Here is a 54,267-nt window from a genome sequence, read left to right as displayed (position 1 = left end):
CAGCGACCATTGGGTGCTGCTCGGCATGTTCGGCATCATCATACCGTTTCAATACTGGCTGGTGTGGACCGCCTGGTACGGGCTCTTCGTCATCTTCATTCCGGTCTATTGCTTCCTGCTGATGCCGGCCATCACGGCGCTGCATGGCGACACCGAACGCTTCCTCGAGCGGATCGCCGCGCAGCAATGGGCGGTGATGATCTCGGTCTATTGCGTCAGCCATGTCCCTGCTCTGCTGACACTCGAGGTGCCGGGATTCGAAGGCCGCACCCTGCTGCTGATCGCCTACCTGATCATCGTCGTGCAAGGCAGCGACGTGCTGCAGTACATCTTCGGCAAGCTGTTTGGAAAACACCGTTTTTCGCCCAACGTCTCACCATCGAAAACCTGGGAAGGCCTGATCGGCGGACTGGTGTCGGCGAGCTTGCTCGGCGCATTGTTGTCGTTCGTCACCCCCTTTTCGCCGCTGCAGGCGGCAGGCGTAGCCTTCGTCGCCTGCTCGATGGGATTCCTCGGCGGGCTGGTCGCCTCGGCCATCAAGCGCGACCAGGGCGTCAAGGACTGGGGCCATCTGATCGAAGGCCATGGCGGCATGATGGACCGCACCGACAGCCTGGTCTTCGCCGCCCCTGTGTTCTTCCACATCGTGCGCTATTTCTGGACCGTGTGATCCGGCGATCTGTTGCCGCGCTCAAAGCGGTTGCGGATGAGCATGGTGACGACCAGAAACCCCGCTATTTAGCGCGTTTCCTGACATACAGTTCCAGCTTGTGGCGGACGATCTCGAAGCCAAGCTCCGACGCTATCTCGGCCTGCAGTTTCTCGATTTTGTCGGAACGGAACTCGATCACCTGACCGGTGTCGAGGTCGATGAGATGGTCGTGATGTTCACGGTCCGCGTTTTCGAACCGGGCGCGGCCCTCGTCGAAGGCATGACGCTGGATGGCGCCTTTCTCCTCTAGGAGCCGCAACGTCCGGTAGACGGTCGACAAGGAAATGCTGCCGTCGATCTGGTGGGCACGAGAATACAATTCGTTCGCGTCCGGATGGTCGTGCGCATCCGCCAGCAGCCGCAAGATCACCTTGCGTTGTTCGGTCATCCGGACACCGGCGGCTTTCAAATTGCTCCGGAATCGCTCGAAAAGGTCGTTGTCCGCTTTCATCCGTCATACTTAGCCGCGTTGCCACGCGACTGCAATTAGCTACTTGCAAATCAGTTGCAACTGCAATATTAGATGCAAATCACTTGCATTAGCATGACGTGACTAGCGCATGGGCGACGATCAACTCCAGTCGAAAGGCATCCGATGACTGTTTCTGCTTCCCCAACCCGCAGGACGATGCTGCGGGCGCTTGGCGGCTTTGTGGCCATCGGTTTTGCGACGATGGCGAGCCTTGTTCCGGTCATGGCACAGGAGACCCGGCCTGCGGCAGGGAAGGTTCTGCGCGTCGTGACGACGTTCACGATCATCCAGGATATCGCGCAAAACGTAGCCGGGACCGCGGCAATCGTAGAGTCGGTGACCAAGCCCGGCGCTGAAATCCACGACTATCAGCCGACGCCGCTCGACGTGGTGAAGGCGCAATCGGCCGACCTCGTGCTCTGGAACGGCATGAACCTCGAACGCTGGTTCGAGAAATTCTTCGACAACGTGAAGAACGTGCCGAGTGCCGTCGTCACGGAGGGCATAGAGCCGATGGGGATCAAGGAGGGGCCTTACGAAGGCAAGCCCAACCCGCATGCGTGGATGTCGCCGAAGAACGCCCTCATCTATGTCGAGAACATCCGCAAGGCGCTGTCCAAGGCGGATCCGGCAAACGCCCAGGTCTATGCCGCCAATGCCGCCGCCTATTCGGAAAAGATCAAGGCAATCGACGAGCCCATGCGCAAGCGCCTGTCGGCGATCCCAACGGACCAACGCTGGCTGGTTACAAGCGAAGGCGCTTTCAGCTACCTGGCACGCGACTTCGATCTGCGCGAAGCCTATCTGTGGCCGATCAACGCCGACCAGCAAGGCACCCCGCAACAGGCGCGCAAGCTGATCGACCTGGTGCGCGAGAACAAGATTCCGGTGGTGTTCAGCGAAAGCACCATTTCCGACAAGGCGGCCAAGCAAGTCGCGCGCGAAACCGGAGCCACCTATGGAGGCGTTCTCTACGTCGATTCGCTGAGCGAGGAAGACGGCCTGGTTCCGACCTATCTGAAGCTTCTCGAAACCACCGTCGAGACGATCGTCCAGGGGTTCGGCGGGTGACCGGGGTTCGCACCGCGCTCGCTCCGGACAGCAGCCATGATCGAACATCGACCGGTAGCGGCCGGGTCGTTGCCTCCATCGACGTGGACGACGTCACCGTCAACTATTCAAGCGGGGTCACGGCCGTACACTCCGCCTCTTTCAGGCTCGGCGCCTCCACCATCTGCGCGCTGGTCGGCGTCAACGGCTCCGGCAAATCGACGCTGTTCAAGGCGCTGATGGGCTTCCTGACGCCGTCGACCGGAACAGTGCTTATCGCCGGATTGCCCGTCCACGCAGCGCTGAAGCGCGGCCTAGTCGCGTATGTGCCGCAGAGCGAGGATGTCGACTGGAACTTTCCGGTGCTGGTGGAAGATGTCGTCATGATGGGCCGCTACGGCCACATGAATTTTCTGCGTATCCCAGGCAGAGCCGATCGCATGGCGGTCGACGCGGCACTGGAACGGGTCGGCATGACCGATTTTCGCAAGCGCCAGATCGGCGAACTGAGCGGCGGCCAGAAGAAGCGTGTGTTCCTGGCGCGCGCTCTGGCGCAGGGCGGCGAAATCATCCTGCTCGACGAGCCGTTCACCGGCGTCGACGTGCAGACCGAAGCAGCGATCATCGATCTCCTTCGGTCGATGCGCGACGACGGCAAGCTGATGTTGGTGTCGACGCACAATCTCGGCAGCATCGTCAATTTCTGCGACCATGTCGTCATCTTCAACAAGACGGTGCTGGCCTTCGGACCAACAGAGACAACGTTTACGCAAGCCAATCTTGCGAAAGCTTTTGGCGGCGTGCTGAGGCATCTGCGCCTCGGCGGCGCCGATCTTCATGACGACCCCGACGCTCGCCACCTGACCGTGCTGACCGATGACGAGCGTCCTCTGGTGCTTTACGGCGAGCGGGATCAAGAGAAGATGATGAAGCCCGACAGCGGATCGCCAGCCCCGTGATCGACATCCTGCTGGAACCCTTCACCTACAACTACATGGCCAAGGCCATCTGGGTCAGCGCCCTGGTCGGCATGGTCTGCGCGTTCCTGTCCTGCTATCTCATACTAAAGGGCTGGGCCCTGATGGGCGACGCGCTTGCCCACTCGGTGGTGCCGGGCGTTGCGGCCGCCTACATAGTGGCCCTTCCCTATGCCGCCGGCGCATTCGCCTCCGGCCTCATCGCCGCACTCGGCATCACCTTGGTGCGGCGCGTGACGCAACTTCGCGAGGACGCCGTGATCGGCCTTGTCTTTACAACGCTGTTCGCTGGCGGGCTGCTGATTGCGTCGATCAGTCCGACCTCCGTAAACATCCAGTCCATCGTACTCGGCAACATCCTCGCAATCTCCGACGAGGATGTAACCCAGATCATCCTCATCGCAGCGGTTTCGCTGGCTGTACTGGGGCTTCGATGGAAGGATATGATGCTGGTGTTCTTCGACGAGAACCATGCGCGCGGCGTCGGCCTGAATCCGTGGCGGCTGCGGGTCCTGTTCTTCGTGCTGCTCAGCGCCTGCATCGTCGCCGCGCTCCAGACCGTCGGCGCGATCCTCGTGATCGCGATGGTGGTAACGCCTGGCGCCACCGCCTATCTGCTTACCGATCGGTTCGGCGTCATGATCCTGCTCGCGATGGCGATCGGCGCGGCGACGAGCGCGGTCGGCGCCTATCTCAGCTTCTTTCTCGATGGCGCGACTGGCGGACTGATCGTGGTGCTGCAGACCGTGGTCTTTCTGATTGCCTTCGTCTTCGCACCCAAACATGGGCGGCTCGCCGCACGCCGGGCGGCACGTGCCGCATCGCAGGTCGCGTCATGATGACGATCTGGTCCTGGATCGCCGAACCGCTCAGCCACGAATTCATGCGTCGCGGTCTCGCCGTCGCCGTTCTGGTCGGCGCCATTTGCGCGGTGTTGTCCTGCTATCTCGTCCTGAAGGGCTGGTCGCTGATGGGCGACGCCGTTTCGCATGCCGTGCTTCCGGGTATCGTGCTCGCCTATATCGCCGGGATCCCGCTTGCCTTCGGCGCCTTCGTGGCAGGACTTGGCTGCGCGCTGGCGACGGGCTACCTCAAGCAGCACAGCCGGATCAAGGAGGACGCAGTCATGGGCATCGTCTTCTCAGGCATGTTCGCGTTTGGCCTGGTGCTGTTCGTCAAAGTCGAGACCGACCAGCATCTCAATCATATCCTGTTCGGCAATATGCTCGGCGTCCAGTGGCGCGACGTGATCGAGGCGGCGGTCATCGTCGTGCCGGCGATCCTCATCGTTCTGGCAAAACGCAAGGATCTGTTGCTTTATTGTTTCGATCCGGCCCATGCGCGCGCGATCGGCCTGCCCGTCAACCTGCTGCATTTCGGGCTGCTGACGCTGCTCGCGTTGACCATCGTGGCCTCGCTGAAGGCTGTCGGGATCATCCTTGTCATCGCCATGCTGATCGCGCCGGGAGCGATCGGCTTTCTTTTGACGAAGAGCTTTGAGCGCATGCTCGCCATTGCAGCAGCCGCCGCCATCGGGTCGAGCGTCGTGGGAACGATCCTCAGCTATCACATCGACGCAGCCACGGGCCCGACGATCATCGTCGTTCAGGCCGGCGTTTTTTTGCTTGCCCTGTTCCAGTCGAAGCGCCCAAAGCAACGGGTGCAGCTGGGCATTTCGGGAGAGTAATCGCGGCCCTGACCCAAGCCGCACTCAAAGCCGGTTGCGGATCAGCATGGTGACGACGAAGAACGCGCCGACCGAGCTGGTGATGATGCCGATCGGCAGTTCCTGCGGCGGCAGCAGCGTTCGGGCCAGGAGGTCGCTGGCCAGCAACAGCACCGCGCCGAAGACGGCGCAGCTGGCAACCAGGCGCAGGTGCAAGGGGCCCGCCAGCGGCCGCGACAGATGCGGGATCATCAGCCCGACGAAGCCGATGACGCCGGCGACCGAGACCAGGATCGCCGTCGAGAAGGCGGCGACGAGAAAGGTCATCCTTCGCATCCGCGCCACCGGCACGCCCAGGCTTTCGGCGGCGTTTTCGCCGGCCAGGAAGGCATCGAGCCTGCGATGGTTCCACAGCGCGTAAGCCAGAATGGTGCCTGCTCCCAGCGCGCCCAGCCAGATATTATCCCAGCGCGCCAGGCCAAGGCCGCCCATGGTCCAGAACAGCACGGAGTGGGCGGCGCGCTGATCGCCGGCAAAGACAAGATAGTTGGTCAAGGCGGTGAACATGAAGGACACGGCAAGGCCGGCAAGGATCAGCCGCTCCGGGCCTTGCCCCCTCACCCGCGCAACCAGCAGCAGCACGACGCCGGCAGCCAATATGCCGCCGGTGAAGGCCGCGACCGGCAATGTCCAGATGCCGAAACTGTCGCCGAAGACGGTGATAACGGAAACCGCACCCGCGGCGGCGCCCGACGACAGGCCGAACAGGAACGGATCGGCGAGGTCGTTGCGGGTCACCGTCTGCAGCAGCGCACCGACGACGCCGAGGCCGGCGCCGACGCAGATGGCCAGGATCGTGCGCGGCAGCCGCAGGTCGACGACGATCTTGCCGACCGGTCCTGCCACGTCGTGCCCGCTGAAGCCGATTGCACGGCCAAGCGCGGCAACAACATCGGTCAACGGGATCAGTGTCGAACCATAGGCGATCGACAGCAGAGCGAGAGCGGCGATCGCCGCCGCTCCCACCAGCATGGCCAGTGCAAATGCCGGATGGCGCAAGCCTGGAAATGCGTCGCGTCTGTCAGGACGCGTGCGACGCACTTCCAGGATCTTTTGTTCATGCATGTCGTTGCCCCAAAACCGCTGCGCACTTTTGGGCGACAGGCATCAAAACGCTTCCGGATGCATGGCCTTGGCGATCTTGTCGATGGCTTCGATGTTGGCCGGTCCCGGCGTCAGTTCGGCATAGCGCAGGGCGACGAAGCGCTCGTTCTTGACCGCGTCCGTCTCCTTCATGGCCGGATGCGCCTTCAGGAAATCGAGCAGTTTCCTGTAGCCGCCACCGTCCTGGTAATCGAGCAGGATGAGGAATTGCGGATTGCGCGACGCCACCGTTTCCCAGTCCGTGTTGCCCCAGCTGGTATCCATGTCGGCCATGATGTTGTCGCCGCCGGCGGCTGATATCATGGCGCTGGGGATGGCGAATTTGCCTGCGGTGAACGGCTTGTCCTCGCCGGAATCATAGAGGAAGACCCGCGTTCCCTTGGCGTCGCCGACCTTGGCGGTGATGTCGGCGAGCCGCGTCTTCCAGCCGGAGACAAGCTTCTCAGCTTCGGCCTCCTTGCCGAAGATCTTGCCCAGTTTCTCGACGTCGCCATAGAGCAGGTCCATCGAGGCGGCGGGGCGGCTCTTGTCGAGATGGACGCAGCTTTCCGTCAGCACCAGCGTCTTGATGCCGTGCGGAGCAAGCGTGTCGGGCGTCACTTCACCACCCGGCTTCATGCCATAATACCAGCCGGCGAAGAAAAAATCGGGCTCGACCGCGACGAGGTTTTCGAGCGTCGGATATTTCGGCGCCAGTTCCGGGATCGAACCCTGCTCGGCCTTGAATTCGGGACCGACCTTGTACCATCCGGAGATGCCGGTCAGGCCGACGATCGCCGGCTGCAGTTTCAGCGCGAAGGCCATCTCGGCCATGTTGAGATCCTGAATGACGGCACGCTTCGGCGGCGCGTCGAAGGTCAGCGGCTTGCCGCAGCTGTCGACGGTCACCGGGAAGGCCAGGGCTGTCGAGGCCAGCAGCGAGAAGGCAAGCGAAAAAGCGAGGCGTTTCAAGGGTTTTCTCCTGTGGACGGGATTGATCGATATGTGACGGCTTCAATCAGAATGGCGGCGCGGCACGGTTCGGCATCTCGAACACCGTCAGTTCGCGGTCTTCGGTCGGATGGCGCAGACGCAGCACATCGATGCCGAAAATCTCGCGGATCAGCTTTTGGGTCAGCGCTTCGCGCGGTGCGGCGAGCGCTTGCAGACGGGCATGGTTCATCACCGCCACCCTGGTGGCAAACGGCGCGACCAGCGCCAGATCGTGCAGCACCGCGATCACCGTCATCTCGAAGCCGGCCACGAGTTCAAGCAGTTCGCCGCGGGCGCGCGGGTCGAGATGGTTGGTCGGCTCGTCGAGGAACAGGATCTTTGGCTGCTGGGCGATGGCGCGCGCCAGTTGGGCGCGCTGGCGCTCGCCGCCCGACAGGGAGCCGATGGTGCGGCCAAGCAGCGGCAGCAGGCCGGTCCGGCGCAGCGCATCGACGACAATGTCACGCTCCTCGCTCCTGCGCCGTAGCCGAGCGTGCGGGACCCGGCCCAGCTCGACATAGTCGATCACCGCCAGCCGCGGATCGGGCTGGTCGGTCTGGCCGACAACGGCGATATGCAGCGCCCGCTCGGCGGCGGAAATCCCGTCCAGCCGGCGCCCGCCGAGGTTCACCTCGCCGGAGCTCGGCCGCAGCATGCCCGACAGCATGCGCAGCAGCGTCGTCTTGCCCGCGCCGTTGGGACCGATGATGGCGAGGCGATCGCCAGCGGCCACCGAAAAGCTGACCGCCTGGACCAGATCCCGGCCATTCGCCATGGCGCAGAGGTCATGTGCTTCGAGAAGCGCTACGGTCATCGGCTGCCCGCCAGATTGCCGGGATGGCAAAGCGTGCATGCGATGATGCGATGGATGGAGCCGTCCAACTTTCCGTCACTTTCCAAAACTGGCGACGGAAGGAAGCTGGCGAAGCGGCCGACAAGACCGGGATTCGCGTTTCCTCCCGGCACACCCCGTCCGGTCAACTCTGTGATGGCAGGTCTCCTGGCTCGCGGGTCGTTGCGCCATCCTGCCTTCCCAGCCTTGCCGGCCAGTGGCATTCACGGATTTTGCTCGCCGCTTACAGTTGCGGGGGCAGCCACGGCCTCGACCCCTGGGGATCTCACCGTGTTCCCTTTTCACCCCTCGCCTTTCGACTCGGGGACCATCACCGCTTCAGCGTAGATTTCCCCCAATCGCTTCGCAATGGATTTCTCGGACGGAGTGGTGGGCCGGCTAGGGGAAACATGCATTTCACGCTCTCGATATGTAATAACATTACGCATTTAGAGGATGCCGCCTGGCGCTGTCAAGCGAAGCCTGCCGAATTTGGCTCGTCGGCGGCAAGGGGCGCTCGACCGCTGTGCCATATCGGTGTGCGACTGTGACGGGATCGGTTCGATTGCGCGGGATGCGCAATTTCGATCAAACTGGCCGCGCCAGGAAACGGCAGGATGATCTGGCCAATGCGAGGAGCAAAATGAACCCGACCGAGAAAGCGCTGTGGTTCGTCGAAAGTCATCTGCCGGAGGCGATCTCGCTTGACGATGTCGCGCAAAGCAGCGGCGTGTCGCGTTTTCATGTGACGCGCGGGCTTTCGGCGCTGCCACGGGCCGCTCGGTGATGGGCTACATGCGCTCACGCCGGCTCACCGAGGCGGCGCGCAAGCTGGCCGGCGGGGCGCCCGACATTCTCTCCGTCGCGCTCGACGCCGGCTACAACTCGCATGAGGCGTTCACCCGTGCCTTCCGCGATCAGTTCGGCACCACGCCGGAACTGGTGCGCGCGCAAGGCACACTCGACAAGCTCGACCTCGTGGAGCCGATCCTGATGGACCAGTCCTTCCTCACCAATCTCGAACCACCGCGTTTCGAGACCAGCCGGCCGTTCCTGATCGCCGGCCTCGGCGAACGCTACAGCTGCGAAACCAGCGCCGCCATTCCGATGCAATGGCAGCGCTTCGGCCCCTATATCGGCAACATTCCGGGCGAGACCGGCGATGTCGCCTATGGCGTCTGCGTCAACGGCGACGATGCCGGCAATTTCGACTACATCGCTGGCGTCGAAGTGTCTGATTTTTCCGACCTGCCCAAGGAATTCAGCCGGGCGCGGGTGCCGGCGCAGAAATATGCGGTCTTTGCCCACCGCGAACACATCTCGACCATCCGCCGCACGGTCAATACGATCTGGAACAAATGGCTGCCGGCTTCCGGCCACGAGATATCGGATGCGCCGGAATTCGAACGCTACGGCCCTGAGTTCGACCCACGCAGCGGCAATGGCGGGCTGGAGATCTGGATACCGGTGAAGGCGTAGTCGGTCAGGCCATCGGCAGCGCCGGCCAGCGATCGACTATCCCGCCGCCGGAAAACACCGCGATCGACCCGAACTGCTGCAGCACGGCTTCGCTCTGCGTCGGCCTTAGAAACGCGTAGTCGCCGGGTTTTACGGTCGCGTCGGCGGGCAAGCCCATGAATTGCTGGTTGGAGGACAGGCCGAGCAGCCCATTCGCCTTCATGCCTTCGGGGAAGACGGGCTCGGCCATCCACTTGCCGCCATAGAGATAGCAGCCCTTGCGCGGGAAGCGGCCGAGCGCCTGCAGCAGGCGGGTGACGGCCGGCGGGCCAGGCAGCATCGGCTCGACCATTTTCAGGATCGGCGTGCCGATGAAGGCCGCCGGCTGGAAGCCGTCGAGGCCTGGCGTATCGAAATCACTGGGCAGCACAAAGGCCGAGCCCATCGAAACCTCGTTGGCCATGCCGCCATGATGAAGCAGCGCGGTCTTGCTGCCGCCGATGTTCAGGATACGGCGCTGGTCGGCGCCGAGACAGGCGACGAACGCCGAGGCCTGCGCCGACGCCTTGGCCAATGCCTTTGCCGGTCCGCCGAAAAGGCCGGGAATGAGCGGCGCATGCGCCTCGTAGGCCATGACGCCTTCGCAATGCAGCCGGGCCGGCAACGCGCTCAACGCCTTCGACAAGGCCTCAGGACTGGCGAACCCGCCGCGATGCAGCCCGACATCGATCTCGAAAGCGATGCGCAGGCCGATGCCGAGTTCGCCAGCGAGGGCGCCATATTCCGCCAGTCTCTCCTCGCTGTCGATCAGCCAGCAGACACGCGACCAGTCAACATTACCCTTCACCAGCGCAGCCCTTGCCGCACCGATCGGCATCGGCTTGCCATAGAGCAGATCGGCATCCGGGAACGCCTTCAGCACCGCCTCGCTGATCGGCGGGTGAAAGGTCATGAAGCGCTCACTGCCGAGCGCCTTGCCGATATGCGCAAGCAGCGGCAGGCAGGCGAGCGATTTGTCGACCAACCGCACAGCAAGGCCGGGGTCGAGTCTGCCCTTCACCAGGGCAATATTGCTGTCCAGCCGGTCGCGATCGAGCAGCAGGCAGGGCTGGAAGATGCCGGCTTCCTTCAGCGCATCCGAGAGGGTGGGAAAATAGGTGCTCATCATTCGATGCCGAACAGGCCGGCCATATAGGGCGAGACGAAGCGGTTTTGCGGATCGACGTCGCGGCGCACCGCCATGGCATCGTCCCAGCGCGGGTAGAGCTTTTTCAGATCCGCCGCTTTCAGGCTGTGCATCTTGCCCCAATGCGGCCGGCCGCCATATCTGCGGAAGATCGGCTCTGCCGCCCGCATGAACGGCAGAGGATCGTTCGCTGCATCATGGTGGATGGCGATGGAGCAGGTCAGCCTGTTGTAGAATGGCGAAAGCCAGAACTGGTCCGGCGCGACCGAGCGCACCTCCATCGGGAAATAGACCTCGGGAAAACGCTTCTCGGTCAGCTCGATGATCTCGGCCAGCGCCTTCGGCCCTTCCTCGAACGGCAAATGATATTCCATCTCGTTGAACTTGGTCTGCCGGTCGCTGGCATAGACGTTGAGCCAGTCCTGCACGTAGTCCTCGGCCGGCAATTTGGCGATGGCGCCCAGGATCAGACGGCCACGCAGCGATGGCAGCCAGGCAAGTGAGGTGCGCAGCCTGCGCAGTGTCCTCAAACCCGACTCGTCCTCTTCCGGCGGCCGTGCGGTGGGTGCGGCGCCGCTGAGATCGCTGGCGATGAACTGCGCGTAGCCGGAAAACGGAATGTAGTAGAATTCGGCCGAGCGATGCGCGGCCATCATCGTCTCGAACTCCCGCAGCATCTCAGTGATCGGCAGCACCCATTTGCGGCGCCGCAGCCGGTAGGTCGCGATGTTGTTGAGCGTCACTTCGGTGAGCACGCCGAAAGCGCCGAGTGCGACGCCGATGGCATGGATCATGTCCTGATCCCCTGCCCGCTTGAAGTCGCGAACCTTGCCAAGCCCGTCGATGATCCGCACTGTCTCCAGCTGCGTGTGATAGGCACCGAGTGTCGGTCCCGAGCCGTGCGTGGCCGTGCCCAGCGCGCCGCCGATCGCCTGGCGGTCGATATCGCCCATGTTGGGCAGGCCCTGGCCAATACCTTGCAGGATGCCCATCAGCGCGCCGAGCCGGGTTCCTGCCCGCACCCGCGCCTGATGTTTTTGCGCATCGTGCGAGACCAGCCCTTCCAGTCTCTCCAGGGACAGGATCGTGCCCCGCGATTTCACCAGCGGCGTGAAGGAATGACCGGCGCCGGCGACGCGCACCGGGCCAGGCGCGGTCCGGACGAGATCACCGAGCTCACCGGCATCGCCGGGGCTGGCGATCAGCTTGGGCTCGGCACTTACAAAGCCCGACCAGTTGCTCCAAATGTTTGACATCCCACCTCCCCGCTCAGGCAACCGCACGACGGCGACGCGACACAAGGACGAACAGACCGAGCAGCACCACGCTGGCCACCGCGCTGGCGGCGGCGAATTCCGGCACCGGCCGGAAATCCTTGCCATCGATGAGCAGCGACGCCGCGATCGGTCCGATCGCCAGGCCGAAAAGCTGGGCTGCCGGCACCAAGAGCACAGCGGTGCGGGTCTCGTCGGCGGTGATCGCCAGACGGATCTGGTAGGGCACGATGAACAGCAGGATAAAGCCCATAGCCAAGGCAGCGACCCAGAACGTCGTCAGGCCGGGGCTACTGGCAAGAACCAGGGAACTGACAAGCGCGACGACGCCGATCGCCGCGATGGCAAGGCGATAATCGATGCGCGCCTCGAACGCGGTCGCCGTCATCGCCCCCAGGACCTGCACGGCGAGGCTGGCCGAGACGATCAGGCCGACGGTGCGGCCATCGATGCCGTATTGCGCGCCTAGCGGCTCCAGAAAAGCCCAGACCGCGCCGAAGAACATGAAGTAGCAGAAGACCGACAACAGCGCGGTCATCGAGGGAACAGTCAGCACATTGGCCAAATTCTCTTCCTTGGGCAGGTCGGCATAGTCACCGGGTACGGTGAAGGCGACCGCCAGCGACACGACGCAGACGACGGCAAGAACGATGAAGCCGCCCGCCGACCCGGCGGCCGGAATGACATAAAGCGCCAGCAGCAGGGCAAGCGCGCATTGCGCCAGCGTCTGCATGGTGACGAAATAGCCGCCGATGCGCTCGGCGCGCCGCGAGCGGGCGATCAGTTCGGTGGCGATGGCGACCAGACCGCCCTCGGCGAGCCCGGCCAGGGCGCGGGCCGCAATCAGCGTGCCGGCGCTCGCGGCATAGGCCGTCCACACATTGGCCAGCGCCAGCAGCAGCAGAAGGACGGCACTTTTCCAGCGCATGTGGTGCGCCGAAAGCAGCATCGCCACGACAGCCGAACCGATGGCAATGGCGATCATCTCGGCGGTGGCGACCAGCGCCAGTTCGTCGCCGCTGACATGACCCTCAGTGTAAAGGGCGCCGAGCAACACGGGCTGCAGCCCGAGGATGAGCAGGCCGACCGAACCGATCCACAGGGCAGACGCCAGCTGCCAGCCGGTCGGATTGCCGACCAGCCAGTCGCCGCTGCCTGCATGGCCGGTGTCTGTCGAAGCCAAAGGCGCCTCCCAACGTCCTTGCCGTGCGGCAAAAAAGCTGACAACCTGTCAGTATTTCAGAAACTGATACTTGATCATATTTCTTGTCAATCGGAATTTGAAAACCGTGCGAAAGATCGGTGCATGACGGAATTGAAGAGAATGGCGACCGAGCCGAGGCGCAGGCCCAAGCAGGAACGCAGCCGCGAACGCATCGACGCGATCCTGTCGACGACCATGCGGCTGATCGGGGAAAAGGGTATCGACGCCGTCACCATGAAGGAAGTTGGCATGCTGGCGGGCGGGCCGATCGCCACCGTCTACCACTATTTTCCCAACAAATCGGCGATTCTGGCGATGCTCTATGAGCGGTTTTCAGAGGTCAGCCGGGCACGGCTGACGACGATCATCGCCGAAATCCGCGAGGCGAAAGACGTGATCGTGGCCGCTGACCGGCTGCTCGATGATTATCTCAGCCGTGTCGCCGGCGATCCGGCCATCCAGGATCTGCAGAACGCCATCCAGGCCGACAAGGCACTCAAGAACCTCGACATCGCGGAAACCCGGTACCAAGCCAAAATGTTCTGCGACCACGTCATCGCCTTGCTCAAGCCCGAGAGGCGCGAGCAGTTCGAACGCATGGTTCTGCTGATCTTCCAGCTCGCCGGCGGCGTGGTGCGCCTGGCGCTCGCCGAGGGCGAACCGGAAAGCCGCCAGACCATCGAGGATTACCGGTCTATCATTCACACCCAGCTGCGGCTGTTTTTGTAGCCGTGGCGATCGTCAGCAAGCTGCCGCGAATGAGAGGTGTCGGGCATCGCAAGCATCAGAACGCCCGCTATGCGACCTGGCGGACAAGGGCTTCGAAGCCGTCGGCAAGATTGGCATTGCCGGCAGCGAGAAACGCAGAAAGATTGCGGGCGCCACCGGGCGTCTTGTTGGCATCAAGCAGCACCGCCCTGCCCTCATGCATGACGAAATCGAACTTTCCGTAGTCAAAGCCAAGCCGGCGCCTCAACGTGCGAAGCTCGTCGGGAACCGGAACCGGCTCACGTCGGATCGTGTCGTCGCCCTTGACGAGGCTCTGCGGCGAGACATGGCGGGTGCAGCGCTCGCGCTCGCCGCAGAATATCCAGAAGCGGGCTCCAAAGCCGTCCGCCTCCGGCTCGGGAATGAATTTTTCGACGACGAGATCGCTGCGGTCGAAGACCTCCGGCGCAACATCCGAAAGGGATGCATAGACGCGATAACCCTCGATGAGCTCGACGCCGGGAAACGGCTTCGGCTTCCCGGCTCGCAGCGATCGCCGGTTGAGCGCTTGCTCCCGCATCCCGAGATTGTTGAGATTGCTCTTGACGATGACCGGTCCTTGCCAGTCGTCCTCCTTGCCGATCACCGCGCCACTGACGCGTCGCTTGGAGATGTCGGCGGCTCCGATGTTCAGGCAAAAGGGAAAAGCGCGTGCGTATTCGACATATTCGGGGGGCGTCACAGTCGCATCGACGTGCAGCACCGCGATGTCGGCCTCCGGCTTTGCCGACGTTCCGGGGATTATGCGGACGGAATGACCGCGTCGCTTCAGTTCCTCCAGCAAACCGAAAAGCATATAGGAGCTCCGGCGGCGAAACAGCAGGCCACGCCGGCGTTCGAACCTGTCGAACTCATGCGTAATAACCGCGATGCGTGTCATGCGCCCCCCGAGCTTGGCTTCATCAGCGTCCTCCATTATGCCTGCAAATACAATGCCGGCTTGGGGGTGTGGATGACCGACCATTGGAATGCCATTCGAGGGCACTGGCAGTTGCTCGGGCCACCGTTGCGGCCGCCAGCGGAAGCGGTTGAGGCCTATGAGCGTGAGCTCGACCTTTCGAAGGCGCACGTCATTCTGCTCGGCGTGACGCCGGAACTCGCCGGGCTCGGGACGACGATGATGGCCGTCGACGAATCCTCCGACATGATCGCCGGTATCTGGCCAGGCGACACCGCGTTGCGAAAGGCAATCAACGGCGACTGGCTCGACTTGCCGGTGTCGGACGCAAGCATAGATGCGGTGATCGGCGATGGCTGCCTGTCGGCGCTCGGCCTTTCAACCGCGCGCCGGGCGCTATTTGCGGCGATCGCCGGCGTACTGCGCACCGGCGGCCGAGCGGGACTGCGTCTCTTTGCCGGTCCCGAAACACCGGACGATCCGGCGGCGGTGCGGGCGCTTGCACTGTCGGGCGGTGTCTCGACCTTCCACGAACTCAAATGGCGCGTCGCAATGACCGCGACGGGCGACGCGCCCGACCATGCCATTCCGGTCAGGACGATCGCGGAAAGGTTCGATGCACTGTTTCCTGACCGCAAAGAGCTTTCGGCTCGCACGGGCTGGGACCTGCCCACCATCGGCACCATCGATGTCTATCGGAACTCGCCGGCCATCTACACCTTCGCGCCGGCGACTGCATTGGCGAGCGAGGCGGAAGCGTTCTTTGGTGATGTTCGCATCGCTTTGACCGGGAGCTATGGGCTCGCCGAGCGATGCCCGCTGTTGGTGCTGCGGGCGCCAAGACACTGAAGATAGCAGGACGGCGCTCGAGCCGGGGCAGGCGCAACCCAGGCTTTGTTAAATCGTGCGGCAGCATGAGAAAAATTTCGCTCGCATCGCGGCCTTCGCGCACCTTGACTCTCAAAAGCCGTCAGCCTATTTCAGCGCCACGTTAGCACTCTCCATTGGTGAGTGCTAACTCATATGTCCGGCGCCGCCGGATGGAGGAACTGTTTCTCACCGTTCTCATCGAGGAAGAAAAAATGGCAAAGTCGAAGTTCCGCCCGCTTCATGACCGCGTGGTCGTTCGCCGGGTCGAATCCGAATCCAAGACCGCTGGCGGGATCATCATCCCCGACACGGCAAAGGAAAAGCCGCAGGAAGGCGAGATCATCGCTGTCGGCTCCGGCGCTCGTGACGAAGCTGGCAAGCTGGTCCCGCTGGACGTCAAGGCCGGCGACCGCATCCTGTTCGGCAAGTGGTCGGGCACCGAAGTCAAGCTCAATGGCGAAGACCTTCTGATCATGAAGGAATCCGACATCATGGGCATCATCGGCTGATATCAGGCCTTTCCCCGTCAACTGAATTCCCGGGCTCGATCAAAGCCCCTGCCAGGAGCTAAAAATGGCTGCCAAAGACGTAAAATTCTCCCGTGATGCCCGCGAGCGCATGCTGCGCGGCGTCAACATCCTCGCCGACGCGGTGAAGGTCACGCTCGGCCCCAAGGGCCGCAACGTCGTCATCGACAAGTCGTTCGGCGCCCCGCGCATCACCAAGGACGGCGTCACCGTCGCCAAGGAAATCGAGCTTGAAGACAAGTTCGAGAACATGGGCGCGCAGATGGTCCGCGAAGTTGCTTCGAAGACCAACGACATCGCCGGCGACGGCACCACGACCGCGACCGTTCTGGCACAGTCGATCGTCCAGGAAGGCCACAAGGCCGTTGCCGCCGGCATGAACCCGATGGACCTGAAGCGCGGCATCGATCTGGCCGTGACCGAAGTCGTCGCGGCTCTCGGCAAGGCTGCCAAGAAGATCAAGACCTCCGAGGAAGTCGCCCAGGTCGGCACGATCTCGGCCAATGGCGACGAGTCGGTCGGCAAGATGATCGCGGAAGCGATGCAGAAGGTCGGCAACGAAGGCGTCATCACGGTTGAAGAAGCCAAGACCGCCGAGACCGAACTCGAAGTCGTCGAAGGCATGCAGTTCGACCGCGGCTACCTCTCGCCCTACTTCGTCACCAACGCCGACAAGATGGTTGCCGAGCTCGAGGACGTCTACATCCTCCTGCACGAGAAGAAGCTGTCCAACCTCCAGGCCATGCTGCCGGTTCTCGAAGCCGTCGTGCAGACCTCGAAGCCGCTGCTCATCATCTCGGAAGACGTCGAAGGCGAGGCTTTGGCCACGCTGGTCGTCAACAAGCTGCGTGGCGGCCTGAAGATCGCCGCCGTCAAGGCGCCGGGCTTCGGTGATCGCCGCAAGGCCATGCTGGAAGACATCGCCATCCTCACCGGTGGCCAGGTCATCTCGGAAGACCTCGGCATCAAGCTCGAGAACGTCGGCCTCAACATGCTCGGCCGCGCCAAGAAGGTGTCGATCTCCAAGGAGAACACCACCATCGTCGACGGCGCCGGCAAGAAGGCCGAGATCCAGGGCCGCGTCGCCCAGATCAAGCAGCAGATCGAAGAGACCACTTCGGACTACGACAAGGAGAAGCTGCAGGAACGTCTGGCGAAGCTCGCCGGCGGCGTTGCGGTGATCCGCGTCGGCGGCGCGACGGAAGTCGAGGTCAAGGAAAAGAAGGATCGCGTCGATGACGCCCTCAACGCGACCCGCGCGGCCGTCGAAGAAGGCATCGTTGCTGGTGGTGGCGTAGCCCTGCTGCGCGCTTCGGCCAACATCAAGGCCACCGGCGTCAACGCCGACCAGGCCGCCGGCATCAACATCGTTCGTCGTGCGCTGCAGGCTCCGGCCCGCCAGATCGCGGCCAACGCCGGTGCGGAAGCATCGATCGTTGCCGGCAAGATCCTTGAGAACAAGGGCTTGACCTTCGGCTACAACGCCCAGACCGGCGAATATGGCGACATGATCGCCATGGGTATCGTCGATCCGGTCAAGGTTGTCCGTACGGCTCTCCAGGACGCGGCCTCGGTCGCCGGCCTGCTGGTCACCACCGAAGCCATGATCGCGGAGGCTCCGAAGAAGGAGTCGGCTGGCGGCGGCGGCATGCCTGGCGGCATGGGCGGCGGCATGGGCGGTATGGGCGGTATGGATTTCTAATCCAGCCCTATCAGCCTTCAGATACGGAAAGGGCGGCAGAGATGCCGCCCTTTTTGTTTTGCGCAGCGGTCGTCGTGGCCTCTCAGACGGCGGCATCCGCGCGTTGCTTTACCTCGCCGGCAAGCACCGCGGCTTCGATCAGCGCCGCCACTTCATCGGCCACGGCCTGTATCGGAGCGCGGTCGCGGGTGGCGCGGGCGATCACCATCAGTCCTTCCAGCGACGATTCGACCAGCAGTGCCAATGCATGCGCGCGGCGCTCGGGCACCCCCGCCCTGACGAAGGCGTCCCGCAGCAGGCCTATCCACTGTTCGAAGGCCGAGCGGCACAACTCCGCCAGTTCCGGCACGTCGGTGGGCGAGTCCAGCACGACAGGCGCGACCGGACAGCCGAGCGAAAACTGGTTGTCTTCCAGCATGCGCCCCACCGACTGGTAGATATGATGGACGGCCACCGCCGGATTCTTTTCGGCAGCCAGCGCTTCGCCCAGCCTCTCCGTCACGTCGGCAACGCTAGCGCGCGTCACCTCGATGACCAGTTGGTCCTTGCCGCCGGGAAAATGAAAATAGAGCGAGCCCCGCGGTGCGCCGCTGGCGCTCAATATGTCGTTGAGCGAGGTGCCGTGATAGCCGCGCTGCCTGAGCAGCAGCCCAGTCGTCTCGAGTATGCGGGTGCGGGTGTCGTTGGCCATGTCAACCTCTGTCAGCAGGAATCATTATAGGCCTTGCGCAGAATATGACAATCGGTCTACATAATATGTAGATCAGTCTATATATACCTGAGGAATGCCATGCGAAGGGAGAACGACAATGACAATTCGTGAAGCCTCGGCCAAATGGCAGGGGACGCTGAAGGAAGGTTCGGGACGGTTGCGGCTCGGCAGCGGCGTCTTCGAAGGCGCCTATTCCTTCCCGTCGCGTTTCGAGAACGGTCCGGGCACCAATCCGGAGGAACTGATCGCCGCAGCGCATGCAGGCTGCTTCTCGATGGCGCTGAGCGCCATACTGGGCAACGCCAATCATGTTCCGACAAGCATCAGCACCGTCGCCAAGGTGCATCTTGGCGCAACCGCTGCCGGTCCGACGATCACCCGCATCGAACTCGAAACCGAGGCAGAGGTCGCGGGACTTGCCGAAGATGAATTCGAGCGCCTTGCACAGTCCGCCAAGGCGGGCTGCCTCGTCTCGCGGGCCCTTGCCGGCGTGTCCCAGATCACCCTCAAGGCAACACTCGTCGAAGCCACCAAAGGCCAATGAAGCCAGGAGAAAGAAGATGACACAGGAGCTTGTCATGGACGCAGCCGCGTACGACCTGTCCCAGCAGACGGCCGAGATCATGCGGCGCTACAACGACGTATTCCAACGCCATGATCCTTCGGCACTCGCCGAGCTGGTGGCTGAGGATTGCGTGATCGAGAACACCGTGCCAGCGCCGGACGGCGCCCGTTATGCCGGTCAAGCGGCGTGCGTCGGGCTTTGGGCGGCGATAGCAACCCAGGCCGGCACGCGCTTCGATATCGAGGAAACCTTCGTTGCCGGCGACCGGGCAACGATCCGCTGGCGCTATTTCATGACCGACGGCAATTCGCTGCGCGGCGTCAACCTCATGCGCGTGGCCGGCGGGCGGATCGTCGAAGCGATGGGCTATGTGAAGGGGTAGCGTGCCCGAGCAATTCCCCGAAAGCGCATAACGGCTTTTCGCCCGGAATAGCGCAACAAAGAGGAGCGGATCAGCGAGACTGAACCGCTCCCCGTGGCGCTACCGATCGGCCAGCGCCAGCTTCGCGCCGAGCATGACGAAGGCGCCGGCGAAGGTCCGGCGCATCCAGGTCAACACCATTGGCCGCGAGACGACGTGGCTGCGGATCGAGGCGGCGAAGATGCCGTAGCCGACGAAAACCACGAAGGTCAAAAGCATGAAGACGGAACTCAGTTCCAGCATCTTCGACAGCGCATTGGGCTCGGTGGTGCTGACGAATTGCGGCAGGAAAGCGAAGAAGAAGATCGACAGTTTCGGATTGAGCACGTTGGCGAGGATCCCGGTGGCAATCACCTTGCCGGCCGAGCGCGGCGTCACATCCTGCTCGACGCTGAGGCCGCCATTTTCCTTCAGCGTGTTCCAGGCCATGTAGAGGAGGTAGGCGACGCCGAGATATTTCAGCGTCTCGAAGGCAAGCGCGCTGGTGTGCAGCAGCGCCGCAAGGCCGGTGATGGCGGCGGCCATGTGTGGGATGATGCCGAGCGTGCAGCCGAAGGCGGCGATGACGCTGGCCCGCGCGCCGCGCGAAAGGCCGGCGCTCAGCGTGTAGAGAACGCCGGTGCCGGGCGAAGCCACGACGATCAGCGACGTCAACAGAAATTCGATGCTCACGATGGTTCCTCCGGCACCCGACCCGGCCAGGAACGTATCGGGCTGCGGGTCGGCGCACAAGCGGAGGTGATCGGAGCTTGGCTACACCGGCAATCCGAGCGCTCGGCGTGCCATCAGACACTCCTCGTCGCCGGGCATGCAGGCGCGACAGACGTCTGGCCGGACGTCGTAGATGCCGCAAGCGGTCGACTTGCCGATCTCGCCGGACAGCGCCGAGCAGCGCACGCCCTCGCAGCGCATGCCTGACAGGTCAGATGCGACATATTTTTCCGGGATACGGTCGAGCTGCGCGTCATCCTCGGTGGAAAAGCGCGGCCACTCGGCCGAATAGGAGCAGCAGGCACCGCAGCTTTGGCAATCGAAGGTGCCCTGTTGCGACGACAAAACGCTCGCCACCAGGGCGGACAGCCCTGGCGCGGCGGGGTTGCGATCGGCGTCTTGCGGCAAGGCGCTATTTCTTCTTAGCCGTCTTGCCCTTCGGCGAATCCGCCGGCGACTTGAACAGATCGGTCGCGGCCTCGATGGCGTCGCCGGCCTTCGGCGCGGCAACCGGCTTGGCCGGTTTTGCCGCGGCACCCGAGGCTGCCGGCTGATCCTTGGAGGAGAATTTTATGGCCATGTCAGTCCTCGTCGGCGAAGCGCGATGATGGGGCGCGCGGATTGCGCAGGCGGCCGATCAGCGCCGAAACGGCCGTGATGTTCATTTCCTCGGGCGACCAGTTTTTCACCGCCTCGATGTGATGGGCCGCCAGCTCGCGATGCGTGCTGCCGCTGTAGGCCGCGTCCTGATAAGTCACCCGCTCATGGGTTTTGGCGTCTTCACGGACATATTCGATCAGGTAATTCGGGCATTCGGCGCGGCCGCGCACGCCGACGCGCACCTGGGCATCGCCGTGGGCACGCTTGCAGCGTTCGAGCTTTTCCAGCACACGCCGTACGAATTCGACCGGCTTGTCGAGGCCTTCGACCATATCGGCAATGGTTGCATCGGCGGCGATCGGTGTTGGCGGTACGCGTTTGGTGGCCATCAGCGTCTTCCGGCCCGCTTCGGCAAAGCGGCTAGCGCGGCGGCGGCGGCCATCTCGTCGGCCTCCTTCTCCAGGCGCAATTCGCGCAGCCGCGCGGTCTTGGCTTCGCGTGCCTCGCTGACGGCGTCGCGCTCGGAATTGATGCGGTTGAGCGACATCGACTGGGTTTGCGTCTTGCTGAACAGGGACACGGCCTGATCGACGGTTGTCTTTGAACTGGTGGTCAAATCTTTCTCCTGTCAGGAGCCTGTGCCGATGGAGCGAGACCGGGTCTTCGGTCAGGATCACGCACAAAGCAATACGCGCGGCGAATTCAAATTGCTGGAGCGTCCCTTAGCACGTCCAGGCCGGCGCGCAGCGCACTTTCGGCGGTAAGGCGCGCAAAATGAAAAAGGCCAGGCACCGCCTGACCTTCCATGAGAGCGTCGCGCAACCAGACGACATCCAAAAGGATGCACCGGGGGTGCACGGGAACGCCCTGCTTATGCACATGATATGCCGTGGAAACTCAGGTCTCCGCGGCCATGCGCCCGAATTCGCCACTCACCGGTGCCAGTACATCCGTGGTCACCGGGAGAGCTGAATTCGTTTTTCAGGCCGCCTTCAACTGGTCGGCGGACATCTTGCCCGACTTGTTGTCGCGGACCATCTCGTAGCCGAGCTTCTGGCCCTCGACGATGTCGCGCATGCCGGCGCGCTCTACGGCCGAGATGTGGACAAAAACGTCGGCCGAGCCGTCGTCAGGCTGAATAAAACCAAAACCTTTGGTGGCGTTGAACCATTTAACTGTGCCGGTGCTCATGACGAACCCTTTCCATGGCAAATATTCGTTCGACGCCATGCGGATGCACAACGTCGTTTGTCCCGATTTTTGATGTGGGAAGTTCGTCAAAGGCGCGCTCGAAAGCGCGGATAACAAAAGTCAGTCAAACAAATATCGACGATTTGCTTATAGGCTTCTTTTGGGGCGCTGTCAAATTTGCATAAAGCCACAGCTGCGGAATTCTCCCAAACCACCTGGCCAAAACACCTGACATGACGGCAAATCGGACCCCAAACAGCGCGCTTGCGCCAACTTGAAAAAAGTTTTCCGGCATCCAGGAACCATCTGCGCAGACGCGCATTTATTCGGTGTCATCAGCAGTTCATGAGAGCAATCGAATAACAGTTGATGGCAAAGACGCCCCCCGCACGATAAAAGGTGCGAGGGGCGTTTTCGTTTGGATCCTATTCGTCCGGGCCGGGTTCCGGCCACGTCTCCCTGGCCGCCTCGGCATACCAGTGGCGCATCGCCGGCGTTGCCAGCACGGCATCGACATAGGCGCGCGTATCCTGCGCCAGCGTGCCGCCATAGGTATCGAAACGGGTGACGACAGGCGCATACATGGCATCAGCCACGGTGAAGTGGCCGAACAGGAACGGGCCGCCCTTGCCGTATTTTTCCCGGCACTCGCGCCACAGCGCCTCGATGCGGGCGCGTTGCGCCTCGCCCTCGGCGTCAAGCGGCTTGTGGCCCTTCGGCCGACGCAAATTCATCGGCCAGCCATAGCGAACCTCGCGAAAGCCGGAATGCATCTCGGTCGCGGCCGAACGCGCCAGCGCACGGGCGTCGATATCGGCGGGCCAGAGCTTTTTCTCGGGAAACAGGTCGGCGAGATATTCAAGGATGGCAAGGGTTTCCCAGACGATCTTGCCGTTGTGATTCAGCACCGGCACCTGACCGGTCGGCGACACTTTTGCCAGATTGGCAAAAGTTTCAGGCGTGCGCAGCCGTACGAAACCTTCCTCGAACGGGATCTCCAGATGCCTCATCGCCACCCATGGCCGCAGCGACCATGAGGAGAAACACTTGTTGCCAATATAGAGCGTAAATTCTGCCATTTTTCTCCCCGCACGCACGGCCTCCAAAATCCCATTGCCAACGCGTGTTCACAGCCTAGCCCACCGACCTTGCCCCAGGCGGCGGCCGCGCGACCTGATCTGCCGATCGGGCGACGCCTGGAACCTAACCGACATCGGCTCGTTAGCTACCGCAATGAATTCCTTCGAATTCAAAATCCCGGGAGATGCGCAAAAATGGTGAACAAGGATCAGGTCGCGGGCGTGGCCAAGCAGGTCAAGGGCTCGGTCAAGGAAGCCGCCGGCAAGGCAACCGGCAACCGGCAGACCCAGGCCGAAGGCACGGCCGACAGGATCGCCGGCAAGGTGCAGAAGGCCTATGGCGACGTCAAGGACAAGGTCAGGAAGGCGCTCTGATCCGCATCGAGGAACGCGTTGTTATCGAGGGAAAGGCGGTCGCGAAGGCCGCCTTTTTCAGGTGCTCCAGCCCTTGCTGAAAGCATTGGTGAACACGACCTCGCCATTATCGCCGATCGCCTCGCCCAGCACCACGTCCATGCCGTTGCTGGTCACCCTGGCCAGGGCGAAACCGCCCATATAGGCAGCCTTCGGCTTGAACAGGTCGATCCCGTCCCTGCGATAGATCAGCGGCGTTTCGTGCTGGTGGCCATGGAAAATGCCGACGACATTGTAGCCCTTGAGCGCCGCCAGCAGCGCCTGCCGGTCGGCCTCGCTCCACCAATGCGGCGCACCGGTGCCGTCATCATCAAAGTGGCTCCTGGCGGCATCCCAGCGTTCCACCGAGAAAGTGTCCCAGCCATAATGCTGGAACAGGACGACCGGGCGGCCGTCCGCCGCATAGGTCGCCAGGTCCTGCTTCAGCCATGGCAGGCTGCTCTCGGCACCGTGGCCGGTATCGCCGGCGAAACGATGCGTCTGGATCAGATGCAGGCCGCCCCAGTCCCAGGAGTAGCAGTCGGTGTCGACATCATAGTCGGTGGCCGGCACTGGCGGCTTGAAGAACACGCCGGCGCGATGGTTGACCTCGACATAGTCGCGCAGTTCGCGCCGGTACCAGTCGACATGGTGCGGCGGCCCGTTCTGGTCGAGATCATGGTTGCCGAGCCCGACATAAACCGGCATGTGCACGCGATCCGGACCGACGCCTTGGCTGTAGCGCTGGCTGAACTGGAGCAGTTGGGTGCCCTCGCTCGGCTGGGTGATCTGGCCGCCGCCATCGTCGGTGATGTCGCCGCCGACGACAAGGCCGAGCGGCGCGCCTATCTTGCCGGCCGAACGCAGGCCGGTGGCGACGCCATTGATCTCGGCCGGCCAGTCCTTGTCGCCAAGCGCATTCAGCACCGCCACGTTGCGCAGCAGCGCGGCGTCGGTCTTGCCTTCTTGCAGGCAGTTGGGGCTCAAGCCGCTCGCCATGCGGCAGGCATGGACATCGGCGATGAACAGGAAGGTGGCGTCGATCGACTGGACGCGTTGCCCGGTCTGGCCTAAGGCCGGCCGCGGCAAGGCGCCGGCCGCGGCAAATCCTGCAGCCTGTACCAGGAAGTTGCGTCGGGAAAGCGATCCAGTCGAACGGCGATTCATCATCTGCTGATTCAGCATGGACAGCAGCCGGTCGTCCAGCGCCTCTGCGCCATCATCGACATGACGCCACGGGTCTGGCATGTCTCGCTTGCGCAAGCGCATGCCGCCGGTTGCGTCGATGCCAAGTCCGCCAGGAAGGGTTTCGTTCTGGCGAGACCCGGCATCCAGAGCGAATTTCGGCCCGTGGCCGGCGGGATGATGTCGGTTGCCAACACCTACGAATCGCAATCGCCCCAGACCCAATATCTGTTCGCCGGCCTGATCGAGGTGTTTCGCGACAGCGACACCGGCCGCCAGGCGATGATCCCGTTTTCCGATCTGCGCAAGCTGTTCCCGCTGAAGGCGGGGGCAAAGGCCACGATAGAGTTCGTCGAGCTGTCGCTGAACCAGCCGCCGAAGGGCACCAAGACGCTGAGCCTGATCGTCAAGGGCAAGGAAACATTCCGTCTGGGCGATTGCAAATACAATGTCCTGGCGGTCAAGGAGACCTTCAAGAACGGTGCCGGCGAGACGCTGGATTCATTCACCGCGCTCTATGCTCCCGATCTGCAAGCCGCGCTCGCGCGGCGCTACGATGAAGGCACCAGTTCGGAATCCGTCAACGGCTACGAGACGATCAAGCCGCTGGCCGAGTAGGTAAGAGCCCAGGCTTCTTCGCTTCCCCCTCGTGTCAGCCAGAGCGAAGCCGCAAGGTCGAGAGAAGTGGCTGCGTCGCGATCCTGCACACCCCCCTCTGTCCTCCCGGACATCTCCCCCGCAAGGGGGGAGATTGGCTGTCACACCGGCTTTCGCCAATCTCCACCGGTGAAGGTACGAGCGAGCGCCGATGCTGCAGATCTCCCTCCTTGCGGGGGAGATGGCCGGCAGGCCAGAGGGGGGTGCTGTCCCGCCGACATCAAATAATTCTCGGCCGTGGCAGTATCCTGTTGCGTCGCCTGGCAACCAAGCCGCCCTGCGACGGCGCGCTGCGCTCCAACCCTGCCAGGCAATCCCGCAGCACACCGGCATCCTGCGCCGTCTTGGCCATCGACATCGCCCCGGAATAGGCGGCGACCGTCAGCGCGGCGAAGCGTTCGGGGTCCGTGCCCTCGTCCTTGCCCGCCTGCTGGTCGGCACGCACCTTGTCGGCAATCGCCTGCCGCCACCCGCCAAAGATACCGGCAAGGGCAAGGCGGAAATCGGGATCGGCAAGCGACAGTTCGTGCGCCAGATTGTTGAGCGGGCAGCCGCGCACGAACCCCTGCTGCTCCAGTTCCGCCGCCACGGCCTCGAACACCGAGCGCACGCCCTCGCGCACTGACGCCGCCGCCAGCACCGGCGCGATCCATGTCTCTTCGACCGCTGCCGCCACACGCTCGTCGATCACAGCCAGCGCCAGCGCCTTCTTGGTCGGGAAATGGTGATGCAGCGCTCCGCCGCTGACATCAGCCGCCGCCATCAGATCGCCGATGCTGGAGGCGTGATAGCCGCGCGCCTGGAACGCGTCCTCGGCGACATCGAGCACTTTCTTGCGCATGCCTTCAGGGTCGTTGATGCGTTTTCCCGGGCGCGGTTTTGGCTGGACGGTCATCTCTGCTGACATTGCCGAACTTTAGCATGTTGACAAAACAGGACAACCGGTCTGTTTTACCAAACAGGACGATCACCCTGTTTTGGAGAATGTCGGATGAACCTGCCCCAGAACGTCGCGCCGAAACCCACGGCGCTCGCCTCGCCTGTCGTCGAGTTGCGGCAATACACGCTGAAGCCCGGCCGGCGCGACACGCTCATCGGCATCTTCGACGGCAGGCTGATCGAGGGCCAGGAGGACGCCGGCATGAACGTCATCGGCCAGTTCCGGGACCTCGATCGGCCTGACATGTTCGTCTGGATGCGCGGCTTCGACGGCATGGATGCGCGGAAAAATGCTCTCGCCGCTTTTTATGGCGGGCCGGTCTGGGCGGCGCACAGTGATGCGGCCAATGCGACGATGATCGATTCCGACGATGTGCTGCTGCTCAAGCCGGCGTGGCCGGGCGCAGGCTTCGACCTCGCGGGCGCGCAGCGGCCAAGCCTGGCCGATGACGAAAAACCCATTCAAAACAAACCGCTGACCGGCATCGTTGTCATCGCGATTCATCATTTGCAGCCCGGCACAGAGGCTGATTTCGCCACTCGCTTCGAGACTGAGACGGCGTGCCTGATGACGGCCGACGCACGCCTGCTCGCCGCTTTCGTTACGGAGCATGCCGAAAACAGTTTTCCGCGCCTGCCGGTGCGGGCTGATGAAAACGTCTTCATGTCCGTCACCGGCTTCGACAACGCAGAGGCGCATGCCCGCCACAAAGCCGCTCTCGCCGCCTCGCCGACATGGCAGGCCTTTTGGCAGGCCGCGCAAGCTGGTCTGACCAAACCAACGGAGACATTGCGGCTGTCGCCCACATCGCAATCGTTGGTCGGGCGTTAGACTTCAAATGCCTTGACTATGGCCTTCGCGACCAGGGCCGGATCTTCCCAATGCGGGTTGTGGCCACAGGCCTCGGCGCGGACGAGGAGAGCTTCAGGAAGAGCGGACCGCAACGCCTGCTGGTGCGCCGCGCCGAACAGCGGGTCGCAGGCGCCGGCGATGATCAGCGTCCGGGCCTGCACGGCCCGCGCAGCATCGGTCAGGTCGGCGCGGCGGATTTCCTCGAGAATCGCGCGCCAGCGCGGGATCGGCATCGCCGAGGCCTCTTGCGCCAAGCCGGTGAGAAAGGCTGCGGGCACGTCGGGACGACAGGCATGCCACCAGGCATAGAACGGATCGGTCGGCGATATCGGATCTCGCAGGGCCTCGACGCTCACCACCAGCGGATGACCCGGCGCGAAATCGGGCTTCAACGTGCCGGCCAGGACCACCAGCCCGCCGATCAACTCCTTGTGCCCCGCAGCCAAAGCGACAGCCACCATGGCGCCCAGCGAATGGCCGACGACGACCGGTCGGTCGAGTTGTAAACTCTGGATCAGCCCGGCGATATCCTCGGCAAGATCGGCGATGCCGCAGTTCTTGCCAGCCTGCGAGGCGCCGTGGCCGCGCAGATCCGGCATGATCAGACGGCGGCCGGCCAGATATGGCGCCAGAAGCGAAAAACTGCGGCTGGTGTCGGTGAAGCCGTGCACCAACAGAAGTGCCGGCTCGGCGCCCGATATCTCGACATAGGCGATGTCGAGATCGCCGACAGTGACGAATTGCTTGCGGCTGGCCCAGGCGCCCTGCTCCGCCATCACATCCTGCTTCGGCAAGCCATCGAGCGCGGCCGCTCTCACAGGCCGAGCTTTTCCTTGACCGCGGCGAGGCCCGGCTTGCCGTCAAAAGTGGTGACGCCGGCGAGCCAGGCGTCGAGGCGGCTTTTGTTCGCCATGATTGCCTTCAGCGCACCGTCCTCCGGCTTCATGCCGTCATTGATCAGATAGCCCATGCCGACATTCTCGAAATCGATGTCGAAGACGAGATTCCTGAGGAATTGCGCGACGTTCGGGCACTGCTCAAGATAGCCCTTGCGCACCTGCGTCGTTACCGTCGCGGCACCGAAATTCGGGCCGAAGAACTTGTCGCCGCCGGTCAGATATTTGAAGTCGTACATCGTGTTCATCGGATGCGGCGCCCAGCCCTGAAAGACGATGAACTGCTTTTCCTTGATCTCGTAGCCGACCTCCGACAGCATGCCGGCCTCGCTGGACTCGACCACCTGCCAGCCGTCCAGGCCAAAGGCGGGATCGGCGATGGCGTCCATCATCAACTGGTTGGAGCCGGGCTCGATGCCGTACATTTTCTTGCCGAACTTGTCGGCGAATTTGTGCAGGTCGGAAATGTCCTTGACGCCGGCATCCCAAGCGTAAGTCGGGACGGCGAAGGTGTATTTGGCACCTACGAGATTGACGCGCACATTCTCGACAGAGCCGTCCTTCTTGTAGGGCTCGTAATAGGTGACCATGGCCGGATCCCAGTAGCCCAGGAACAGGTCGAGGTCCCTGTTTTTCATACCCTCGTAGATGACGTTGATGCCGAGCACCTGGCTTTGCGGCTGATAGCCGAGCGCCTCCAACAGGACGTTGGCGACCCCGGTGGTGAAGGCAAGGTCGTTCCAGCCGGGTTCGGCCATGCGGACCGTCTTGCACTGCTCGGCCTCGGCCGCTTGGGCCGCATGAGAGGCCAACATGAGAGCGGCAAGGCAGACGCCATTTGCAAGGATGCGGAACATTTCGGTTCTCCTCATTGTCATCAAATTGACCAATCGGTCTTTTTATTGTCCCATGGGTCAATTGTTGATCTGATCGGACGAAAATGTCAACGTGGATTCGAAATGGACCGATCCCGTGAAACTCAAGCGTCTCAGTGAGATACGCCGCAAGGAGCTGCGGCAGGCGGCCTTCGCGGTTCTGGAGCGCGAAGGCATTGCCGGCGCGACCCTGGAAAAAGTGGCCGCCCAGGCAGGTGCCTCCAAAGGCATCGTGCTGCACTATTTCCGCAACAAGCAGGAACTGTTCGAGCACGCGATGCGCGAAGCCAATGCCGTCCTGTGCCAGGCGGTGATCGCGCGGCTTCGCCGGGCGCGTACGCCGATGGAGCGCATGGATGCGGTGATCGAGGGCAATTTCGAGGAGCATCTATTCCAGCCGCCTCTGTGCCATGCCTGGCTGTCGCTCTGCGCCGAGGTGCCGCGCGACGAGAAGATGGCCCGTATCCAGCGGGTGATCCATGCGCGCATGCGCTCGAACCTGTTGTCGGGCCTGCACGGACTCGCCTCGCCGGCGGATGCCGACGACATCGCGCTTGGTGTCACCGCGCTGATCGACGGGCTTTGGCTGCGGCTCGGCCTGCAGCCAGGCAGCGTCTCGCGGGAACAGGCGGTCCGTCAGGTCAAGAACTATGTCGCGGGCCGGCTGGCCATGCGGGAGCCCGTCACCGAAGTTCATACCGTGGGATAGGCGGTAGTGGGTCAGTTTGAAATTTGATGCCGCGAATGCCGTTGTCGTGACCCGCCGTGAACTCCTATATGCTTACAGAAAAGTATGGGACGGCGTATGACAATCGAGTGCATAGCCCCGCCGAATGCACTGGTGCGCGGAAAGAGTGGATCGAAGGTAATCCAGACATCAAGCACGTCAGCACGTCATTTGCCGAACGCCAAAACCGGACTATGCGGATGCATATGCACCGCTTCACGCGCCTGACCAACGGCAGTGGAAGCTCACGCCAACGCCGTTGCCCTGCACTTCATGTATTACAACTTTGTCCGCATTCATGCTTCATGCGCATGACGCCCGCGATGGCCGCCGGCGTGACTCGCAAGCTTTGGGAGATTAGCGATATCGTTGCGCTGATCGAGGCGAAGGAAGCCGAAAAGCCAGCGGCTCGGGGGCGTACCGAAAGAAAGGTGTCTCAACTGATTGATCCTCAACCCATCACGAATGAAAATATCCTGAGGGTTCTTTGCATCGTCCTCGTCGAAATTCGCGCGACCGATGATCTATCCAGAGCTCGTATGCTCGCGGATTCATTTCACAACGCACCGGCCATGATCGCCTCTGGCGCCGGTCCGCAGGATACCTGGGCAAGTGTACTTGGAACCGCTCGCAGGCTTGATATGGAACGATATGTCGTCTCACTGCTGAGCCACGTTCAGGCGAGACAGATTTCAAACTGACCCACTACCGGATAGGCTGGCCGCTTGACCTCGCCCGCTGATATGCGGTGCTCTCGCGGCGGCCAGAGCAGCCTTGGAGCGTCGAATGAGACTTCACAACAAACGCGCGCTGGTCACCGGTGGGTCGGACGGTATCGGCCTGGCGATCGCCGAAGCCTTTTTGGTGAGGGTGCGGACGTCCTGATCGTCGGCCGCGACACCAAGAAGACGACGCCGCCCGCAAGCAGATCGGCGGCACTATCGAGACGCTGCCGGCCGATCTTGCCACATCGGCCGGCATCGCAGCCGTCGTCGAGCATGTGAAGAAATCCAGTCGGCCTCTCGATGTCCTCGTCAACAATGCCGGGGTGGTTTTCCTGGTGCCGTTCGAGACCGTCAGCGAGGCGCAGTTCCAGCAATCCTTCGCGCTCAATGTGACGGCGGTGTTCTTCCTCACGCAGGGCCTGCTGCCGCATCTGGCGGCCGGCGCATCGGTGATCAACATCTCGTCCTATTTCGCCAACAAGATGATCCCGAAGCGGCCGTCGAGCCTCTATTCCCTGTCGAAGGGCGCGTTGAACTCGCTGACCAAATCGCTGGCCTTTGAACTCGGCCCGCGCGGCATCCGCGTCAACGCCATCGCGCCTGGCACGGTGGACACCGCCATGCGGCGCAAGACCGTCGACAATTTGCCGGCCGAGGCAAAGGCGGAGCTGAAAGCCTATGTCGAGCGCAGCTATCCGCTCGGCAGAATCGGCCGCCCTGACGATCTGGCCGGTATCGCGGTTTATCTGGCCAGCGAAGAGGCCGCCTGGACCAGCGGCGGCATCTTTTCGATCGATGGTGGCTATACCGCGGGCTGATCCGTCCGGCCACCAGACCAGGCGCCGGCATTTTCTGCGGCGCCGCTTTCCACGAATCCGAGTGCGCCTACCGCCTCCAGGATCTGATCGCGAACCCAGCGATGGGGTGGCTCGTCGTCGTGGCGCGCGTGCCAGTACATCCTGATTTCCGGAACAGCAATGGGAAGTGGCGGTTCAAAGATGACGAGCGGCAGGGTCTTCGCTGCCCAAACCGCGAACTGCCTGGGAACTGCCGCGAGGTGGTTTCCGTTTGCCACTGCCAATGCGACAGCCTGAAAGTGCGGCAGGGCCAGGCTTACACGGCGCGTTCGTCCGATCTTGCGGAGCGCCTCGTCGGTGGAGCCCGACATCGAGCCATCGATAGAACGAAGAACATGGGGCAGTTCGCAGAAGAGCTCGATCGGTAGAAGCTCGCCTTCCATGATCCCCGCCTGCCTGATCGCAGCGTTGTCGCTCGCGGCGATGATGGCGAATGGTGAATGGAACAGAGGCGTGCTTGAGACCCAGTCGGAGACCTCCAGCGGACGCTCGAGCGCTACGTCGATTTCATCGTCCTGGAGCAGCCGCGAGACGTCGCCGCGCGCGCTGTCGAGAAACCTTAGCGACGCGCGCGGCGCGGCACCCGCGATGCGCGCCGCTAAAGTTGGCATCAGCATCATGGAAAAGAAATCCGCACCCATGAACGTGAAGGTTCGCTCCAGTTCCACCGGATCGAACGCCTTGGCCGAGTGGAAGACGCGTTCGATTTCACGAAGCGCCACGCGTAACGGCTCGGCCATGCTCTCGGCGCGTGGCGTCGGCATCATGTCATTGCCCCGTCGCACGAACAGCTGGTCGTTGAGGAGATGCCGCAAGCGATTGAGCGCAGCGCTGACGGCAGGCTGGCTGAGGCCGATCTGCTCGCCGGCACGCGTAACGCTTCTCTCCCGCAGAAGGGCGTCGAACACCCTGATGAGATTGAGGTCGAGCGCGTTCAAATTCATCGCATCAATTCGCCCCATACGATCATTCGATTTCCGTTGTCGGCATATCCCTGGCTAGATCGTCATCGGCCCAGCAGGCACAGGCAACAGGAGGATCAGACGGCCATGACAATGACCCCCGGCACGATCACAGGCAAGGAACTCTTCTGGTTCAACAACACGCTTGTCGCGATCCACGTCTCGTCGGCGGCAGGAGAGGACGGCACCTGCGTCGTCGAGCATCGCATGCCCTATGGCGACTCCCCGCCCCTGCATGTGCATCGCAGGGAGGACGAAGTGTTTCACATCCTGGACGGGAGACTGCGCTTTCAGATCGACGGCCACGAACGCATTGCTGAAGCCGGCGAAACCGTCATTGCGCCGAAAGGCCTGCCGCACACCTACCGGGTCGAATCGCGCGAAGGCGCGCGTACGCTCACCATCACGCGCGGTTCGGATTTCGAGACGATGCTGCGTCAGGCGAGCCGTCCCGCCGAACAGCCGGAGATGCCGCCGCAGATGCAACCAACACCGGAAATCATCGCGGCACTGGTGCAGCTCTGCGCAGAAAACGGCATCGACATTGTCGGTCCGCCGCTAGGGTGAGAGGCCGAAACCGCGCATTCTTTCCCTTCTCCCCTTGTGGGAGAAGGTGGCCGCGAAGAGGTCGGATGAGGGGTGTTCCAGCTTGGCGCCAACGGCACTCCGTCACCCACCCCTCAACCGTCTCGGCGCTGCGCGCCGATCCACCTTCTCCCACAAGGGGAGAAGGCGAGAAGCGCCGCACCTTCAACCGATTTGCATCCTCGCCGTCCGCAATCTCCGCTTGAAGCCGTTTGTGCAACGCGATACGCCGTTGCCGACTTCGACAAGGAGAGACCCGTGACCGCTGCAAAGACCAGAACCGAAACCGACACGTTCGGCCCGATCGAAGTCGCCGCCGACCGCTATTGGGGCGCGCAGGCGCAGCGTTCCCTTGGCAATTTCAAGATCGGCTGGGAAAAGCAGCCGGCATCGATCGTGCGCGCGCTGGGCATCGTCAAGCGGGCCGCGGCCGAAGCCAATATGGACCTTCAGCGGCTCGACCCGGCGATCGGCAAGACGATTGTCGAGGCGGCACAAGAGGTCATCGACGGCAAGCTCGACGACCATTTCCCGCTCGTGGTCTGGCAGACCGGCTCGGGCACGCAGTCCAACATGAACGCCAATGAGGTGATCTCCAACCGTGCGATCGAGATGCTGGGCGGCGTCATGGGCTCCAAGAAGCCGGTGCATCCCAACGACCACGTCAATATGAGCCAGTCGTCGAACGACACCTATCCGACGGCCATGCACATCGCCTGCGCCGAACGCATCGTGCACGATCTGTTGCCGGCGCTGAAGCACCTGCACAAGGCGCTCGCCGCCAAGAGCAGAGAGTTCAATCACATCATCAAGATCGGCCGCACGCACACGCAGGATGCCACCCCCCTCACGCTTGGCCAGGAATTTTCGGGCTATGCCGCGCAGGTTGCCTCGTCGATCAAGCGCATCGAGCTGACGCTGCCCGGCCTGCAGGAACTGGCGCAAGGCGGCACCGCCGTCGGCACCGGCCTCAACGCGCCGGTCGGCTTCGCCGAAAGGGTGGCGGATCGCATCGCCTCCATCACCGACATTGCCTTCGTCACCGCGCCGAACAAGTTCGAGGCGCTCGCGGCCCATGATTCCATGGTGTTTTCGCACGGCGCCATCAATGCGGCGGCCGCCGCGCTGTTCAAGATCGCCAACGACATCCGTTTCCTCGGTTCCGGCCCGCGTTCGGGCCTCGGCGAGCTGTCGCTGCCGGAAAACGAGCCGGGCTCGTCGATCATGCCGGGCAAGGTCAACCCGACCCAGTGCGAGGCGCTGACGCAGGTCTGCGTGCAGGTGTTCGGCAACAATGCGGCGCTCACCTTCGCCGGCAGCCAAGGCCATTTCGAGCTCAACGTCTACAACCCGCTGATGGCCTACAACTTCCTGCAGTCGGTGCAGTTGCTCGCCGACGCCTCGGTCTCCTTCACCGACAATTGCGTCGTCGGCATCGAGGCCCGCGAAGACAACATCAAGGCGGCACTCGACCGCTCGCTGATGCTGGTGACGGCGCTGGCGCCGACCATCGGCTACGACAATGCCGCCAAGATCGCCAAGACCGCGCACAAGAAGGGCACCACGCTGCGCGAGGAAGCGCTTGCCACCGGGCTGGTCAGCGAAGCCGATTACGACCGGCTGGTGCGGCCGGAGGACATGACGCATCCGGGGTAAACAATTCCAGGAAAAATGTTTTGCGGTTTTCCGTCCGGAATTGCGTCAACCAAAAGCCCGGTATTTGGCGACGGGAGAATTTACTCCCGTCACGACCTGACCTGAAGCGAATTTTTCGCAGGCCGCCCGATCACGGAAATGTAAGTACTGTGAACAATGTGTCGCCAACCTGGTGGCTTTGGTGAACAGTCGGCTTGCTCTATCTCACCGGTATCAACCCCTTCCGGAGAGCCACCATGTCCATCAACACTTCAGTCGCCGGTTCCGGCGCATCCAATGCCTCGACCACCATTCTCCTCGGCCGCGTCCTGCTTGCCGTCATCTTCCTGCTTTCAGGCTTCGGCAAGCTGACCGCCATCACCGGCACGGCCGGCTATTTCGGCAGCCTCGGCCTGCCCTTGCCGACCGTAACGGCCATTGTCGTCGGCCTGATCGAGCTTCTCGGCGGCCTCGCCATCCTCGTCGGCTTCAAGACCCGGATTGTCGGCTGGGTGCTGGCGGTCTTCACGGTCGCTACCGGACTGGTCGCCCATACCGGTTGGGCTGACCAGATGCAGATGATCCAGTTTCTCAAGAACCTCGCCATCGCTGGCGGCTTCCTCGTGCTGGCTTCCTCGGGCGCCGGTGCCTATTCGATCGACGCCAAGCGCGGCTGAGCCAAAAACTGGCAATAGCCGAACGAAAGAGCGGCGCGGAATTTTCCGCGCCGCTTTTTCGTTGTTGGTACATGCCCGCCGATCTGTCGGCCGGAGTTTTCTGCTAGAGCAGTTCACCGTTTCACGGAAACGGCCAACCGCTCTAACTCTTTGATTTGACGCCATTCCGGACGGAAAACCGTTTCACACTTTTCCTGGAATTGCTCTAGGATCGGGGCATCGGACGAGGCCGGCCGGCGGCCGATAACGGAGGTGAACATGCCCCGCAACGCGCTGCTCCTGCTCTCCCGGCTGCTGCTCGCCGCCCTGTTCGTGCCCTCCGGTTTCCAAGCTTTGAGCGATATTGCCGGCACGACAGGCTATTTCGCCGGCCTCGGCCTGTCGCTGCCGACGCTTGCCGCCTGGGGCACGGGACTGTTCGAACTGATCGCCGGGCTGCTCATCCTGGTCGGTTTCCAGACCCGGATCGCGGCGCTGCTGCTCGCCGCCTTCTGCATTGCCGCCGGTTTCATCGGCCATTACGGCCAGGGCGGCGGCGACGCGATGCTCGCCTTCCTGCACCAGCAGATGCTGATGAAGGACATTGCGATATCAGGCGGGTTCGTTGCGTTGGCGATGGTCGGTGCGGGAGCCTGGTCGGTCGACGGACGTGGTTTGGCCTGACGGACTGGGTTGGAAACGTCGACGGGACAGCACCCCCCTCTGTCCTGCCGGACATCTCCCCCGCAAGGAGGGAGATCGGATGTCATCCAGGCTTTCGCCAATCTTCAATGTTGCAAGAAAAAAGCACCGACGACGAAGCAGCCAATCTCCCCCCTTGCGGGGGAGATGTCCGGCAGGACAGAGAGGGGTGTGAAGAAACTCGACCGAGCAGGTTCTAATCCGCTCTGCTCCGACTCTACTTCACCGACCCACTGGGCCCACCTTCGACGGCCAGCACCAGCCGGCGGTTGGTGATCCTGGCCAGTTGCGCCAGGCGCCCGGCCGGCCGCTCGCCATAGAGATCGGCCAGCGATGCCGGCAAGACCAGCGCCAGCACGCCGTTGGCGCGCTGTTCCCATTTCAGCCTGGGCATGATGCCGGGCATCGACGCCGTCAGCAGGTAGACGACGCGCATCATCGCGGCGAGCACGCGCGCCCGCTCCAGATAACGCGGCGGCGCCAGCGCCTTGATCTCGGGGGCGATGGCTTCGTTGAAGATGCCGTCGTGACGATAGGCGTTGGCCATGGCCAGGAAAGCACGGCCGGGATGGTCGACGCCGAAGAAGGAGGCGTGCGCAATGATGTTGAGCGATTGCTTGCCGCGATATTCGGGGTGCGCGCGCCAGCCGATGTCGGCCAGCAATGCGGCCGCGTGGCGGTAGCGCGCCTCGTCCTCGGTCTCCTCGATGCCGAAAGCGGCAAAGGTTTTGGCGGTCCAGTCGACGAGCTCATGCGCATGGGCGACGGAGCGTGAGCGCAGGCGGGCGAGTTCCTCCGAGGCCGAAATCAGCGGATCGGCCTTCTGCTCCGCCTCGTCGAGCAGCGAATAGAGAAAGCCTTCGCGTACACCCAGAGCCGAAACGATGATCTTCGACGGCTGCATCGCCGCCATGATCTCCTGCAGCACGACGGCGCCATAAGGCAGCAGCGAACGGCGGTTCTTGGAAACGCCTTCGATGCCCTTGACCTTCTCGATCTCGGCCTTGGCCACCTGCTTGAGGAAATTCGCCGTGCTTTCGGCCGAGATCTCGTAATGGTGCATGACACCAAGCGGATAGTTGGTCATTTCCATGTGCAGCCGGGCAAGATTTCGCCAGGTGCCGCCGACGGCGTAGAAGGGCCGGCCCTGCCCGCCTTTCAACAGCTTCGCCTTCGCCAGTTCGTCACGCGCGATCTTCGCCGCCTGAGCCAGCGAGTTCTTCGCCATGTCCTGCAGGCGCAGGCCGCCCAACGGCAGCGTGATGCCGTCACCGATCGCTTCGCCGCTGACGTCGACCAGTTCGAGGCTGCCGCCGCCCAGATCGCCGGCGATGCCATTGGCCGGGTGGAAGCCGGAAATGACGCCGAGCGCGGAATAATAGGCTTCCTGACGGCCGCTGATGACACGAATCTCGGTCTTCAGCACGTCCTCGGCGCGGTGAATGAAATCGGGACCGTTGATAGCCTCACGGGCGGCGGCGGTGGCCAGCACATACATATGCTCGGCGCCGGCCTGGTCGGAGAGCGCGCGAAAGCGGCGGAACTCCTCCATCGAGCGCGTCACCGCCTCGGGGTCGAGCTTGCCGGTCGACACGATGCCGCGGCCGAGACCGGCCAGCATCTTTTCGTTGAACAGCATGGTCGGCGAACGCGCCAGCCCCTCATAGACGACGAGACGGATCGAATTCGATCCGATGTCGATGATGGACAGCGGTCGGCGGTCCTGCAACCGGCCCTGGGAATCAGACAGCATCAGCCGGACGCTGCTGCGTTCTTCTTGCGGCGCTTGAACTGCGCAATGCGCTTGGGCGCATGCGACTTCAGCGCGTCACCCCGTCCCGACAGGCTCGGATTGGTCATGAAATATTCCTGCGCGTTGAACGGTTCCTCGCCCTCCTCCAGCACGACGCGCCGGGAGGTTCCATCAGCCAATACGTCGAAACTTTGCTGATTGTCCATGATGTTGCCCAGCATGATCTGGCCAAGGATCTGTTCGTGCACAGTTGGATTGGTGATCGGCACCATGGTTTCGACGCGGCGGTCGAGATTGCGCGGCATCAGATCGGCCGAGGAGATGTAGACGATCGCCTCGTCCGACGGCAGGCCGTGACCGTTGCCGAAACAATAGATGCGGCTGTGCTCGAGAAAGCGGCCGACGATCGATTTTACGCGGATGTTTTCCGACAGGCCCGGAACCTGCGGCCTTAGGCAGCAGATGCCGCGCACGACCAGGTCGACCTCGACGCCGGCGCGGCTGGCATCGTAGAGCGCGTCGATAATGATCGGATCGACGAGTGCGTTCATCTTCATCCAGATGCGCGCCGGTTTCCCCTGCACCGCGTAGGCAATCTCGTCGGCAATGTGCTTCAGGATGCGACTTCTCAGCGTGAACGGCGAGATCGCCAACCGCATTTCATCCGTCGGCTCGGCATAGCCGGTGATGAAATTGAACAGCTGGGCGACATCGCGGGCGATCGTCGGATCGGTGGTGAAGAAGGACAGGTCGGTGTAGATGCGCGCCGTTACCGGATGGTAGTTGCCGGTGCCGAGGTGCACGTAGTTGCGCAGCTTGCCGTCCTCGCGCCGCACCACCAGCGACATTTTCGAATGGGTCTTCAGTTCGAGAAAGCCGAACACGACCTGCACGCCGGCACGCTCCAGGTCGCGCGCCCAGCGGATGTTGGCTTCTTCGTCGAAGCGCGCCTTGAGCTCGACCAGTGCGGTGACTGATTTGCCGGCCTCGGCCGCGTCGACCAGCGCGCGCACGATCGGGCTGTCGTTGGAGGTGCGGTAAAGCGTCTGCTTGATCGCCACCACTTCCGGGTCGGCCATCGCCTGGCGCAGGAACTGCACCACCACATCGAAGGATTCGTAAGGGTGATGGACGACGATGTCCTTCTCGCGGATGGCGGCAAAACAGTCGCCGCCATGCTCGCGGATACGCTCGGGAAAGCGCGGATTGTAGGGCGTGAATTTCAGATCGTCGCGGGGGACGGCGACGATCTCGGAGATCTGGCTGAGCGCCAGCGGTCCGGTCAAGACGCTGATGCGGCTGGACGACACGCCAAGCTCGCCGGCGACGAAGTCGCGCAATTCGGAAGGCATCAACTTGTCGAATTCGATGCGGATCACCGAACCGCGGCGACGCCGCTTCAGCGCCGTTTCGAACAGGCGCACCAGATCCTCGGACTCCTCCTCGACCTCGATATCGCTGTCACGGATGATGCGGAACGTGCCCGAGCCCTTGACCTCGTAGCCGGGGAAGAGCTTGCCGATGTACAGGCCGACCGCCTCTTCCAGCGGGATGAAGCGGACATGATGCTTGCGGTCCGGCAGGCGGATGAAGCGCTTCAGCGCTACCGGCAGGCGCAGCAGCGCGCTCATCTCTTCGCCGTTCTTGCGATGGCGCAATTGCAGCGCCATCGAGAAGCCGAGATTGGGAATGAACGGAAACGGATGCGCCGGGTCGATCGACAGCGGGGTCAGCACCGGGAACACCTGCCCCTGGAAATGGTCTTCCAGCCAGATTTTCTCGTCCTTGGTCAGCGCATCGCGGGTGATGCTCTCGATGCCTTCCTTGTTGAGCAGCACGGTGAGCGCCGAAAGGCTCTTCTGCTGGTCTTCCTGCAGCCGCTCGACCTCACGCAGCAGCTGTTCGAGCTGCTGTTCGGGGGTGCGGCCGTCAGGGCTCTTCAGCGTGATGCCCTCGCGCACCTGGCCGGCGAGGCCGGCGACGCGCACCATGAAGAACTCGTCGAGATTGGCGGCCGAGATCGACAGGAAGCGGACGCGCTCCAGCAGCGGATGATTGAGGTTCAGCGATTCCTCGAGAACGCGCCGGTTGAACTGCAGCCAGGAAAACTCGCGGTTGACAAACCGGTCCGGATTGCCGCCCTCCGGGCGAGCCACCTCGACATCCACGAATTCGTTCTGCACCGGCTTCAGTTCGTTCATGATTCCCGCTCTTCCACACCGTCAGCCAGCTAAAGCGCCGCGCGTCATTCAGGACGCGCAAAGGACGCTCTACCATTCCAAGGCGACGCATGGTCCTTGCCGAAAACCGGTGTCGGTCTTCGGGGCCATGCGTTAACCGGCTTAACTTATCCTCTGACAGGCTTTTGCGACAGTTTGATTTCATCGAACTTGCAAAGAGGCCTGATATGATCCAGATGCAGACGAGACTGCGTTAAGGAGACGACGATGGCAGGCGGTTCCATTCCCCATTTTCAGAACGATGCGGGCTATCAGGCAATCGACATCGGCGTGAAGGAATTCATGTGCACGGGCGCCAATCCGCCTTTCGACCACCCGCATGTGTTTCTGGACATGGGCGACGACAATGAAAAAGTCTGTCCCTATTGCTCGACGCTCTACCGCTATTCGCCGAAGCTGAAGGCAACCGAAACGCTGCCTGCCGGCTGCATCTACATCGATCAGGCCGCCTGAGTCTTTCGCGACCAGCCCGATGACCGACACGCGCTCCCGGCAAATTGTCATCGCCGGGGCGGGTGTCGCCGGATTGACCGCAGCCCTTGCATTAGCCGAACGCGGCTACCCTGTTCGGGTGTTCGAACAGGCGCAGCGCCTGGAAGCTGCCGGCGCCGGCATTCAGCTTTCTCCCAACGCGACCCGCATCCTTCGCCAGCTTGGCGTACTCGACCGGCTGCTGCCGGCGGCGGTGCGGCCGGAAGCCGTGGTGTTGAAGGAGGCCGCGACCTTGCGCGAACTGGCGCGCGTGCCGCTGGGGCAAGCCGCCGAAAGCCGCTGGGGGGCACCCTATCTCGTCGCTCATCGGGCCGACCTGCAGAGCGCGCTACTGGCGACGGCCAACGAAATCGCCAACATCGAGACCGTCACCGGGGCGCGCATCAGCACCATTGCCGCCGACACCCATGGCATCACGGTGACGGCCGAGATGGCCGGCAAGACTGTCGAGGCCGAGGGCTTCCTGCTGGTCGGCGCCGACGGCGTCTGGTCGTCGGTGCGCGGGCTTGCCCATTCGAGCAAGGGAGCGGCCTTCGCAAGGAGCCATTTCTCCGGCGAACTGGCCTGGCGCGCCACCGTCGCGGTTGACAGCGCCGCCGGGCAAACCTTTGCAGCCATCGGCGCCAAGGACTGCGTCACCACCTTCCTGCATCCCGGCTTCCACATGGTCGCCTATCCCGTCAGCAAGGGTGCGGCCTTCAATCTCGCGGCCTTCACCAAGGGCGAACGCATCGCCGAGGGCTGGTCCGGCAACGCCGACGCCGGTATCCTGGCCCGAGCCCTGCGCGGCACCTCGGCAGAACTTGCCCGTCTGGTCGAGCAGGCCGGCCCGTGGACGGCGTGGCCGATCCACACGGTCGACAGCAAACAACCTTGGACGACCGGCAACATGGCGCTGATCGGCGATGCCGCGCATGCGATGACCCCGTTCGCGGCGCAAGGTGCGGCGATGGCGATCGAGGATGCTGTGACGCTTGCCGATATCATCGCCGACTTCCCCGCCGATCCTCTGGCCGCGCTTGCCGTCTGGGAGCAGTCACGGCGGCCGCGTGTCGCGCAGGTCGCTCGACGCGGCGCTGTCAACCGGCTGGCCTGGCATGCCTCGGGTCCAGTGGCGATTGCGCGCAATGTGTTCCTGAAGATGCGCTCGGAAAAGCTCGCGGCGGATCTGGACTGGCTCTATGGGTGGCAGGCTCAGAAGTTCATTCGACGCTGAGCGTACAAGCACAATCGGTTGGTGGGACAGCACCCCCCTCTGTCCTGCCGGACAGAGGGGGGTGTGAAGGAACGCGACGCCAATTCGCGGAATGCTCACGCTAATTATACAAGCTCATCGACAGCCCGAGCGATACAGGCAGCGGGTTCCACCAGCCGGTGCGCAGGCCGGCGATGCGCAAGGCCGCCGCCGTCCAGGTGTTGCAGCCGACCAGTGCGTTGAAATGGCCATTGGCTTCGTAGAAGCCGTCGAACCTGGAATAGGCTGCGTCCGGAACGAGGATCGGGCCTTCCGGTCCCCGCTGGAAACTCGCATCGATGAAATCGAGCAGCGCCTCGAACCGGTCCTCGGTGATGTCGAACCCCGTGATATCAGGGCGGGGTTCGAGGATGTCACCGGCGACATCGACATGCATGACCGACGCGTCGAGGGTCAGTGCCTTCATCACCGGCACCGCCTTCAGTTCAGACCATGTCGGCGTCTCCAGGTAGAAGGCGCGGCCGCCCCAGCCGAAGACGATGTAGCGGACCTCCGGCCTGTCGGCCGGTATGCCCGCGTCGACCAGGAAATGGAAACGCCGGCGCACGGCGTCATCGACCGGGATGGCGATATCGGTGTGTATCGGATTGTTCAGCACCAGGATGTGGCGCGTCGCCGCGGGCATGGCGGCGGCCGCCGGCCACAGCGGCCGTGGCACGAAGGTGCCCGTCGTCACGGCGAGTGCGACGACAACCAACAGAAGACCTAGAAAATGTCCCAGTCTTTTCATGAAAGGCGGCCCTGCAAACGCGCTCCGGCGCGACACGAACGCCCGCCTGTTATCCCATACGCAAAAGAGCCCGGCAGTGTTTCAGCCGGGCTCTTCGTGGCCGTCGAGGCCTAGTGCAGGATCTGCGACAGGAACAGCTTCGTGCGCTCGTGGCGCGGGTGGTCGAAGAACTCGGCCGGCGTGTTCTGCTCGACGATCTGGCCCTGGTCCATGAAGATCACCCGGTTGGCGACCTTGCGGGCGAAGCCCATCTCGTGGGTGACGCACAGCATGGTCATGCCTTCCTCGGCAAGACCAACCATCGTCTCCAGCACTTCCTTGATCATCTCCGGATCGAGCGCCGAGGTCGGCTCATCGAACAGCATGATGCGCGGGTTCATGCACAGCGAGCGGGCAATCGCCACGCGCTGCTGCTGGCCGCCGGAAAGCTGGCCGGGATATTTGTTGGCCTGTTCCGGGATCTTGACGCGCTTGAGGAAATGCATGGCGATTTCCTCGGCCTGCTTCTTCGGCGTCTTGCGCACCCAGATCGGCGCCAGCGTGCAGTTCTCCAGGATGGTCAGATGCGGGAACAGGTTGAAGTGCTGGAACACCATGCCGACCTCGCGGCGCACCTCGTCGATCTTCTTGAGATCGTTGGTCAGTTCCTTGCCGTCGACGATGATCTTGCCCTTCTGGTGCTCCTCCAGACGGTTGATGCAGCGGATCATGGTCGATTTGCCGGAGCCGGAGGGGCCGCAGATGACGATACGCTCGCCGCGCATCACTTTCAAATTGATGTCCTTCAGCACATGGAACTCGCCGTACCATTTGTGCATGGCGATGATGTCGATGGCGACATCGGTCGTGGAAATCTGCATCTTGGCGGCGTTGACCTTGATCTCTTCGGCGCTGACGGCATTTTCGGTGGCCATGACAGAATCCCCTTGTTCTTTTGTTTAGCGTTTGTGGCCGGTGTCGAGCCGGCGTTCGGTGTACATTGAATAGCGCGACATGCCGAAGCAGAACAGCCAGAAGACGAAGGCGGCGAAGATCAAGCCTGACCTCGCCGTCTGCGCGGTTGCCCAGTTTGCATCGGAAAAATTCTGTTTGACGATGCCGAGCAGGTCGAACATCGAGATGATGATGACCAGGCTGGTGTCCTTGAACATGCCGATGAAGGTGTTGACGATGCCCGGGATGACCAGTTTCAGCGCCTGCGGCATGACGATGAAATACATCTTCTGCCAATAGCCGAGGCCGAGCGAATCGGCACCTTCATACTGGCCCTTGGGGATCGCCTGCAGGCCGCCGCGCACCACTTCGGCCATATAGGCGGCGGCAAAAAGCGACACGCCGATCAGCGCGCGCAGGAACTTGTCGAAAGAGACACCCTCCGGCAGGAACAGCGGCAGCATGACGCTGGCGAAGAACAGCACGGTGATCAGCGGGATGCCGCGCACCGTCTCGATAAAGACGACGCACAGCGTCTTGATGATCGGCATCTTGGAACGGCGGCCGAGCGCCAGCACGATGCCGAGCGGCAGCGACACGGCAATGCCGACGAAGGACAGGCTGAGCGTCACCAAGAGCCCGCCCCAAAGCGAGGTCTCGACATGCGGCAGGCCGAACATGCCGCCGACCAGCAGGACGAAGGCGACGATCGGCAGCACGAAAAACAGCAGAACCGCATTCAGCCCTTTGCGCGGTACCTTCGGGATCAGCATCGGCACCAGCAGCGCCACGAACAGGATGGCGACCAGGATCGGCCGCCAGCGCTCCTCGATGGGATAGCGGCCGAGCATGAACTGGCCGAACTTGGCGTTGACGAAAGCCCAGCAGGCGCCGGTCCAGCCATCCGGCTGGATGCCGCCTTGCGCCACCGTGGCGCATACGGTCCGGTCCGGTCCCGTCCACACGGCGTTGATGAACGCCCAATTGATGATTTGCGGCAGGATCATCGCCACCAGGGCGATGCCGACGATTGTCAAAATGGTGTCGCCGGTGGAAGCGATCAGGTTCTTGCGCACCCACGCACCGAGACCGGTGACGCCGGCCGGCGCCGGCTGCGCCAGCACCATTTCGGTGCGCACCCAGGACATATCATGTTCTTGCATGTCCTTACCTCACCTCTCCACCAGCGCCATCTTGGCGTTGAACCAGTTCATCACAAGCGAGGTCAGGAGGCTGATGGCGAGATAGATCACCATCATGATCACCACGCCCTCGACGGCCTGGCCGGTCTGGTTCAGCACCGTCCCGGCGGTCGCCGTCAGGTCCGGATAGCCGATGGCGATGGCCAGCGACGAGTTCTTGGTCAGGTTGAGATACTGGCTGGTCAGCGGCGGAATAACGATGCGCATGGCCTGCGGCACGACGACCAGCCGCAGGATCGATCCGGACCGCAACCCCAACGCACCGGCAGCTTCCGTCTGGCCCGCGCTGACACCCCTGATGCCGGCGCGCACGATCTCGGCGATGAAGGCGGCGGTATAGCAGGACAGCGCCAGATAAAGCGACAGGAACTCCGGCCGGACCTGGAAGCCGCCGGTCAGGTTGAAAGTCGACTGCTTCGGGTAGTCGAAACTCAGGGGAAAGCCGCTCAGCGCATAGGCGAGCAGCGGCAGCCCGACGATCAGCGCCGCGGACGTCCAAAACACCGGAAATTGCTGGCCGGTCGCCATCTGCCGTTGCCGCGCCCTGCGCGCGACGAACCACGCCATGGCGATGCCGACGAGCAGGGCGACGAAGATCAGCCATGAGCCGTCGCCCCATACGGCGCGTGGAAAATAGAAACCGCGCTGGTTGAGAAAGGAGCCGAACGGCAAACCGATGCTGTCGCGCGGCGCCGGCAACACGGCCAGCACGCCGGAATACCAGAAGAAGATGACCAGCAACGGCGGGATGTTGCGGAAGACCTCGACATAGACGGTGCAGATCTTCCTGATCAGCCAGTTCTGCGAGAGCCGGCCGATGCCGATGACGAAGCCGATGATTGTCGCGGTGATGATGCCGACGATGGCGACGATCAAGGTGTTGATGAGGCCGACCAGAATCGCGCGGCCATAGGTCGAATCCGACGAATAGGCGATCGCGCTCTCGCTGATGTCGAAGCCGGCGCGGCCCTTGAGGAAGCCGAAGCCTGAAGCGATGCGCAGCCGCGTCAGGTTGTCGATGACGTTGTGGGCAATCCACCAGACGCCCGCCACCAGCAGCACGACGACCAGCACCTGGAAGAATATGCCCCGGATTTTCGGATCGTTGATGAAGGAACCGCGGCTGGGCTCCTCGCGAAGTACGTCCTGCGATGCCATTCGACCGTCCCCTGGAAAGAGAAACCGGGAGGCAGATGATCTGCCTCCCGGATCACATTTCGATCAGCGGATCGGCGGCGCGTATTGCAGGCCGCCTTTGGTCCACAGCGCGTTGATGCCGCGCGCGATCTTCAGCGGGCTGCCCGAGCCGACATTGCGCTCGAACATTTCGCCATAATTGCCGACTGCCTTGACGATGTTGACCACCCAGTCATTGGAGACGCCGAGATCGGTACCGATCTTGGTATCGGCTTCCTGGCCGAGCACGCGCTTGATCTCGGGGCTGGCCGAGTTCTTCATCTCATCGACATTGGCCTTGGTGATGCCGAGCTCTTCAGCCTGCAGCAGCGCGAAATAGGTCCACTTGACGATGTGGTACCACTGGTCGTCGCCCTGGCGAACGGCCGGTCCGAGCGGCTCCTTGGAGATGATCTCGGGCAGCACGACATGGTCGGCCGGCGCTCCCAGCGTCAGGCGGATGCCATAGAGGCCCGACTGATCGGTGGTGTAGACGTCGCAGCGGCCGGCATCATAGGCGGCGTTGACCTCTTCCAGCTTTTCGAAGACGACGGGATTGTACTCCATCTTGTTGGCCTTGAAGTAGTCGGCGAGGTTCAGCTCGGTGGTGGTGCCGCTCTGCACGCAGACGGCGGCGCCCGAAAGCTGCAATGCCGAATTGACGCCCGGCAGCTTCTTGGCGTTGATCATGAAACCCTGGCCGTCATAGTAGGTGACGCCGATGAAATTCAGGCCAAGCGCCGTATCGCGGTTGATGGTCCAGGTGGTGTTGCGCGACAGGATGTCGATCTCGCCCGACTGCAGCGCGGTGAACCGCTCCTTGGCGCTGAGCGGCGTGAACTTGACCTTGGAGCCGTCACCAAAGACGGCGGCCGCGACAGCGCGGCAGAAATCCGCATCGATGCCTTGCCAGTCACCCTTGTCGTCCGGCGCCGAAAAGCCGGCCAGGCCGGTGGAGACGCCGCACTGGATGAAGCCCTTCGCCTTGACGGTGTCGAGCGTGGCCGCCGACGCGGCGGACGCCATCAATCCAAGCGTGGCGGCGCCTAGAATGCCGATAGCAATATGTTTCATGACCCACAGACCCTTTTCTCTGTTTTTCAGGAGTAAATCCTGATTTTTTTCTCCCGTGTGAACGCGGCTCCCATCCCGGCCCATCCCGGAACCCCGCATCGTAACCGACGCGCCGCCTCCCGTTCACAAATGTCATCGAAGGCGATAATTCCTGTGAGGTCAAGGAAAATGACCGAAACCCAAAGAGTTTGAAAACCGATTGCCGCAAATGCCCGATTTACAGACAAACACGCCCGCGATTTAGCCAGCAGGGCTAATAAAGGCGGCAAATCTCATGCAACGCCAACGCCGGGCCAATACGGACCGCGGCAGCGAAATCCATCCCGGGCAATACCTCGTCGTTGTTGACCTCCGGTGCGACGAACTACCAGGTCCCAAGATTGTCATCTGACAATTTACTGACGGCTGCATACCAATACAGACCGCCGACGAAAGACTGTTCTCAAAAGGCTTGAAAGACGATCCAGATCCCGATGGCGGCCATCAACGCGCCTGAAACGCGCGGAATCAGCTGCCCGGTCGGCACCGTCTTCTCCAGCAGAACAAGGATGGCGATGCCGGCGATCCACAGCACGTTCATGACGCCACCGACGAACAACAGAGCCATCAGCGCCCAGCAACACCCCAGGCAATAAGCGCCGTGATCCATGCCGAGCCGAAGCGCGCCGAGCGGAGCGGAACGGAATCCGCCATGGCTGGCCAGGAACGCGATCGGTGCCTGACATTGGCGCAGGCAGACGCCCTTCATCGGCGTCCATTGATAGAGACCGGCGGCGATCAGGACGAGGCCGCCGAGGATCGCGCTGACGGTCGCCATCGAGGGATCGAGCAAGGCTAGACGGGCGAGAAGCCATTGCGCACCGGTCGCCAGGAGGCTGAAGACGACCCAGACGGCGAGATAGCCGGCAAAAAACCATCCCGTCGAAGCGATGGGCCGGCCATCCGCCCGCGCCTTGCGGCCGACACCGGCATAGAGCAGCAACATCGGCGCGACCGAAGGCGTCATCATGCCGACCATCATCACTGCCCACATCGTGAAGGTGAAGGCGAAATCGCCCATCGCCCAGGCCCGGAAGCCGGGCGCCATGGCGGCGCCCATATCCATGCCGCCCATATCCATGCCGGCCATGTCGCCGCCTCCGCCGTCCGGCAAAGGGGAGCCGGGCATGACCATGGTGGCGGCGAGCCACAGCACATAGGCCCAGGCGAGCACGGCAATCACGACGAGCGCGGCCGTCACGACCGCGCGATCGCGCCTCAGCACCGCCTCGAGGGCCGTATCGCCCATTGGATCAGGTCAATGCACGATGCCGTTCTGCGTGAGATGCAGATTGGCGAAATGGCTGTGCGTATCGGCCAGCTCGAACTTGATCGGGCCCGTCGCCTTGGTCCAGCCGCGTCCGACCTCGGCGATCGCGTATTCGAAGCCGTGCGGCAAGTCGATGCGCGCCTGGTGCGCGGCCCCGGTGACCGGATTCCGGATCGGCTCGCCGCGACCGTCGGTTATACCCTCGACATGCAGCCGACTGGTTCGCGCGTCGACGTCGATCTTGAATTCGATCGGCGCAAAGATCGGGTCGTGGAATTTCTCCAGCGTGGTCGAAAAGACCTGGAATATCGTTGCACCTGGCTCGGTGTCCAGACCGCCCAATATGCGAAGCAGCGCGCCACGTTGGGCTTCCGTCGCCCTCTCGTCGATGACCACCGCGGCTTCACCCCCGCCCTGGTGTATGGCGCCGGGCCAGCTGAAAATCCCGACGAACCGCAACCCGTCGAGCTTGGTGTCGCCGTGATGGCCGCTCTCGATTTCCATGCCGGCGACTGCCTGGCAGAATCCGTAGGTCGGCATGGCGTTGAACTGGCACGGGCAGCCATAGGCGCAGTTGCAGTTGATGAATTCGCTCGCCTTCATGGCCCATTTGACGTCCGGCATGGCATTCCTCCCTTGCCGCGCTCACGCTTCGTGAGCGCGATCCGGATCGTGGAGGACCAGAAGTCAACCGGCAGCAACCATCCGGCAGCATCTGATCGAAGCAATCCGGCGATTAATATTAGCCGACGATCATATACCATTCGCCGCCGCCCACAATAGACCGATCGGCGGGGACAAGGGCTCCGAACGCAGGTCAACAAAAGACCTGACGACAACCAGTTCGGCGGCGGCAGCAGCTTTTTGTGCCGGTAACTTTTGTGCCTGTCGCTTTTCTTGATAGGAATTTTTTCTTGACTCCCTGCCCTCAGCTATGGTACATATTCGTCCATGGTGCTGATTTGCGCCGATAGCCCGCCGCACAGGCGGGTTTTTCGTTTAATACTCCGTCCCCGCATCGCTGTTTCTGCCGCGACGAATTGGCATATTCGAAGTCCGCCTCCTGGCGGGCGGTGGCTGTTGCACGGTCCATAGCGCCGCACTATGGCTAGCGGCTTATCAAACAAGGCGACGCAGAATGGCGAAAGACGGCAGCGAGCACGGCGGGATGGGCATCAACACGCGGCTTGCCCATTCGGGCAACAATCCGCACGACTATTTCGGCTTCGTCAATCCGCCGGTGGTGCATGCTTCGACCGTGCTTTTCCGCGACGCGGCTTCGATGGCGGCACGCAGCCAGAAATACACTTACGGCACGCGCGGCACACCGACGACCGATGCGCTTGCCCATGCCATAGACGCGCTGGAAGGCTCGGCAGGCACGATCGTGGTGCCGTCGGGCCTTGCGGCGGTGACGGTGCCGCTGCTCGCCTTCGTCTCGGCCGGCGACCATCTGCTGATCGTCGATACCGTCTATCATCCGACCCGCAATTTCGCCGACACGATGCTGAAGCGGCTGGGCGTCGAGGTCGAGTACTACGCTCCCGATGTCGGCGCCGGCATCGCGGCGTTGATCAAGCCCAACACCAAGGTGGTGTTCACGGAATCGCCGGCCTCCAACACGTTCGAGGTGCAGGACATCCCGGCCATCGTCAAGGCGGCGCACGCCGCGGGCGCCATCGTCATGATGGACAACACCTGGGCGACGCCACTCTATTTCCGCCCACTCGACCACGGTGTCGACATATCGATCCATGCGGCGACCAAATACCCGGCCGGCCATTCCGACGTGCTGCTTGGCACGGTGTCGGCCAATGAGAGCTGCTGGACGCACCTCTACGAAAGCTTCTGCACGCTTGGCTGTTGCGCCGGGCCCGACGACGTCTACCAGGTGCTGCGTGGCCTGCGCAGCATGGGCGTGCGCCTCGAACACCATCAGCGCAGTACGCTTGCCATCGCCTCCTGGCTCGAGGGCCAGAAGGGCGTGGCGCGCGTGCTCCACCCGGCCCTGCCCAGCCATCCGGATCACGCTCTGTGGAAGCGCGACTTTTCCGGCTCGAGCGGCATCTTTTCCATCGTTCTTGCCGGTGGCGGCCAGAAGCAGCAGCACGCCTTCCTCGACGCGCTGCGGATCTTCGGCCTCGGCTATTCCTGGGGCGGCTATGAGAGCCTTGCCGTGCCGGTCTGGCTTGGCGACCGTGTCGTTGCAAAAGCCCCCTATGAGGGTCCGTTGATCCGCCTGCAGATCGGCCTCGAGGATGTCGACGACCTGAAGGCCGATATTTCGCGCGGCCTGACCGCCGCAGCAGCGGCCTAAAGCGTGTCGCGCCTGAAGATTTTCAGGCGACCCGCTTCAGGTTTTGTTTTTGTGCATGTCGTTCTCCCAAAACCGAGGTCACTTTTGGGCGACATGCACTAGCGGAATTCTATTCCCTAAAATTGCGATTTCGCGGATCAGTTTGGCTTTCAAATTCAACGATGCCGCGTCATTGCGGTGCGATCAGCACATTTCCGACTTCCCCTGGAATACCGGCAGAGTTTTCGACCCCATGGCTTTCCGCCTTTTTGTTCCCATTCTTGCCGGCGCGACGCTGCGCGAGCGTCTCGTCGCCTGTATCGGCGCAACGATCGGGATTGCACTCACCGGCGTTATCGCCAGCCTTGTGCTCGGCAATGGTCCGCATGTGCCACTGCTGGTGGCGCCGATGGGGGCGTCGGCGGTGCTCCTGTTCGCCGTGCCCGCCAGTCCGCTGGCACAGCCATGGTCGATCATCGGCGGCAACACGATATCGGCACTTGTCGGCGTGATCGTGGCGCATTTCATCCACGAAACCGCCCTTGCCAGCGGCATCGCGGTGGCACTGGCCATCGCTGCCATGTCGTTCACGCGCTGCCTGCATCCGCCGGGCGGAGCGGCCGCGCTGACCGCGGTGCTGGGAGGGCCTGCCGTCATCAGCGCCGGCTTCCTGTTTCCATTCGTGCCGGTGGCGCTGAACTCGATCCTGCTGGTGGCGCTCGGCTACGGCTTCCACAGGCTGGCCCGGCGCAATTATCCGCATGTGCCGGCTGCAGCGCCGGCGAACAGCCACGGCACCGGCGATCCGCCGGCGCAGCTGCGCGTGGGCTTCCGGTCCGAAGACATCGATGCCGCGCTTGGCGCACTTGACGAGACGTTCGATATCGATCGCAACGATCTCGACCGGCTGCTGCGGCAGGTCGAATTGCAGGCGATGGTGCGCGCGCACAAGACGCTTCTGTGCGAGGACATCATGTCGCGCGATGTGATCTCGGTCGATACTCACACCTCGACCGAGGCGGCGCGCCAATTGCTGCTTGACCACAACATCCGGACCCTGCCGGTCGTCAATGCGGAGGCCAGGCTGGCAGGCACCGTGGGGTTGCGCGAACTCACCCAGGCCTCCGGGACGGTCGGATCCGTCATATCGCCCGCGGCAACAGCCGCCGCAGGTTTTGCCGCCATGGGTCTGCTGCCGGTGCTCACCGACGGCCGCAGCCATGCGGTCATCATCGTCGACGACGACAAGCGGATTCTCGGGCTGATCACCCAGACCGATCTGTTGGCGGCCACGGCGCGCCTGCAGGCTGCCTGACAAGCCTTCGCTCCCGCGGTAAGATACCGCCGCCGGGCCCCGCGAAAAGTCTTCGGGAACCTTTTGCCGGCGACAGCGTCCAATCTCTCAATCGAGGTTCGGTCCGGAGATTGGGTTGAGGAAACTGGCCATGCCTGCTGTCTTGACGGCCGTGCCTTCTGCTGTGCCAGGCGAGATGCAGCTTGTGCGCCGCGCCTTGGCGCGCGACGGCGATGCCTTCCGCACCATCATCAAGACACACAATCAGCGGCTCTACCGGGTCGCGCGCGGCGTCGTGCGCAATGACAGCGAGGCCGAGGACATCGTGCAGGAGGCCTACGTCAAGGCTTTCGCCCATCTCGATGCGTTTCGCGGCGACTCCTCGCTCGCCACATGGCTGTCGCGCATCGTCATCAACGAGGCGCTTGGCCGCCTGCGCAACAGGCGCAGAACGGTGGCACTGCTGGAAAATCCGCAAGCCGAGATCATCCGGTTCCCTCTCAACCCCAGCGACGATCCGGAACGGACGATGGCGCAAAGGCAGATCCTCCAACTGGTCGAACAGGCCACCGACAGCCTTCCCGACGTCTACCGGACGGTGTTCGTGGCGCGGGTGATCGAGGGGCTGAGCATCGAGGAGACCGCCGATCTCCTCGGCGTGCGGCCGCAAACCGTCAAGACGAGGCTGCACCGCGCGCGCGCCCTCGTGCGCAAGGCGCTGGACGACCAGATCGGACCGGTGCTGCTCGATGCCTTCCCCTTCGCCGGCCGGCGTTGCGAACGACTGACCAGCGCCGTGATGCGGCGGCTCGGGCTGGAAAGCTGAGCCTCACCCGATTCAGTTGATTTTGGCGGGAACGTTTCCCGCTGACCAGCATCCAATGACCGTCAACCGAAAAACACAGTCCGGCGCGATTTCAGCGTCCGGACGAAGGAGATGCCATGTCTATCCGACACACTGCCGCGCTCGCCGCCCTGCTGCTGCTTGGCACGTCCCCGTTCGCACAGGCCGCCGACAAGCCAACCGATCCGCAGATCGCCCACATCGCCTACACGGCCGGGGTCATCGACGTCGAAACGGCCAAGCTGGCGATCGAGAAATCGAAGAACAAGGAGGTCGTCGATTTCGCCAAGGACATGGTCCGGGATCACGAGGCTGTAAATGTTCAGGCGCTCGACCTGGTGAAGAAGCTCAAGGTCACGCCGGAAGACAACGCCACCAGCCAGGCGCTGACCAAAGCTGCGGCGGAGGAGCGGGCCAAGCTCGCCAAACTCGACGGCGCTGCCTTCGACAAGGCCTATGTCGACAATGAGGTCGCCTACCACAAGCAGGTCAACGGCGCGCTCGAAACCCTTTTGATCCCGTCGGCGCAGAATGCCGAACTGAAGAGCCTGCTGGAAACCGGCCTGAAGATTTTCCAGGGCCATGAGCAGCACGCCGAGCACGTCGCCGGCATGCTCAAGTAAGGACCGGGAGCATGCCGAAACGCCATCTGTGGATTGCGTTGGCGCTGGCCGTCGGTACCGTTCCGGCGCGAGCAGAAACCATCCAGGTCATCATCGACAGGCTGGTGTTCTCGCCAGCCACCGTCGAGGCCAAGGTCGGCGACACGATCGAGTGGGTGAACAAGGATGTGTTCGCCCACACGGCCACCGTGAAAGGCGGCTGGGAAGTGATGATCCCGCCGAAGAAATCCGCAAGCCTGACATTGAAGGCCGCGGGACCGGTCGACTATTTCTGCCGCTTTCACCCCAACATGAAAGGCCGTCTCGACGTGACGCCATGATGGTTTGGAACCGGCGGCGAAGCGATCGCTTTGCCGCCGGTTGTTCCAAGCGTCAGTCCCGGATCGCTCAGCCCTGTGCAAGCAGCCACTCGATCATCTGCGCTGCCTGGGCGGGCGGGCGGTCCGGCGCCAGGATAGAGAGGCTGAGGCCGGTCGGAACGCGCTGCGGGAACGGCGCCACGAGCGAACCGGCGGCGATAGCGCGCGCGACCAGAGCCTCATGCCCCATCAGAACGCCGGCGCCGTCGACGGCCGCCTGCAGCGCCATGCTGTAGAGCGAGAATTCGGAACCGGACTCGATCGACGGACCTTTCAGCCCGGCAGCCTCGAACCACAGGCTCCAGTCGCCGGTCCAGGTCGTGTCCCAAAGCAGAAGCTGCGATGACAGATCAGCCGGCGTTTTCAGCTGCCTGGCGAGCGCCGGCGCGCAGACCGGAAAGATCACGTCGTCGCAGAGCTTGAACGCGCGGCTGCCCCCTGGTGCGTGCCTGGTCAAGAAGATTGCGAGGTCAAAGGGTTCACGCCTGAAATCCGGCGGCTCCTCCAGCGCATGGATGGACGGGCGAAGGGCGGGAAGCGCAGCGCGAAGCGCCGGCAGACACGGAGCCAGCCACAGCTGGGCAATCGACGGCAGCGCGGCAATGCTCACCTGCGGCCTTGGCGCCCAGATGCGCAGTTCCTGGACGGCAAGGCCCATGGAGTCGAACGCCGTGGAGAAGGCCGGCAGCGCCGCGCGCCCAGCCTCGGTCAGATGCAGCCCCTGGGCATGGCGCACGAACAGCGACGAGCCCAGCCACGCCTCCAGCGCCTTGACCTGATGCGATACGGCCGCCGGGGTAACGCCAAGTTCATCGGCGGCCTTGGCAAAGCTCTCCTGGCGAGCGGCAGCTTCAAAGGCGCGCAAGGTGTTGAGAGGCGGCATTCGAGGTCGCGGCGGATTTACGGCCATCGTCCGACGTTTCCGGATGGCGTCGGGGGGCCCGGAAACCGCCCCCCCGGCGGGGGGTTAATTTAAGGGGGCCCGCGGGGCACATTGAGAGGCCAAAATAAAGACAAAATAATATTATA

The 54,267-nt window shown here is 62.9% G+C and carries 58 protein-coding genes, 2 pseudogenes and 1 riboswitch (1 of these 61 only partly in view); of the genes and pseudogenes, 29 read left to right on the top strand and 31 right to left on the bottom strand.

The genetic code is table 11. The annotated features are described in order from the left end of the window. Nucleotides 1–670 carry the 3' portion of a phosphatidate cytidylyltransferase gene (locus NKH06_RS13300; protein ID WP_128304800.1) on the top strand. It extends 266 nt beyond the left edge of the window, so 670 of the gene's 936 nt are visible here — the last part of the coding sequence; its start codon lies off the left edge, out of view; its stop codon occupies nt 668–670. Nucleotides 671–734: 64 nt separating this feature from the next. Here NKH06_RS13300 and NKH06_RS13295 read toward each other — a convergent pair whose 3' ends face one another. Then, the gene (locus NKH06_RS13295; protein ID WP_023813521.1) at nt 735–1,163 is read right to left on the bottom strand and encodes a Fur family transcriptional regulator; all 429 of its coding nucleotides are present in this window, start codon (nt 1,161–1,163) and stop codon (nt 735–737) included. Between the two features lie 144 nt (nt 1,164–1,307). Here NKH06_RS13295 and NKH06_RS13290 point away from each other — a divergent pair, with 144 nt between their 5' ends. The 4 genes from NKH06_RS13290 (at nt 1,308) to NKH06_RS13275 (ending at nt 4,898) form a co-directional block, all read left to right on the top strand. After that, on the top strand, nt 1,308–2,255 hold the full coding sequence (locus tag NKH06_RS13290) for a metal ABC transporter substrate-binding protein (RefSeq protein WP_502914473.1): 948 nt from the start codon (nt 1,308–1,310) through the stop codon (nt 2,253–2,255). A gap of 77 nt (nt 2,256–2,332) precedes the next feature. Then, nucleotides 2,333–3,193, top strand: a complete 861-nt coding sequence (locus tag NKH06_RS13285; RefSeq protein ID WP_352893307.1) for a manganese/iron ABC transporter ATP-binding protein — start codon at nt 2,333–2,335, stop codon at nt 3,191–3,193. Next, nucleotides 3,190–4,050, top strand: a complete 861-nt coding sequence (locus NKH06_RS13280; protein ID WP_352893278.1) for a metal ABC transporter permease — start codon at nt 3,190–3,192, stop codon at nt 4,048–4,050. The genes NKH06_RS13285 and NKH06_RS13280 overlap by 4 nt, the downstream gene beginning before the upstream one ends. Beyond that, nucleotides 4,050–4,898: a metal ABC transporter permease gene (locus tag NKH06_RS13275; protein WP_502897996.1), complete on the top strand. Its 849-nt coding sequence runs from the start codon at nt 4,050–4,052 to the stop codon at nt 4,896–4,898. Before NKH06_RS13280 ends, NKH06_RS13275 begins: the two co-directional genes overlap by 1 nt. Nucleotides 4,899–4,922: 24 nt before the next feature. On the opposite strand, the gene NKH06_RS13270 is transcribed toward NKH06_RS13275, so the two are convergent. From NKH06_RS13270 to NKH06_RS13260, 3 genes are all read right to left on the bottom strand, one after another. Next, nucleotides 4,923–5,909 (bottom strand): FecCD family ABC transporter permease, encoded by a 987-nt coding sequence (locus NKH06_RS13270; RefSeq protein ID WP_352629816.1) that lies wholly within the window; start codon nt 5,907–5,909, stop codon nt 4,923–4,925. Nucleotides 5,910–6,044: 135 nt separating this feature from the next. Beyond that, entirely contained in the window at nt 6,045–6,992 is a 948-nt protein-coding gene (locus NKH06_RS13265; protein ID WP_352893276.1) for an ABC transporter substrate-binding protein, read from the bottom strand. Nucleotides 6,993–7,038: 46 nt separating this feature from the next. After that, nucleotides 7,039–7,827, bottom strand: coding sequence for an ABC transporter ATP-binding protein (locus NKH06_RS13260; RefSeq protein WP_352893274.1), 789 nt, complete (start codon nt 7,825–7,827; stop codon nt 7,039–7,041). 159 nt (nt 7,828–7,986) lie between these two features. Then, nucleotides 7,987–8,193, bottom strand: a riboswitch (cobalamin riboswitch). Nucleotides 8,194–8,488: 295 nt separating this feature from the next. Between NKH06_RS13260 and NKH06_RS13255 the strand changes: the two are divergent. Continuing rightward, a pseudogene (locus NKH06_RS13255) lies at nt 8,489–9,324 on the top strand (AraC family transcriptional regulator). 4 nt (nt 9,325–9,328) lie between these two features. Here the strand turns inward: NKH06_RS13255 and NKH06_RS13250 are convergent. From NKH06_RS13250 to NKH06_RS13240, 3 genes are read right to left on the bottom strand one after another with little or no spacing between them, the layout of a single operon-like run. After that, nucleotides 9,329–10,468 (bottom strand): DSD1 family PLP-dependent enzyme, encoded by a 1,140-nt coding sequence (locus NKH06_RS13250; protein ID WP_352893273.1) that lies wholly within the window; start codon nt 10,466–10,468, stop codon nt 9,329–9,331. Next, nucleotides 10,468–11,745 (bottom strand): D-arabinono-1,4-lactone oxidase, encoded by a 1,278-nt coding sequence (locus NKH06_RS13245; RefSeq protein ID WP_352893271.1) that lies wholly within the window; start codon nt 11,743–11,745, stop codon nt 10,468–10,470. The genes NKH06_RS13250 and NKH06_RS13245 overlap by 1 nt, the downstream gene beginning before the upstream one ends. A 13-nt stretch (nt 11,746–11,758) precedes the next feature. Continuing rightward, nucleotides 11,759–12,946 carry an MFS transporter gene (locus NKH06_RS13240; RefSeq protein ID WP_352893270.1) on the bottom strand — a complete coding sequence of 396 codons (1,188 nt, stop codon included), beginning with the start codon at nt 12,944–12,946 and terminating at the stop codon, nt 11,759–11,761. A gap of 123 nt (nt 12,947–13,069) precedes the next feature. Here NKH06_RS13240 and NKH06_RS13235 point away from each other — a divergent pair, with 123 nt between their 5' ends. After that, the gene (locus NKH06_RS13235) at nt 13,070–13,696 is read left to right on the top strand and encodes a TetR/AcrR family transcriptional regulator (RefSeq protein ID WP_352893268.1); all 627 of its coding nucleotides are present in this window, start codon (nt 13,070–13,072) and stop codon (nt 13,694–13,696) included. A 67-nt stretch (nt 13,697–13,763) separates the two neighbouring features. Here the strand turns inward: NKH06_RS13235 and NKH06_RS13230 are convergent, their stop codons facing one another. Next, complete coding sequence (locus tag NKH06_RS13230) at nt 13,764–14,615, bottom strand: ATP-grasp domain-containing protein (RefSeq protein WP_023813508.1); 852 nt, start codon at nt 14,613–14,615, stop codon at nt 13,764–13,766. 72 nt (nt 14,616–14,687) lie between these two features. Here NKH06_RS13230 and NKH06_RS13225 point away from each other — a divergent pair, with 72 nt between their 5' ends. From NKH06_RS13225 to groL, 3 genes are all read left to right on the top strand, one after another. Next, nucleotides 14,688–15,482 carry a class I SAM-dependent methyltransferase gene (locus tag NKH06_RS13225; RefSeq protein ID WP_352442485.1) on the top strand — a complete coding sequence of 265 codons (795 nt, stop codon included), beginning with the start codon at nt 14,688–14,690 and terminating at the stop codon, nt 15,480–15,482. Nucleotides 15,483–15,715: 233 nt separating this feature from the next. Then, nucleotides 15,716–16,012, top strand: a complete 297-nt coding sequence (groES, locus tag NKH06_RS13220; RefSeq protein ID WP_006203049.1) for a co-chaperone GroES — start codon at nt 15,716–15,718, stop codon at nt 16,010–16,012. Nucleotides 16,013–16,076: 64 nt separating this feature from the next. Then, nucleotides 16,077–17,732: a chaperonin GroEL gene (gene groL, locus NKH06_RS13215; RefSeq protein ID WP_127289069.1), complete on the top strand. Its 1,656-nt coding sequence runs from the start codon at nt 16,077–16,079 to the stop codon at nt 17,730–17,732. Between the two features lie 82 nt (nt 17,733–17,814). Here the strand turns inward: groL and NKH06_RS13210 are convergent, their stop codons facing one another. Continuing rightward, entirely contained in the window at nt 17,815–18,423 is a 609-nt protein-coding gene (locus NKH06_RS13210; RefSeq protein ID WP_352442935.1) for a TetR/AcrR family transcriptional regulator, read from the bottom strand. A gap of 118 nt (nt 18,424–18,541) precedes the next feature. On the opposite strand from NKH06_RS13210, the gene NKH06_RS13205 reads away from it, so the two are divergent. Next, entirely contained in the window at nt 18,542–18,988 is a 447-nt protein-coding gene (locus NKH06_RS13205; RefSeq protein WP_352442934.1) for an OsmC family protein, read from the top strand. Between the two features lie 16 nt (nt 18,989–19,004). Continuing rightward, the gene (locus NKH06_RS13200; RefSeq protein ID WP_128306034.1) at nt 19,005–19,391 is read left to right on the top strand and encodes a nuclear transport factor 2 family protein; all 387 of its coding nucleotides are present in this window, start codon (nt 19,005–19,007) and stop codon (nt 19,389–19,391) included. Nucleotides 19,392–19,490: 99 nt separating this feature from the next. Here NKH06_RS13200 and NKH06_RS13195 read toward each other — a convergent pair whose 3' ends face one another. The 7 genes from NKH06_RS13195 to NKH06_RS13165 all read right to left on the bottom strand — a co-directional run bounded on the left by NKH06_RS13195 (nt 19,491) and on the right by NKH06_RS13165 (nt 23,011). Then, entirely contained in the window at nt 19,491–20,102 is a 612-nt protein-coding gene (locus NKH06_RS13195; RefSeq protein WP_031213900.1) for a LysE family translocator, read from the bottom strand. Between the two features lie 81 nt (nt 20,103–20,183). Next, nucleotides 20,184–20,549, bottom strand: a complete 366-nt coding sequence (locus NKH06_RS13190; protein ID WP_023814146.1) for a YkgJ family cysteine cluster protein — start codon at nt 20,547–20,549, stop codon at nt 20,184–20,186. A gap of 4 nt (nt 20,550–20,553) precedes the next feature. Continuing rightward, on the bottom strand, nt 20,554–20,721 hold the full coding sequence (locus tag NKH06_RS13185) for a hypothetical protein (RefSeq protein WP_023814145.1): 168 nt from the start codon (nt 20,719–20,721) through the stop codon (nt 20,554–20,556). Between the two features lies 1 nt (nt 20,722). Next, nucleotides 20,723–21,130, bottom strand: coding sequence for a hypothetical protein (locus tag NKH06_RS13180; protein ID WP_013532398.1), 408 nt, complete (start codon nt 21,128–21,130; stop codon nt 20,723–20,725). Beyond that, nucleotides 21,130–21,357 carry a hypothetical protein gene (locus NKH06_RS13175; protein ID WP_013532399.1) on the bottom strand — a complete coding sequence of 76 codons (228 nt, stop codon included), beginning with the start codon at nt 21,355–21,357 and terminating at the stop codon, nt 21,130–21,132. The genes NKH06_RS13180 and NKH06_RS13175 overlap by 1 nt, the downstream gene beginning before the upstream one ends. A 365-nt stretch (nt 21,358–21,722) precedes the next feature. Next, nucleotides 21,723–21,932 (bottom strand): cold-shock protein, encoded by a 210-nt coding sequence (locus tag NKH06_RS13170; protein ID WP_010915421.1) that lies wholly within the window; start codon nt 21,930–21,932, stop codon nt 21,723–21,725. Between the two features lie 425 nt (nt 21,933–22,357). Beyond that, a complete protein-coding gene (locus NKH06_RS13165; protein WP_023814142.1) occupies nt 22,358–23,011 on the bottom strand; it encodes a glutathione S-transferase family protein in 654 nt (217 codons plus the stop codon). Between the two features lie 195 nt (nt 23,012–23,206). On the opposite strand from NKH06_RS13165, the gene NKH06_RS13160 reads away from it, so the two are divergent. Further along, nucleotides 23,207–23,386 carry a CsbD family protein gene (locus tag NKH06_RS13160; protein WP_023814141.1) on the top strand — a complete coding sequence of 60 codons (180 nt, stop codon included), beginning with the start codon at nt 23,207–23,209 and terminating at the stop codon, nt 23,384–23,386. A 57-nt stretch (nt 23,387–23,443) separates the two neighbouring features. Here NKH06_RS13160 and NKH06_RS13155 read toward each other — a convergent pair whose 3' ends face one another. Then, nucleotides 23,444–24,574, bottom strand: a complete 1,131-nt coding sequence (locus NKH06_RS13155) for a metallophosphoesterase (RefSeq protein ID WP_352442936.1) — start codon at nt 24,572–24,574, stop codon at nt 23,444–23,446. A 57-nt stretch (nt 24,575–24,631) separates the two neighbouring features. On the opposite strand from NKH06_RS13155, the gene NKH06_RS13150 reads away from it, so the two are divergent. Beyond that, a complete protein-coding gene (locus NKH06_RS13150; protein ID WP_031213898.1) occupies nt 24,632–25,207 on the top strand; it encodes a hypothetical protein in 576 nt (191 codons plus the stop codon). A 259-nt stretch (nt 25,208–25,466) separates the two neighbouring features. On the opposite strand, the gene NKH06_RS13145 is transcribed toward NKH06_RS13150, so the two are convergent. After that, the gene (locus NKH06_RS13145; RefSeq protein WP_023814138.1) at nt 25,467–26,141 is read right to left on the bottom strand and encodes a TetR/AcrR family transcriptional regulator; all 675 of its coding nucleotides are present in this window, start codon (nt 26,139–26,141) and stop codon (nt 25,467–25,469) included. Between the two features lie 156 nt (nt 26,142–26,297). Here NKH06_RS13145 and NKH06_RS13140 point away from each other — a divergent pair, with 156 nt between their 5' ends. Next, nucleotides 26,298–27,017 (top strand): NIPSNAP family protein, encoded by a 720-nt coding sequence (locus NKH06_RS13140; protein WP_245273314.1) that lies wholly within the window; start codon nt 26,298–26,300, stop codon nt 27,015–27,017. Here NKH06_RS13140 and NKH06_RS13135 read toward each other — a convergent pair. Together NKH06_RS13135 and choX are read right to left on the bottom strand one after the other, a co-directional pair. Beyond that, nucleotides 27,014–27,856 (bottom strand): alpha/beta fold hydrolase, encoded by an 843-nt coding sequence (locus NKH06_RS13135; protein ID WP_023814136.1) that lies wholly within the window; start codon nt 27,854–27,856, stop codon nt 27,014–27,016. The genes NKH06_RS13140 and NKH06_RS13135 overlap by 4 nt on opposite strands. Continuing rightward, nucleotides 27,853–28,791, bottom strand: coding sequence for a choline ABC transporter substrate-binding protein (choX, locus tag NKH06_RS13130; protein WP_023814135.1), 939 nt, complete (start codon nt 28,789–28,791; stop codon nt 27,853–27,855). The genes NKH06_RS13135 and choX overlap by 4 nt, the downstream gene beginning before the upstream one ends. Before the next feature lie 115 nt (nt 28,792–28,906). Between choX and betI the strand changes: the two genes are divergently transcribed. The 3 genes and pseudogenes from betI to NKH06_RS13115 all read left to right on the top strand — a co-directional run bounded on the left by betI (nt 28,907) and on the right by NKH06_RS13115 (nt 31,079). Then, nucleotides 28,907–29,518, top strand: a complete 612-nt coding sequence (gene betI / locus NKH06_RS13125; protein WP_352893266.1) for a choline-binding transcriptional repressor BetI — start codon at nt 28,907–28,909, stop codon at nt 29,516–29,518. 56 nt (nt 29,519–29,574) lie between these two features. Next, nucleotides 29,575–29,937, top strand: a pseudogene (locus NKH06_RS13120) (IS1 family transposase); the annotation flags it as partial. 527 nt (nt 29,938–30,464) lie between these two features. Then, nucleotides 30,465–31,079 (top strand): SDR family NAD(P)-dependent oxidoreductase, encoded by a 615-nt coding sequence (locus NKH06_RS13115; protein ID WP_352893305.1) that lies wholly within the window; start codon nt 30,465–30,467, stop codon nt 31,077–31,079. Here NKH06_RS13115 and NKH06_RS13110 read toward each other — a convergent pair. Beyond that, on the bottom strand, nt 31,064–32,062 hold the full coding sequence (locus tag NKH06_RS13110) for a LysR family transcriptional regulator (RefSeq protein WP_128306040.1): 999 nt from the start codon (nt 32,060–32,062) through the stop codon (nt 31,064–31,066). The two genes, NKH06_RS13115 and NKH06_RS13110, sit on opposite strands and share 16 nt — an antisense overlap. 105 nt (nt 32,063–32,167) lie before the next feature. On the opposite strand from NKH06_RS13110, the gene NKH06_RS13105 reads away from it, so the two are divergent. The 4 genes from NKH06_RS13105 to NKH06_RS13090 all read left to right on the top strand — a co-directional run bounded on the left by NKH06_RS13105 (nt 32,168) and on the right by NKH06_RS13090 (nt 35,640). Beyond that, complete coding sequence (locus tag NKH06_RS13105) at nt 32,168–32,647, top strand: cupin domain-containing protein (RefSeq protein WP_352442928.1); 480 nt, start codon at nt 32,168–32,170, stop codon at nt 32,645–32,647. Nucleotides 32,648–32,923: 276 nt separating this feature from the next. After that, nucleotides 32,924–34,321: a class II fumarate hydratase gene (gene fumC / locus NKH06_RS13100; protein WP_352893264.1), complete on the top strand. Its 1,398-nt coding sequence runs from the start codon at nt 32,924–32,926 to the stop codon at nt 34,319–34,321. A gap of 236 nt (nt 34,322–34,557) precedes the next feature. Further along, nucleotides 34,558–34,977 (top strand): DoxX family protein, encoded by a 420-nt coding sequence (locus tag NKH06_RS13095; RefSeq protein WP_352893263.1) that lies wholly within the window; start codon nt 34,558–34,560, stop codon nt 34,975–34,977. A gap of 258 nt (nt 34,978–35,235) precedes the next feature. Beyond that, entirely contained in the window at nt 35,236–35,640 is a 405-nt protein-coding gene (locus NKH06_RS13090) for a DoxX family protein (protein WP_352893262.1), read from the top strand. A 235-nt stretch (nt 35,641–35,875) separates the two neighbouring features. Here NKH06_RS13090 and ppx read toward each other — a convergent pair whose 3' ends face one another. Beyond that, nucleotides 35,876–37,411, bottom strand: a complete 1,536-nt coding sequence (gene ppx, locus NKH06_RS13085; RefSeq protein WP_352893260.1) for an exopolyphosphatase — start codon at nt 37,409–37,411, stop codon at nt 35,876–35,878. Beyond that, entirely contained in the window at nt 37,411–39,612 is a 2,202-nt protein-coding gene (locus NKH06_RS13080) for an RNA degradosome polyphosphate kinase (RefSeq protein WP_352893259.1), read from the bottom strand. The genes ppx and NKH06_RS13080 overlap by 1 nt, the downstream gene beginning before the upstream one ends. A gap of 246 nt (nt 39,613–39,858) precedes the next feature. Between NKH06_RS13080 and NKH06_RS13075 the strand changes: the two genes are divergently transcribed. Both NKH06_RS13075 and NKH06_RS13070 read left to right on the top strand, forming a co-directional pair. Further along, nucleotides 39,859–40,104: a zinc-finger domain-containing protein gene (locus tag NKH06_RS13075; protein ID WP_023814125.1), complete on the top strand. Its 246-nt coding sequence runs from the start codon at nt 39,859–39,861 to the stop codon at nt 40,102–40,104. A gap of 19 nt (nt 40,105–40,123) precedes the next feature. Then, nucleotides 40,124–41,359, top strand: a complete 1,236-nt coding sequence (locus NKH06_RS13070) for an FAD-dependent monooxygenase (RefSeq protein ID WP_352893257.1) — start codon at nt 40,124–40,126, stop codon at nt 41,357–41,359. Nucleotides 41,360–41,459: 100 nt separating this feature from the next. On the opposite strand, the gene NKH06_RS13065 is transcribed toward NKH06_RS13070, so the two are convergent. The 7 genes from NKH06_RS13065 to NKH06_RS13035 all read right to left on the bottom strand — a co-directional run bounded on the left by NKH06_RS13065 (nt 41,460) and on the right by NKH06_RS13035 (nt 48,446). Next, nucleotides 41,460–42,128 carry a TIGR02117 family protein gene (locus tag NKH06_RS13065; RefSeq protein WP_352893256.1) on the bottom strand — a complete coding sequence of 223 codons (669 nt, stop codon included), beginning with the start codon at nt 42,126–42,128 and terminating at the stop codon, nt 41,460–41,462. Between the two features lie 110 nt (nt 42,129–42,238). Then, nucleotides 42,239–42,988 (bottom strand): amino acid ABC transporter ATP-binding protein, encoded by a 750-nt coding sequence (locus tag NKH06_RS13060; protein WP_031213892.1) that lies wholly within the window; start codon nt 42,986–42,988, stop codon nt 42,239–42,241. Between the two features lie 78 nt (nt 42,989–43,066). Then, a complete protein-coding gene (locus NKH06_RS13055) occupies nt 43,067–44,224 on the bottom strand; it encodes an amino acid ABC transporter permease (protein ID WP_027037850.1) in 1,158 nt (385 codons plus the stop codon). 9 nt (nt 44,225–44,233) lie between these two features. Next, nucleotides 44,234–45,421, bottom strand: coding sequence for an amino acid ABC transporter permease (locus NKH06_RS13050; RefSeq protein WP_352442919.1), 1,188 nt, complete (start codon nt 45,419–45,421; stop codon nt 44,234–44,236). A gap of 63 nt (nt 45,422–45,484) precedes the next feature. After that, nucleotides 45,485–46,513, bottom strand: coding sequence for an amino acid ABC transporter substrate-binding protein (locus NKH06_RS13045; protein WP_023814120.1), 1,029 nt, complete (start codon nt 46,511–46,513; stop codon nt 45,485–45,487). Nucleotides 46,514–46,955: 442 nt separating this feature from the next. Further along, on the bottom strand, nt 46,956–47,801 hold the full coding sequence (locus NKH06_RS13040; protein ID WP_352893255.1) for a DUF2182 domain-containing protein: 846 nt from the start codon (nt 47,799–47,801) through the stop codon (nt 46,956–46,958). Between the two features lie 9 nt (nt 47,802–47,810). Beyond that, nucleotides 47,811–48,446: a DUF1326 domain-containing protein gene (locus tag NKH06_RS13035; protein ID WP_352893254.1), complete on the bottom strand. Its 636-nt coding sequence runs from the start codon at nt 48,444–48,446 to the stop codon at nt 47,811–47,813. A gap of 514 nt (nt 48,447–48,960) precedes the next feature. Here NKH06_RS13035 and NKH06_RS13030 point away from each other — a divergent pair. From NKH06_RS13030 to NKH06_RS13010, 5 genes are all read left to right on the top strand, one after another. Beyond that, nucleotides 48,961–50,139, top strand: a complete 1,179-nt coding sequence (locus tag NKH06_RS13030; protein ID WP_352442916.1) for a cystathionine beta-lyase — start codon at nt 48,961–48,963, stop codon at nt 50,137–50,139. Nucleotides 50,140–50,371: 232 nt separating this feature from the next. Continuing rightward, a complete protein-coding gene (locus tag NKH06_RS13025; RefSeq protein WP_352442915.1) occupies nt 50,372–51,433 on the top strand; it encodes an HPP family protein in 1,062 nt (353 codons plus the stop codon). Nucleotides 51,434–51,563: 130 nt separating this feature from the next. Continuing rightward, nucleotides 51,564–52,238: an RNA polymerase sigma factor gene (locus NKH06_RS13020; RefSeq protein WP_352442914.1), complete on the top strand. Its 675-nt coding sequence runs from the start codon at nt 51,564–51,566 to the stop codon at nt 52,236–52,238. 116 nt (nt 52,239–52,354) lie between these two features. Next, nucleotides 52,355–52,879 carry a DUF4142 domain-containing protein gene (locus NKH06_RS13015; RefSeq protein ID WP_352442913.1) on the top strand — a complete coding sequence of 175 codons (525 nt, stop codon included), beginning with the start codon at nt 52,355–52,357 and terminating at the stop codon, nt 52,877–52,879. Between the two features lie 11 nt (nt 52,880–52,890). Continuing rightward, nucleotides 52,891–53,199 carry a cupredoxin domain-containing protein gene (locus NKH06_RS13010; RefSeq protein WP_023814112.1) on the top strand — a complete coding sequence of 103 codons (309 nt, stop codon included), beginning with the start codon at nt 52,891–52,893 and terminating at the stop codon, nt 53,197–53,199. Between the two features lie 67 nt (nt 53,200–53,266). Here the strand turns inward: NKH06_RS13010 and NKH06_RS13005 are convergent, their stop codons facing one another. Then, nucleotides 53,267–54,121: a LysR substrate-binding domain-containing protein gene (locus tag NKH06_RS13005; protein WP_352442912.1), complete on the bottom strand. Its 855-nt coding sequence runs from the start codon at nt 54,119–54,121 to the stop codon at nt 53,267–53,269. Between the last annotated feature and the right edge of the window lie 146 nt (nt 54,122–54,267).

It is taken from the genome of Mesorhizobium sp. M1342 (genome assembly GCF_040317955.1).
GTDB lineage: Bacteria > Pseudomonadota > Alphaproteobacteria > Rhizobiales > Rhizobiaceae > Mesorhizobium.
Note: the sequence above shows the minus strand (reverse complement) of the source record. Positions and strands in the feature narration are given on the sequence as shown.

What these genes read in the sequence shown, in the direction of transcription:
- NKH06_RS13295 (WP_023813521.1), bottom strand. Translation starts at nt 1,163, where the DNA reads ATGAAAGCGGACAACGACCTTTTCGAGCGATTCCGGAGCAATTTGAAA.
- NKH06_RS13290 (WP_502914473.1), top strand. Translation starts at nt 1,308, where the DNA reads ATGACTGTTTCTGCTTCCCCAACCCGCAGGACGATGCTGCGGGCGCTT.
- NKH06_RS13275 (WP_502897996.1), top strand. Translation starts at nt 4,050, where the DNA reads ATGACGATCTGGTCCTGGATCGCCGAACCGCTCAGCCACGAATTCATG.
- NKH06_RS13270 (WP_352629816.1), bottom strand. Translation starts at nt 5,909, where the DNA reads ATGCTGGTGGGAGCGGCGGCGATCGCCGCTCTCGCTCTGCTGTCGATC.
- NKH06_RS13260 (WP_352893274.1), bottom strand. Translation starts at nt 7,827, where the DNA reads ATGACCGTAGCGCTTCTCGAAGCACATGACCTCTGCGCCATGGCGAAT.
- NKH06_RS13250 (WP_352893273.1), bottom strand. Translation starts at nt 10,468, where the DNA reads ATGAGCACCTATTTTCCCACCCTCTCGGATGCGCTGAAGGAAGCCGGC.
- NKH06_RS13245 (WP_352893271.1), bottom strand. Translation starts at nt 11,745, where the DNA reads ATGTCAAACATTTGGAGCAACTGGTCGGGCTTTGTAAGTGCCGAGCCC.
- NKH06_RS13235 (WP_352893268.1), top strand. Translation starts at nt 13,070, where the DNA reads ATGACGGAATTGAAGAGAATGGCGACCGAGCCGAGGCGCAGGCCCAAG.
- NKH06_RS13230 (WP_023813508.1), bottom strand. Translation starts at nt 14,615, where the DNA reads ATGACACGCATCGCGGTTATTACGCATGAGTTCGACAGGTTCGAACGC.
- NKH06_RS13225 (WP_352442485.1), top strand. Translation starts at nt 14,688, where the DNA reads ATGACCGACCATTGGAATGCCATTCGAGGGCACTGGCAGTTGCTCGGG.
- groES (WP_006203049.1), top strand. Translation starts at nt 15,716, where the DNA reads ATGGCAAAGTCGAAGTTCCGCCCGCTTCATGACCGCGTGGTCGTTCGC.
- groL (WP_127289069.1), top strand. Translation starts at nt 16,077, where the DNA reads ATGGCTGCCAAAGACGTAAAATTCTCCCGTGATGCCCGCGAGCGCATG.
- NKH06_RS13210 (WP_352442935.1), bottom strand. Translation starts at nt 18,423, where the DNA reads ATGGCCAACGACACCCGCACCCGCATACTCGAGACGACTGGGCTGCTG.
- NKH06_RS13205 (WP_352442934.1), top strand. Translation starts at nt 18,542, where the DNA reads ATGACAATTCGTGAAGCCTCGGCCAAATGGCAGGGGACGCTGAAGGAA.
- NKH06_RS13200 (WP_128306034.1), top strand. Translation starts at nt 19,005, where the DNA reads ATGACACAGGAGCTTGTCATGGACGCAGCCGCGTACGACCTGTCCCAG.
- NKH06_RS13185 (WP_023814145.1), bottom strand. Translation starts at nt 20,721, where the DNA reads ATGGCCATAAAATTCTCCTCCAAGGATCAGCCGGCAGCCTCGGGTGCC.
- NKH06_RS13180 (WP_013532398.1), bottom strand. Translation starts at nt 21,130, where the DNA reads ATGGCCACCAAACGCGTACCGCCAACACCGATCGCCGCCGATGCAACC.
- NKH06_RS13170 (WP_010915421.1), bottom strand. Translation starts at nt 21,932, where the DNA reads ATGAGCACCGGCACAGTTAAATGGTTCAACGCCACCAAAGGTTTTGGT.
- NKH06_RS13165 (WP_023814142.1), bottom strand. Translation starts at nt 23,011, where the DNA reads ATGGCAGAATTTACGCTCTATATTGGCAACAAGTGTTTCTCCTCATGG.
- NKH06_RS13160 (WP_023814141.1), top strand. Translation starts at nt 23,207, where the DNA reads ATGGTGAACAAGGATCAGGTCGCGGGCGTGGCCAAGCAGGTCAAGGGC.
- NKH06_RS13155 (WP_352442936.1), bottom strand. Translation starts at nt 24,574, where the DNA reads ATGATGAATCGCCGTTCGACTGGATCGCTTTCCCGACGCAACTTCCTG.
- NKH06_RS13150 (WP_031213898.1), top strand. Translation starts at nt 24,632, where the DNA reads ATGACGCCACGGGTCTGGCATGTCTCGCTTGCGCAAGCGCATGCCGCC.
- NKH06_RS13145 (WP_023814138.1), bottom strand. Translation starts at nt 26,141, where the DNA reads ATGACCGTCCAGCCAAAACCGCGCCCGGGAAAACGCATCAACGACCCT.
- choX (WP_023814135.1), bottom strand. Translation starts at nt 28,791, where the DNA reads ATGTTCCGCATCCTTGCAAATGGCGTCTGCCTTGCCGCTCTCATGTTG.
- NKH06_RS13110 (WP_128306040.1), bottom strand. Translation starts at nt 32,062, where the DNA reads ATGAATTTGAACGCGCTCGACCTCAATCTCATCAGGGTGTTCGACGCC.
- NKH06_RS13105 (WP_352442928.1), top strand. Translation starts at nt 32,168, where the DNA reads ATGACAATGACCCCCGGCACGATCACAGGCAAGGAACTCTTCTGGTTC.
- NKH06_RS13095 (WP_352893263.1), top strand. Translation starts at nt 34,558, where the DNA reads ATGTCCATCAACACTTCAGTCGCCGGTTCCGGCGCATCCAATGCCTCG.
- NKH06_RS13090 (WP_352893262.1), top strand. Translation starts at nt 35,236, where the DNA reads ATGCCCCGCAACGCGCTGCTCCTGCTCTCCCGGCTGCTGCTCGCCGCC.
- ppx (WP_352893260.1), bottom strand. Translation starts at nt 37,411, where the DNA reads ATGCTGTCTGATTCCCAGGGCCGGTTGCAGGACCGCCGACCGCTGTCC.
- NKH06_RS13080 (WP_352893259.1), bottom strand. Translation starts at nt 39,612, where the DNA reads ATGAACGAACTGAAGCCGGTGCAGAACGAATTCGTGGATGTCGAGGTG.
- NKH06_RS13075 (WP_023814125.1), top strand. Translation starts at nt 39,859, where the DNA reads ATGGCAGGCGGTTCCATTCCCCATTTTCAGAACGATGCGGGCTATCAG.
- NKH06_RS13070 (WP_352893257.1), top strand. Translation starts at nt 40,124, where the DNA reads ATGACCGACACGCGCTCCCGGCAAATTGTCATCGCCGGGGCGGGTGTC.
- NKH06_RS13065 (WP_352893256.1), bottom strand. Translation starts at nt 42,128, where the DNA reads ATGAAAAGACTGGGACATTTTCTAGGTCTTCTGTTGGTTGTCGTCGCA.
- NKH06_RS13060 (WP_031213892.1), bottom strand. Translation starts at nt 42,988, where the DNA reads ATGCAGATTTCCACGACCGATGTCGCCATCGACATCATCGCCATGCAC.
- NKH06_RS13055 (WP_027037850.1), bottom strand. Translation starts at nt 44,224, where the DNA reads ATGCAAGAACATGATATGTCCTGGGTGCGCACCGAAATGGTGCTGGCG.
- NKH06_RS13050 (WP_352442919.1), bottom strand. Translation starts at nt 45,421, where the DNA reads ATGGCATCGCAGGACGTACTTCGCGAGGAGCCCAGCCGCGGTTCCTTC.
- NKH06_RS13045 (WP_023814120.1), bottom strand. Translation starts at nt 46,513, where the DNA reads ATGAAACATATTGCTATCGGCATTCTAGGCGCCGCCACGCTTGGATTG.
- NKH06_RS13040 (WP_352893255.1), bottom strand. Translation starts at nt 47,801, where the DNA reads ATGGGCGATACGGCCCTCGAGGCGGTGCTGAGGCGCGATCGCGCGGTC.
- NKH06_RS13035 (WP_352893254.1), bottom strand. Translation starts at nt 48,446, where the DNA reads ATGCCGGACGTCAAATGGGCCATGAAGGCGAGCGAATTCATCAACTGC.
- NKH06_RS13030 (WP_352442916.1), top strand. Translation starts at nt 48,961, where the DNA reads ATGGCGAAAGACGGCAGCGAGCACGGCGGGATGGGCATCAACACGCGG.
- NKH06_RS13025 (WP_352442915.1), top strand. Translation starts at nt 50,372, where the DNA reads ATGGCTTTCCGCCTTTTTGTTCCCATTCTTGCCGGCGCGACGCTGCGC.
- NKH06_RS13020 (WP_352442914.1), top strand. Translation starts at nt 51,564, where the DNA reads ATGCCTGCTGTCTTGACGGCCGTGCCTTCTGCTGTGCCAGGCGAGATG.
- NKH06_RS13015 (WP_352442913.1), top strand. Translation starts at nt 52,355, where the DNA reads ATGTCTATCCGACACACTGCCGCGCTCGCCGCCCTGCTGCTGCTTGGC.
- NKH06_RS13010 (WP_023814112.1), top strand. Translation starts at nt 52,891, where the DNA reads ATGCCGAAACGCCATCTGTGGATTGCGTTGGCGCTGGCCGTCGGTACC.
- NKH06_RS13005 (WP_352442912.1), bottom strand. Translation starts at nt 54,121, where the DNA reads ATGCCGCCTCTCAACACCTTGCGCGCCTTTGAAGCTGCCGCTCGCCAG.